The organism is Sphingobium sp. BS19, assembly GCF_027925545.1.
GTDB lineage: Bacteria > Pseudomonadota > Alphaproteobacteria > Sphingomonadales > Sphingomonadaceae > Sphingobium.
In genome coordinates this window covers 1-43,202 of the sequence record NZ_BSEF01000023.1, presented here as the reverse complement: position 1 = coordinate 43,202, position 43,202 = coordinate 1, and the positions used below count along the sequence as shown (strand labels likewise).

General features: G+C 63.6%; 48 protein-coding genes and 1 pseudogene. 33 read left to right on the top strand and 16 right to left on the bottom strand.

Annotated elements, in window-relative coordinates; translation table 11 throughout:
- Positions 1 to 107: 107 nt before the first annotated feature.
- The 28 genes from QMG56_RS20065 to QMG56_RS19930 all read left to right on the top strand — a co-directional run bounded on the left by QMG56_RS20065 (position 108) and on the right by QMG56_RS19930 (position 28,412).
- The gene (locus QMG56_RS20065; protein ID WP_281824392.1) at positions 108 to 590 is read left to right on the top strand and encodes an acyl-homoserine-lactone synthase; all 483 of its coding nucleotides are present in this window, start codon (positions 108 to 110) and stop codon (positions 588 to 590) included.
- 17 nt (positions 591 to 607) lie between these two features.
- A complete protein-coding gene (locus tag QMG56_RS20060) occupies positions 608 to 1,516 on the top strand; it encodes a phytanoyl-CoA dioxygenase family protein (protein ID WP_281824391.1) in 909 nt (302 codons plus the stop codon).
- A 130-nt stretch (positions 1,517 to 1,646) separates the two neighbouring features.
- Positions 1,647 to 2,009, top strand: coding sequence for a hypothetical protein (locus QMG56_RS20055; RefSeq protein ID WP_281824390.1), 363 nt, complete (start codon positions 1,647 to 1,649; stop codon positions 2,007 to 2,009).
- Positions 2,006 to 2,680 carry a lytic transglycosylase domain-containing protein gene (locus QMG56_RS20050; RefSeq protein ID WP_281824389.1) on the top strand — a complete coding sequence of 225 codons (675 nt, stop codon included), beginning with the start codon at positions 2,006 to 2,008 and terminating at the stop codon, positions 2,678 to 2,680. Before QMG56_RS20055 ends, QMG56_RS20050 begins: the two co-directional genes overlap by 4 nt.
- Positions 2,677 to 3,018 (top strand): TrbC/VirB2 family protein, encoded by a 342-nt coding sequence (locus QMG56_RS20045; RefSeq protein WP_281824388.1) that lies wholly within the window; start codon positions 2,677 to 2,679, stop codon positions 3,016 to 3,018. The genes QMG56_RS20050 and QMG56_RS20045 overlap by 4 nt, the downstream gene beginning before the upstream one ends.
- A gap of 10 nt (positions 3,019 to 3,028) precedes the next feature.
- On the top strand, positions 3,029 to 3,364 hold the full coding sequence (locus QMG56_RS20040; RefSeq protein ID WP_281824387.1) for a type IV secretion system protein VirB3: 336 nt from the start codon (positions 3,029 to 3,031) through the stop codon (positions 3,362 to 3,364).
- Positions 3,357 to 5,774 carry a VirB4 family type IV secretion/conjugal transfer ATPase gene (locus QMG56_RS20035; RefSeq protein ID WP_281824386.1) on the top strand — a complete coding sequence of 806 codons (2,418 nt, stop codon included), beginning with the start codon at positions 3,357 to 3,359 and terminating at the stop codon, positions 5,772 to 5,774. The genes QMG56_RS20040 and QMG56_RS20035 overlap by 8 nt, the downstream gene beginning before the upstream one ends.
- 4 nt (positions 5,775 to 5,778) lie before the next feature.
- On the top strand, positions 5,779 to 6,495 hold the full coding sequence (locus tag QMG56_RS20030) for a type IV secretion system protein (protein ID WP_281824385.1): 717 nt from the start codon (positions 5,779 to 5,781) through the stop codon (positions 6,493 to 6,495).
- Positions 6,492 to 6,710 (top strand): EexN family lipoprotein, encoded by a 219-nt coding sequence (locus QMG56_RS20025; protein ID WP_056366793.1) that lies wholly within the window; start codon positions 6,492 to 6,494, stop codon positions 6,708 to 6,710. The genes QMG56_RS20030 and QMG56_RS20025 overlap by 4 nt, the downstream gene beginning before the upstream one ends.
- A gap of 14 nt (positions 6,711 to 6,724) precedes the next feature.
- Positions 6,725 to 7,669 (top strand): type IV secretion system protein, encoded by a 945-nt coding sequence (locus QMG56_RS20020; RefSeq protein WP_281824384.1) that lies wholly within the window; start codon positions 6,725 to 6,727, stop codon positions 7,667 to 7,669.
- A 14-nt stretch (positions 7,670 to 7,683) separates the two neighbouring features.
- Positions 7,684 to 8,001 (top strand): hypothetical protein, encoded by a 318-nt coding sequence (locus tag QMG56_RS20015; protein ID WP_281824383.1) that lies wholly within the window; start codon positions 7,684 to 7,686, stop codon positions 7,999 to 8,001.
- Positions 8,002 to 8,003: 2 nt separating this feature from the next.
- Positions 8,004 to 8,693 (top strand): virB8 family protein, encoded by a 690-nt coding sequence (locus QMG56_RS20010; protein WP_056366893.1) that lies wholly within the window; start codon positions 8,004 to 8,006, stop codon positions 8,691 to 8,693.
- A complete protein-coding gene (virB9, locus tag QMG56_RS20005; protein WP_281824382.1) occupies positions 8,690 to 9,547 on the top strand; it encodes a P-type conjugative transfer protein VirB9 in 858 nt (285 codons plus the stop codon). The genes QMG56_RS20010 and virB9 overlap by 4 nt, the downstream gene beginning before the upstream one ends.
- 5 nt (positions 9,548 to 9,552) lie before the next feature.
- Positions 9,553 to 10,767: a type IV secretion system protein VirB10 gene (gene virB10 / locus QMG56_RS20000; RefSeq protein WP_281824381.1), complete on the top strand. Its 1,215-nt coding sequence runs from the start codon at positions 9,553 to 9,555 to the stop codon at positions 10,765 to 10,767.
- A 2-nt stretch (positions 10,768 to 10,769) separates the two neighbouring features.
- The gene (gene virB11, locus QMG56_RS19995) at positions 10,770 to 11,774 is read left to right on the top strand and encodes a P-type DNA transfer ATPase VirB11 (RefSeq protein ID WP_024020093.1); all 1,005 of its coding nucleotides are present in this window, start codon (positions 10,770 to 10,772) and stop codon (positions 11,772 to 11,774) included.
- A 19-nt stretch (positions 11,775 to 11,793) separates the two neighbouring features.
- Positions 11,794 to 13,752 carry a type IV secretory system conjugative DNA transfer family protein gene (locus QMG56_RS19990; protein ID WP_281824395.1) on the top strand — a complete coding sequence of 653 codons (1,959 nt, stop codon included), beginning with the start codon at positions 11,794 to 11,796 and terminating at the stop codon, positions 13,750 to 13,752.
- Complete coding sequence (locus QMG56_RS19985) at positions 13,733 to 14,698, top strand: LPD7 domain-containing protein (RefSeq protein ID WP_375713733.1); 966 nt, start codon at positions 13,733 to 13,735, stop codon at positions 14,696 to 14,698. The genes QMG56_RS19990 and QMG56_RS19985 overlap by 20 nt, the downstream gene beginning before the upstream one ends.
- A 252-nt stretch (positions 14,699 to 14,950) precedes the next feature.
- Positions 14,951 to 15,781, top strand: coding sequence for a type IV toxin-antitoxin system AbiEi family antitoxin domain-containing protein (locus QMG56_RS19980; protein WP_281824379.1), 831 nt, complete (start codon positions 14,951 to 14,953; stop codon positions 15,779 to 15,781).
- Positions 15,724 to 16,614, top strand: coding sequence for a nucleotidyl transferase AbiEii/AbiGii toxin family protein (locus QMG56_RS19975; protein ID WP_281824378.1), 891 nt, complete (start codon positions 15,724 to 15,726; stop codon positions 16,612 to 16,614). The genes QMG56_RS19980 and QMG56_RS19975 overlap by 58 nt, the downstream gene beginning before the upstream one ends.
- Before the next feature lie 266 nt (positions 16,615 to 16,880).
- Positions 16,881 to 17,786, top strand: a complete 906-nt coding sequence (locus QMG56_RS19970; protein ID WP_281824377.1) for a site-specific integrase — start codon at positions 16,881 to 16,883, stop codon at positions 17,784 to 17,786.
- A 4-nt stretch (positions 17,787 to 17,790) separates the two neighbouring features.
- Positions 17,791 to 18,984, top strand: a complete 1,194-nt coding sequence (locus QMG56_RS19965; RefSeq protein ID WP_281824376.1) for an IS91 family transposase — start codon at positions 17,791 to 17,793, stop codon at positions 18,982 to 18,984.
- A gap of 549 nt (positions 18,985 to 19,533) precedes the next feature.
- Complete coding sequence (locus tag QMG56_RS19960; RefSeq protein WP_183956175.1) at positions 19,534 to 20,490, top strand: efflux RND transporter periplasmic adaptor subunit; 957 nt, start codon at positions 19,534 to 19,536, stop codon at positions 20,488 to 20,490.
- Positions 20,490 to 23,591: an efflux RND transporter permease subunit gene (locus tag QMG56_RS19955; protein WP_281824375.1), complete on the top strand. Its 3,102-nt coding sequence runs from the start codon at positions 20,490 to 20,492 to the stop codon at positions 23,589 to 23,591. The genes QMG56_RS19960 and QMG56_RS19955 overlap by 1 nt, the downstream gene beginning before the upstream one ends.
- On the top strand, positions 23,588 to 24,964 hold the full coding sequence (locus tag QMG56_RS19950) for an efflux transporter outer membrane subunit (protein WP_281824374.1): 1,377 nt from the start codon (positions 23,588 to 23,590) through the stop codon (positions 24,962 to 24,964). Before QMG56_RS19955 ends, QMG56_RS19950 begins: the two co-directional genes overlap by 4 nt.
- Positions 24,965 to 24,974: 10 nt before the next feature.
- Positions 24,975 to 25,649 carry a response regulator transcription factor gene (locus QMG56_RS19945; RefSeq protein WP_281824373.1) on the top strand — a complete coding sequence of 225 codons (675 nt, stop codon included), beginning with the start codon at positions 24,975 to 24,977 and terminating at the stop codon, positions 25,647 to 25,649.
- On the top strand, positions 25,649 to 26,992 hold the full coding sequence (locus QMG56_RS19940; protein ID WP_281824394.1) for a HAMP domain-containing sensor histidine kinase: 1,344 nt from the start codon (positions 25,649 to 25,651) through the stop codon (positions 26,990 to 26,992). Before QMG56_RS19945 ends, QMG56_RS19940 begins: the two co-directional genes overlap by 1 nt.
- Entirely contained in the window at positions 26,989 to 27,768 is a 780-nt protein-coding gene (locus QMG56_RS19935; RefSeq protein ID WP_281824372.1) for a hypothetical protein, read from the top strand. Before QMG56_RS19940 ends, QMG56_RS19935 begins: the two co-directional genes overlap by 4 nt.
- A 47-nt stretch (positions 27,769 to 27,815) precedes the next feature.
- A complete protein-coding gene (locus tag QMG56_RS19930; protein WP_281824371.1) occupies positions 27,816 to 28,412 on the top strand; it encodes a DedA family protein in 597 nt (198 codons plus the stop codon).
- A 295-nt stretch (positions 28,413 to 28,707) separates the two neighbouring features.
- On the opposite strand, the gene QMG56_RS19925 is transcribed toward QMG56_RS19930, so the two are convergent.
- The 6 genes from QMG56_RS19925 to QMG56_RS19900 all read right to left on the bottom strand — a co-directional run bounded on the left by QMG56_RS19925 (position 28,708) and on the right by QMG56_RS19900 (position 33,279).
- The gene (locus QMG56_RS19925) at positions 28,708 to 29,841 is read right to left on the bottom strand and encodes a relaxase/mobilization nuclease domain-containing protein (protein WP_281824370.1); all 1,134 of its coding nucleotides are present in this window, start codon (positions 29,839 to 29,841) and stop codon (positions 28,708 to 28,710) included.
- Entirely contained in the window at positions 29,834 to 30,385 is a 552-nt protein-coding gene (locus QMG56_RS19920) for a hypothetical protein (RefSeq protein WP_281824369.1), read from the bottom strand. Before QMG56_RS19920 ends, QMG56_RS19925 begins: the two co-directional genes overlap by 8 nt.
- Before the next feature lie 279 nt (positions 30,386 to 30,664).
- Positions 30,665 to 31,600 (bottom strand): ParB/RepB/Spo0J family partition protein, encoded by a 936-nt coding sequence (locus tag QMG56_RS19915; protein WP_183956167.1) that lies wholly within the window; start codon positions 31,598 to 31,600, stop codon positions 30,665 to 30,667.
- Positions 31,600 to 32,364: a ParA family protein gene (locus QMG56_RS19910; RefSeq protein WP_183956226.1), complete on the bottom strand. Its 765-nt coding sequence runs from the start codon at positions 32,362 to 32,364 to the stop codon at positions 31,600 to 31,602. Before QMG56_RS19910 ends, QMG56_RS19915 begins: the two co-directional genes overlap by 1 nt.
- A gap of 13 nt (positions 32,365 to 32,377) precedes the next feature.
- Positions 32,378 to 32,557 (bottom strand): hypothetical protein, encoded by a 180-nt coding sequence (locus QMG56_RS19905; protein ID WP_281824368.1) that lies wholly within the window; start codon positions 32,555 to 32,557, stop codon positions 32,378 to 32,380.
- A 326-nt stretch (positions 32,558 to 32,883) separates the two neighbouring features.
- Positions 32,884 to 33,279, bottom strand: coding sequence for a DUF3768 domain-containing protein (locus tag QMG56_RS19900; protein WP_281824393.1), 396 nt, complete (start codon positions 33,277 to 33,279; stop codon positions 32,884 to 32,886).
- A gap of 275 nt (positions 33,280 to 33,554) precedes the next feature.
- Between QMG56_RS19900 and QMG56_RS19895 the strand changes: the two genes are divergently transcribed.
- Positions 33,555 to 33,932 carry a hypothetical protein gene (locus tag QMG56_RS19895; protein WP_281824367.1) on the top strand — a complete coding sequence of 126 codons (378 nt, stop codon included), beginning with the start codon at positions 33,555 to 33,557 and terminating at the stop codon, positions 33,930 to 33,932.
- Between the two features lie 141 nt (positions 33,933 to 34,073).
- On the opposite strand, the gene QMG56_RS19890 is transcribed toward QMG56_RS19895, so the two are convergent.
- The gene (locus tag QMG56_RS19890; protein ID WP_281824366.1) at positions 34,074 to 34,595 is read right to left on the bottom strand and encodes a hypothetical protein; all 522 of its coding nucleotides are present in this window, start codon (positions 34,593 to 34,595) and stop codon (positions 34,074 to 34,076) included.
- A 111-nt stretch (positions 34,596 to 34,706) separates the two neighbouring features.
- Positions 34,707 to 34,871 carry a hypothetical protein gene (locus tag QMG56_RS19885; protein ID WP_183956164.1) on the bottom strand — a complete coding sequence of 55 codons (165 nt, stop codon included), beginning with the start codon at positions 34,869 to 34,871 and terminating at the stop codon, positions 34,707 to 34,709.
- 291 nt (positions 34,872 to 35,162) lie between these two features.
- Here QMG56_RS19885 and QMG56_RS19880 point away from each other — a divergent pair, with 291 nt between their 5' ends.
- The 4 genes from QMG56_RS19880 to QMG56_RS19865 all read left to right on the top strand — a co-directional run bounded on the left by QMG56_RS19880 (position 35,163) and on the right by QMG56_RS19865 (position 36,896).
- The gene (locus QMG56_RS19880; protein ID WP_066609069.1) at positions 35,163 to 35,597 is read left to right on the top strand and encodes an antitoxin Xre-like helix-turn-helix domain-containing protein; all 435 of its coding nucleotides are present in this window, start codon (positions 35,163 to 35,165) and stop codon (positions 35,595 to 35,597) included.
- A complete protein-coding gene (locus QMG56_RS19875) occupies positions 35,594 to 36,073 on the top strand; it encodes an RES family NAD+ phosphorylase (RefSeq protein WP_281824365.1) in 480 nt (159 codons plus the stop codon). Before QMG56_RS19880 ends, QMG56_RS19875 begins: the two co-directional genes overlap by 4 nt.
- Positions 36,074 to 36,214: 141 nt before the next feature.
- The gene (locus QMG56_RS19870) at positions 36,215 to 36,439 is read left to right on the top strand and encodes a hypothetical protein (protein ID WP_092959851.1); all 225 of its coding nucleotides are present in this window, start codon (positions 36,215 to 36,217) and stop codon (positions 36,437 to 36,439) included.
- A 28-nt stretch (positions 36,440 to 36,467) separates the two neighbouring features.
- The gene (locus QMG56_RS19865; RefSeq protein WP_281824364.1) at positions 36,468 to 36,896 is read left to right on the top strand and encodes a thermonuclease family protein; all 429 of its coding nucleotides are present in this window, start codon (positions 36,468 to 36,470) and stop codon (positions 36,894 to 36,896) included.
- A gap of 131 nt (positions 36,897 to 37,027) precedes the next feature.
- On the opposite strand, the gene QMG56_RS19860 is transcribed toward QMG56_RS19865, so the two are convergent.
- From QMG56_RS19860 to QMG56_RS19825, 8 genes and pseudogenes are all read right to left on the bottom strand, one after another.
- Entirely contained in the window at positions 37,028 to 37,441 is a 414-nt protein-coding gene (locus tag QMG56_RS19860) for a single-stranded DNA-binding protein (protein ID WP_092959855.1), read from the bottom strand.
- Positions 37,442 to 37,925: 484 nt separating this feature from the next.
- Positions 37,926 to 38,555: a hypothetical protein gene (locus QMG56_RS19855; protein ID WP_281824363.1), complete on the bottom strand. Its 630-nt coding sequence runs from the start codon at positions 38,553 to 38,555 to the stop codon at positions 37,926 to 37,928.
- A 223-nt stretch (positions 38,556 to 38,778) separates the two neighbouring features.
- Positions 38,779 to 39,726: a DUF2493 domain-containing protein gene (locus QMG56_RS19850; RefSeq protein WP_281824362.1), complete on the bottom strand. Its 948-nt coding sequence runs from the start codon at positions 39,724 to 39,726 to the stop codon at positions 38,779 to 38,781.
- Between the two features lie 244 nt (positions 39,727 to 39,970).
- A complete protein-coding gene (locus QMG56_RS19845; protein ID WP_281824361.1) occupies positions 39,971 to 40,417 on the bottom strand; it encodes a hypothetical protein in 447 nt (148 codons plus the stop codon).
- A gap of 114 nt (positions 40,418 to 40,531) precedes the next feature.
- Complete coding sequence (locus QMG56_RS19840) at positions 40,532 to 41,356, bottom strand: hypothetical protein (RefSeq protein ID WP_309298591.1); 825 nt, start codon at positions 41,354 to 41,356, stop codon at positions 40,532 to 40,534.
- Positions 41,349 to 41,960 (bottom strand): DUF6927 domain-containing protein, encoded by a 612-nt coding sequence (locus QMG56_RS19835; RefSeq protein ID WP_281824360.1) that lies wholly within the window; start codon positions 41,958 to 41,960, stop codon positions 41,349 to 41,351. Before QMG56_RS19835 ends, QMG56_RS19840 begins: the two co-directional genes overlap by 8 nt.
- Before the next feature lie 25 nt (positions 41,961 to 41,985).
- Positions 41,986 to 42,621, bottom strand: coding sequence for a hypothetical protein (locus tag QMG56_RS19830; RefSeq protein WP_281824359.1), 636 nt, complete (start codon positions 42,619 to 42,621; stop codon positions 41,986 to 41,988).
- A gap of 132 nt (positions 42,622 to 42,753) precedes the next feature.
- A pseudogene (locus QMG56_RS19825) lies at positions 42,754 to 43,074 on the bottom strand (zincin-like metallopeptidase domain-containing protein); the annotation flags it as partial.
- Positions 43,075 to 43,202: the final 128 nt, after the last annotated feature.

Below are 43,202 nucleotides of genomic sequence, written 5' to 3'. Positions count from 1 at the left end.
GGCGTAGCTCTCCACGGCAAACATCCCCGGCCACCCCCCTTAAAAGGAGCAACCTATCCAATGGCTGGTTTTTAAACCGCCACGCTCAGCAAATCGCTGGCGTTCCATTGGCCTGGTTTGTCACCGCCCTCTACAATATCGTTATCACCGATGAAACCGGCGAGCATGCCGGCTCTGCCCGTCTGCTCCAGACCGACCGGCCGCACATCCTCGATACCATCTTCCCCAACCTGTGCGATGGCGTACCGCCCACCGGCCCGACAGTTCGCGAAATAACCCGCTTCTGCCTGGCGCGCCGCCTGAAGGCTCGCGAGCGGCTCGCCACGCGCAATCGCCTCGTCTCTGCCTTGGTCGAATACGCCCTCAGCAATGGCATCCTGACCTATACCGGCGTTGCCGAATGGGCATGGTTCCAACAGATCCTCGCGTTCGGATGGGAATGCCTTCCGCTGGGATTGCCGGACAACAACGATCCCCGCGGCCTATCGGCCATGCAGATCAATATTGGCCCGGATACCCCCAACCTCCTGCGTCAATCCGGCATCTTCGCGCAGATCCATCTGATGGATCTTGATTGCGCCGCAGCATGAAATTCGGGAGACATCGCATGGCTACCAAGCCGCTACCTGTAGACGAGATCGAGGCCCACGGGTCAATTTACGAAACACTGATGCGCGAAGGCTTCTGCGTGCTTCAAGACATCATGCCCCCCGCTATTGTCCAGTTGCTGGCGAGAGATATGGCTCCGCACTTCGAGGCAACGCCATTTTGCGAAGGCGGTTTCTACGGCAGCCGCACCAAGAGGTTCGGCAGTCTGCTCAAACGTTCGAACCATGCGTCGGCGTTCATCCAGCATCCCCAGATCATGGCGATCGCGCAAACTGTGCTCGGTCCGTGGTGCGACACGATCCAGCTCAATCTCGCTCAAGCTCTCGAGCTGCATCCCGGCGCACTGCCGCAATTTCCCCACCGCGATCAGGATATGTGGCGGGGCCAAACTGGCGAGGTTGAATATCTCCTCAACGTCATGTGGCCGTTCACCGAATATCGGCATGACAATGGCACGACCCTGATCTGGCCGCGCAGCCACGCCGCAAATGCGCTTACACCTGAACCTCCCGAGGATCCGGTGGCCGTGGAATGCAGTCCAGGATCTGCGATCATCTTCCTAGGCTCGACCCTTCATGGTGCTGGCGGCAACCAATCATCGGGTGTGCGTCAAGGCATGATCGTGAGCTATTGCCTCGGATGGCTGAAACCATATGAAAATCAGTGGTTGGTCTATCCACCCGAGGTAGCACGGACGTTCTCGCCAGATTTGGCAGCTTTGGTCGGATACCAGCAACACCGGCCCAATTTGGGGAACTACGAAGGGCGATGCCCATCTCTTCTGCTCGGCGAGAAACGCTCCGAGCATCTCGGCGCGATCGATGCCTTACGTCCAGATCAAACGGCAGCACTTGAGGAATTCCTTGAAGGGCAACGCCAGGTCCGCGCCGCATCGAGCCAAAACTGATTCCAGCGTGCTCCCCCCTTGTGGGGGGATTGCCCGAAAACGCCGGGCCGGGTTCAAAAGAGAGGTGATTTTCAACGGAAAGTGGTCGGCGCATTTTTAATGCAGCGGCGCTGAAAAGCGGAGAAATCAGATGCAGCGCCTGCGCCTTGCCCTTGCCGTTCCGATCGTGGCGGTGTCCGCCCAGGCGGCTCCTGCGTCCGCCAACGATCTGGGCTGCCAGGTTTTGCTTTGCCTCTCGAACCCGGGCGGTGCGACCCAGTACCCCGCCTGCGTACCGCCTATGGTGAAGCTCTGGGAGCGTCTGGCATTTGGCGGTTCATTCCCCGGCTGCTCCGGTGGCGGCGTTGCGAAGACCAAGGTCTATGATCGCGATTCCGCTTCGCGGCGCCGGGTGGTGATGACGTTCACCGACGGGCGGCAGCAATCCTATTCTCTCGCGAATATTGAAAGCTTGCCAGCGTCTCCCGACGAACCCGGGACCACACCACAGTGATCCTCGAGCTCGGAACCGTGGTCGGACTGGCGCAGCAATGCGCACCATCGGTTGCGGTCGAAACGCTTGTGTCGGTCGTCCACACCGAGAGTCATTTCAACCCCTACGCCATCGGCGTGAATGCGAAGGGTGTTGCCGCACCCAATCCCAGCGATCGGGTGTCGGCCGCCGCAGTTGCTCGATCGCTGATCGCCCGCGGCTACAACATCGATCTGGGTCTGGGGCAAATCAACAGTGCAAATCTCAGGTGGCTTGGCCTGTCGGTCGAGGACGCCTTCGAGCCCTGCCGCAATCTCGCCGCAGCCGCGCGCGTGCTGGCTTCCAACTATCTTCGCGTCGCGCGCTCCAGCCCTTCTACAGAGGTCGCCATCGCGACCGCCATGTCGATGTACAACACGGGTAGTCGTTCGCGCGGGTTCGGAAACGGCTATGTCGGCCGTGTCTACGCGTCGTCGAGTGTCGTCGTGCCGGCGATCAGGCGTGGAGCGGCCCCAGAACCCGCCGCTTCGCCAGCTTCCGTGACGCCTGAACCCAAATTTACACAGCCGCCAGCGGGCGTCCGCTCGCCGCGCGTCCAAAGCGGATGGGACACCACTGCGGGCGCGCAGACGGCATCATTGATGGTCTTTGGGGGAGCATCCAACAGTTCACCGAAAGGACAAGCCGAATGACTGCCTTAGCGACCAATTCCAAGATATGGTTGACGCCGCGGCGGCGCACTTTCGCGCAATATCTGGCGCTGTTTATCGCGGTCATTGCGGTGTCGCTCCTGCTCACCGATCCGGCCCATGCCCAAGCGGCCGACGGCGTCACGTCGATGGCCGAGAATATCAAGACCTGGCTGACCGGTACGTTTGCGAAAACGATCGCGGTGATCGCGGTCGTCATCGTGGGTTTCATGTTCTTCACCGGGCGGGCAAGCTTGGGGCTCCTGGTCACCGTCATCGTCGGCATCTTCATCGTGTTCAGCGCGCAGTGGATCGTCGATACCATCACTGGCGGCGCGTGAGTGCGCTGTGATGGACGATGAAAAACTCAGGGAAGAAACGCTCTTCCTGGCCGTGACCCGGCCGACGATGTGGTTGGGCGTTCCGATCGAAGCATCGCTGCCGATCGCGCTGGCGGCGTGCCTGACGCTCATCGTCACCGGCAACCCGCTTTACGCTTTTGCGCTAGCCGGGGCCTCTCTGGCCATAGCCCGGCTGATCGTGCGGCACGACGCAAACGCCTTCCGCCTCTTGTGGCTCTGGACAACGACAAAGGCACGATGCCGTAACCGGGGATGGTGGGGCGGTAGCTCTTACTCGCCCCTGCCGATCGATGGGGCGAAACGTCGGGGCTTTGCGCATGGCTAGCCGGGCCAACTCGTTGGGCAGCGCTGCCGCCCGGACGCCGTGGCGGATCCTCAGACAAGAGGCCGACCCCGCGCGCTATCTCCCCTATGCGCGTCATATCGACGACAACATCATTGCGCTCGACGGGCGCGACCTCATGATGATGTTCAAGCTCGATGGCCTCGCATTCGAGACGGCCGACCCAATCCATCTCAACGACTGGCACGAAAAGCTCAACGGCACGTTGCGCAATATCGCCGACGACCGTCTGGCGATCTGGACCCATATCGTCCGCCGGCCGATCACGGACTATCCCGAAGGCGAGTTTCGCTCGGCCTTCGCGGCCGATCTCGATGCAAAATACCGTGCGCGGGTGACCGCCAAGCGCATGTTCGTGAACGAGCTCTACCTGACCCTCATCATGCGGCCGTCGGTCGGATCGGCTGATCGTACCGGCATGCTGCTTCGACGCCTGGCATCGGCACGCAAGGAGGGGACCGAAGTCGACGAGGACGAGCTTGCGCGCTTTGAGGATAAAGCGCGTGACATCGAGAAGCTCCTCGCACGCTGCCGGCCCCAACGCCTCCACTTGTACGAGCATAATGGTCTGATGTTCTCTCAGCCGCTCGAGGTGCTCGAACTGGTGATGATGGGCCGCGCCGGCAGGGTGCCGCTGGTCCGCGGCCACCTCGGTTCCGCCATTTATGGCGAACGGGTGATCTTCGGCCGCGAGACGGTCGAGGTACGGGCGCATGATGTGAGCCGGTTCGTCGGCCTTTTCGGCATCCGCGAATATCCGGCCATGACCAGGTCAGGTCAGATGAACGCGCTCCTCAGCCAAGATTTTGCGTTCGTCGTGACGCAGTCCTTCGCGTTCATGGGCAAGGCTCGGGCCTCGGAGCGGTTGCGCCGGCGCCAGAACCAGATGGCCTCGACGGAGGACGCCGCCGCAAGCCAGGCGCTCGAACTGCCCGACGCGGCCGACGATCTGCAGAGCAATCGCTTTGTCCTGGGCGAACATCATTTCTCGCTTGCGGTTTTCGGTGAAAACCAGAAACGACTGGCCGAAAATCTCTCGACCGCAAGGGCCGCGCTCGCTGACGCGGGTCTGATGGCCGCTCGGGAGGGTCCGGCGCTGGAGGCCGCCTTCTGGTCGCAGCTTCCGGGCAATTTCGCGTGGCGTGCGCGGCCAGCGGCGATCACGTCGCGCAATTTTGCCGCGCTCTCGCCGTTCCACACCTTCCCCGCAGGCAAGCCCGATGGCAATCATTGGGGCGCCGCGATCGCGCTGATGAAGACTGCGGCCCAGTCGCCCTTCTATTTCAACTTTCATGTGAACGATCTTGGCCACACGCTGATCATCGGCCCGTCGGGCGGCGGCAAGACCGTCGTCCAGAATTTCCTGATGGCGCAGCTCGAGAAAACCGGCGCGCAGCAGATCTTCATCGACAAGGACCGAGGGGCCGAGATCTATGTGCGGTCATCCGGCGGCACCTATCTGGCGCTGCGCAATGGGGTGCCGACCGGGTTTGCGCCCCTGCGTGCGCTTGAGCAGACCCCGGGCAACATCGTCTTCCTCGGCAGGCTGATCCGTCATTTGGTGACCCCCTCTGGCACCCAGCTCGGCGTTACGCAGGAACGGATGATCGACGAGGGCATCCTCTCGATCGGACGCCTTCCCCCGGAGGAGCGATCCATCCTCGCGCTTCGTCAATTGCTCGGACAGCGCGATCCGGAAGGGATAGGCGCGCGGCTTGAGAAATGGTCGCGCGGCGGTGCTCTCGGCTGGGTTTTCGACAATGACCGGGATGAGTTGACCCTCGAGGCCCGGTTCATCGGTTTCGACATGACGGATTTCCTCGACAATCCCGAGATCCGCACGCCGCTGATGATGTACATGTTCCACCGGATCGATGCCCTGCTCGATGGCCGTCGCCTCGTGATCGACATCGACGAGTTCTGGAAGGCGCTGGGCGATGATGCCTTCCGCGCCTTCGCGCAGGACGGCCTGAAGACCTACCGGAAGCAGAATGCCTTTCTGGTGTTCGGGACGCAAAGCCCGGCTGACGCTCTGCGATCGGACATCTCGCATAGCATCATGGAGCAGGTCGCCACCAAGATCCTCTTGCCCAACCCTCACGGCCGCGAGGTCGATTATATCGATGGACTTGGCCTCACGCGTGCCGAGTTCAAGCTCATCAGAAACGATCTGATCCCCGAAAGTCGGCGATTTCTCGTCAAGCAGGGTCACGATTCCATCGTGGTGGAACTTGATCTCGGCGGCCTGTCCGACGAGCTGGCCGTCCTCTCGGGCACCACCGAAACCGTCGGAATCCTCGATCAGGTTCGCCGCGAACATGGCGACGATCCCAGCCACTGGCTGCCCGTCTTTCACGAGCGCCGCCGTGCCACCACCAGAAGGAAAGGATAAGGTCATGAAAGCATTCCGAGCGCTCGCGATTGTTAGCGGATTGGCGATTTCCGTGCCGGCGTTCGCGCAGGGCATCCCGGTCTATGATTCCAGCACGTTTCTGCAGACCCTCTCGACGGTGAAGAACACCCTATCGATGATCGAACAGGGGAAGCAGCAAATTTCCCAAGCCACCGACATGTTCAACAGCGTCAACAAGCTGACGAACGTCAATCAGATTGCCTCTTCCCTGAACACCGACGCCGTTCGCCACCTCTTGCCGAGCGAGGCACGGGACATTCAGCGCCTCATGTCCTCTAACACGACGGGGCTCGGCAGCCTTGGCACGGCCGCAGACCGGATCCGCAGCAGCAACCGTGTCGAGCTTCCCGCGCTTCGCCCGGACGCTACCGCTTTCGAGCGCTCGAATCGCGATGCCATTTCTCGCAATGGCGACATGGCGGCGCGCGACGCGGCCATTGCCGAGGCAGCATATGGCGTCACCGCCCAGAGAACGACGGGTCTCGAGGAACTGCGTTCGTCGCTGGACACCGCGTCGGACGCGAAGGACGTGATGGATATCCAAGCCCGCGTTGGCGTGGAAAATGCACATATCCAGAACGATGCGGTTCAGCTTCAGGCGCTTCAGATGCGGCAGACCGCCGAGGCGAGACTGCGTTCGCAGCGAGATGACGAGACCGGCCTCGCCAAGCTTCAGCAGAGCCTGAGTAGCCGGCCGTGAAGGGGATCGCCGCGGCCCTCCCAGTTCTCGCGGCCACGTTCCTGAGTGGTTGCGGGCAGCCGATCGGCAAGGCGGACCTGAAGTCCGATCCCAAGTTACGCGCTGAGATCCTCGCCGCGTGCGCCAACGGCACCCACACCGATGCCCAGGAATGCAGCAACGCAAAGGACGTCGAGAACGCCGACAAGCTCGAGCGTTCGCTGGATCACAAATAGGCGGGGAATTGGCCATGGCGTCCACACTCTTCGCGGATATCTACACCAACATCGACGGGAAGCTCGATCTCTTCCTGAACGAGCGTCTCAACAACGTCATTGATGTCGTGCGGGGACCGCTGGCGCTTGGCTTGGTCATCTACATCGCGCTGTTCGGCTATATGGTGATGCGCGGTATCGTCAGCGAGCCTTGGGGCGAGCTGGTGTACCGGATGGTGAAGCTCTGCCTCCTCTATGTTGCAGCCACAACCGTCGCCTACTCCGAGTGGATCACGAATCCGCTCTTTCATGGGATGCCGGACGCCATCTCACAGGCGCTGGCAGGCAAGACCATCACTAGCGTCGGTTCGGTGTTCGACGATTATTTTGGTCAGGTCAATTCCCTCGTTTTGATCATCCGAACCGAAGCCGCGACCTATCTCGACATTAATCCGTGGAAGCTCGTTCTGCTCACGCTGGCGGTGGCGATTTACGGATTGGCGGGCCTCTCCGCAGCAATCGGATTTGCGATAACCGTGTTCGCGAAGGTGGCGCTCGCCGTCGTGATCGCGCTTGGTCCGATCTTCATAGCGTTATCGCTCTTCGAAACCACGCGTCGCTTCTTCTACGGATGGCTCGGGCAGGTATTCAACTACATCGTCCTAATGGCGGTGATCATCGCCATCACGGCTCTGATCACCGATCTTGGTGCCACCGCGCTGACTGCGGCCGAAGGCACGCCGGACGTGACGATCGGCGCTGTCTTGTTTGCGGTCTACATCTTCCTTGGGACGATATTCTTCTTTCAGGCCCCGTCGATCGCGACCGGCATTGCGGGGGGCGCTGCGGCCGGCGTCGGCGCTTTTGCCGGCTCGGCCTGGGGGACCATGGCGGCACCGTTCCAGCAACGCCGCAGCGCTCGCAACAGTCGCAATCTCGAACGTGCCGCCCAGCGCGGTGGTTCGGTGAGCCGCGCATGAGGAAGGAAGACCCTTTGACGAGACCAACCACGATAGTCCGCGCGCTCCGGCGATCAGCCGTCGTCATCGCACTGATCCCGTCACTCGCCCAAGGGGCATCGGGGCCAAAGAAACTACTCGTCTGCAACGGCAAACATCTGCGCGAGGTGAACATCTACGGGAGCGTGCTGCCGGGTTCGCCGCTCCCGGCAATCGTGGCACCCCCTGCCCCGCCGCCCGTGCCGCAGATCAAACAGCCAGTTGATGCCGGCACTCCGCCCCCGCCTGTTCCCGCCCCGCTTCCCGAGAAGACGTCCGCGCGCGCGACCCCCGGCACCTTTGGGAGTTGCTGATCATGCGGAACCAGACCGAAGGCGTGCCGGCAAAAGACGCTGAACTCTATTTCGGGCATGCCCGATCCTGGGATCAGGACCGTCAGCGCAAATCGTTACGATCCGAACGCATCGCCTGGGTCGTGGCCGGCCTGGGGCTGCTTGCCGCGACCGCGGAGGGCTTCGCACTCGCGGGCCTGGCCCCGCTGAAGACGGTCATGCCGTACATTATTCGCGTCAATCAGACGACAGGCGCGGTCGATGTGCAGACCACCCTCACCCAGAAACCGATGCGCTATGACGAGGCGGTCACGAAATTCTTCCTCGCGCAATATGTTCGGACGCGGGAAAGCTGGTTGCCCGCGGCGGCTGAGGAGAATTTCCGGGCGGTCACCATCTTGTCCGAACCAGGCGAGCAGCAGCGCTGGGGCCGATTTTTCAGCTCGAACAACGCCGCGAGCCCACAGGTCGTCTGGGGCAAGGGCGCGGTCGTCCAGGCCCGCGTCCGCAACATCGCCTTCATCAACGATCGTGTTGCCAACGTCCGCTTCACGCGGACGGTGCAGACCGACACCGATACGCAGAGCAGCGACTGGATCGCGACCGTCACCTTCCGGTACACGAATGCGCCGATGGCGGAGGGCGACCGCTATCGCAATCCATTGGGCTTCCAGGTCGAGAATTACCGCGCGGACCCAGAGGTGGTACGATGAAGCGCCTTCTCTCCATCGCGAGCCTTCTCGCCATAATAGCGACACCCGCCGTCGCGGAGGACACCCCGCGCGGTGGGCTGGCGGATCCACGCGTGAAGTTCGTCGAATATCAGGAGACCCAGGTCTACCGGATCGTCGGCACATTTCGAACGGCGACCCAGGTGGTGCTCGGCGCCGATGAGACGATCGAACACGTCGCGCTCGGCGACACCGTCTCATGGGAGGTGGCGGTTGCCGGTCATATCCTGTTTCTGAAACCCCGCGAGCGGGCGGGACCGACCAACCTCATCGTCACGACCAATCGCGGAGGCGAGCTGCGCAACTACGCCTTCGAGCTGACCGCGCGCCGGGGACCAATCGGCAGCGGGAGCCGTGACACATTCTTCCAGGTTCGGTTTCGCTATCCGCGCGATGAAGCCGATCGTGCCGCTCGCATGCGCGCCACCCAAGAGGCGCAACGCGTCGCCGCGCTGCAGGCGAGCGCCGTTCGGGGAGCCCTTGACCACGGCGTCATCGATGGACCGCGCAATCTGAACTACAAAGTCCAGGGTGCGAGCGATCTTCAGCCGTCGGAGATCTCCGACAACGGCCAGTTCACGGTCCTACGTTTCCCCGGCAACCATGAAATCCCGGCGATCTATCTCGTGCGACCAGACGGCTCGGAGTCCTTGGTCCCCTTCGACGTCCGCGACGAGTTTGTGGTCGTCCACGCCGTGGCGGCTCAACTGCGCCTGCGCCGGAACCGGGAGGTGCTGTGCATCTATAATCTCGCGCCGACACCTTATGGCGTCGATCACGGCACCAATACCGCATCGCCGCATGTCGAGCGCACCATACAGGACCCGAAGGAGTGAGTGCGATGGACGAGATTGCGGCCGAGGCCCCTCGTCGCCCGCAGGGCGATCCAACACCTGAACGCGACGAAATCATCCGCGAACGCGGTATCGATCCGATCGGGGGGATGACGCCGGCAAAGCGGAATACCGCCCTGATCTTCGCCGGGACGGCGATGGTGCTTGGCATTTTGTGGGTGAATTCGGGACCGAGCAAAACGGGCTCGAGTTTGATGGGAAAGCCCGAGGCAATGGCCAAACGACCGGATCTCGCGGCGCGCGAAACGGTCGCATATGATGCTGTCGCAGCGAAACCCAAGCCGCTCGGCGCCGTGGGTGCCGATCCCAACGCGCCTGTCCTCAATCCTCCACCGACCGTTGGCCCCGATGGACAGATCGTGCCGGCACTACAACCCGGAGCGCAGCCAACGGCACCGCAGAACACGCGTCAGAACCTGGCCGATCAGTCACGTCGTTCGACCTTGATCGCCTATGGTGGCCACGACGCGCTCCAAGCTCCAGCGGGTTCTAACGGGGCTGGCTCCGACACCGGCAATGCGGGCATAGCTGGCGACGGCTCGACCGATCCGGCCGCCCGCAGCGCGCCCAATGCGCTCGATGCGCTTCGTCAGAGTTCGGCCGTTGGCGAGGCACGCGCCTCGATGCTGCCCAATCGCAACTATCTCGTCACAGCCGGCACGCTGATCCCCTGCATTCTGCAGACCGCCATGAATTCGGCGCAGCCTGGTTACACGTCGTGCCTGATCCCGCGCGACGTCTATTCGGAGAATGGCCGCGTCGTGCTGATGGAGAAAGGCACCAAAGTCCTTGGCGAATATCATGGCGGCATCCAGCAAGGGCAGAACCGCCTGTTCGTGTTGTGGACGCGCGCCGTCACGCCGCAGGGTGTGCGCATCGATCTGGCTTCGCCGGGGTCGGACGCCCTCGGCCGCGCAGGCATCGCCGGGTCCGTGGACACCTTCTTCTGGGCGCGCTTCGGTAGCGCACTGCTGCTCTCGCTGGTCGACGACGCCGCCTATATCGCCGGACAATCCGTTTCCGGCGGGAGCAATAATTTCAACAACACCACGCGCACGCCGAGCGAGGGGGCAAGCATCGCGCTCCAGAACAGCATCAACATCCGTCCGGTCCTGAAGAAGAACCAGGGCGAGGAGGTCGGCATCTTCGTCGCCAAGGACTTCAACTTCGCCGACGTCTACAACCTAGAATTGCGGCGCTGAGGATGAGCGATACCGCTGTCCTGCGCCATTATCTCGCGCCGATCTTGCCGCTGCTGGAGCCGGTCGAGGTGACGGAGCTTGTCATCAACAAGCCCGGCGAGGTCGGCATTGAGGACCATCTGGGCTGGCATTGGCACAATGTCGCCGAGCTCGATAGCGAATGGCTCGCGACGCTTGCGGTCGCAGCGGCAAGCTTCACCCGGCAGGACGTGAATGCGGAGACGCCGATCTGCTCGACCATCTTGCCAGGAGGCGAGCGCTGCCAGATCGTAATTCCCTCGGTGACGCCAACGGGCGCGCCGTCCTTCACCGTCCGCAAGCCTTCGCGCGTAACCCTCGCGATCGACCAGCTCGCAGATTCGGGGCTGTTCACGAGCACGCGCGCCGCTGCGCAAGGCCTTGGCGAAGTCGATGCGCAGCTGATCGCGCAGCGCGATGTCGGCGATTGGCCAGCTTTCTTTCGAACGGCCGTTGCCGCCCGCAAGAACATCCTGGTGAGCGGCGCGACCGGATCGGGCAAAACCACGTTCGCCAAGGCGCTGATCCAGTTGATCCCGCCCGACGAGCGGCTGCTCACGATCGAGGATACGCGCGAGCTCGTGGTCGAGCATCGCAATGTCGTGCATATGGTCTATTCGAGCGAGCGACAGGGGCTGGCGAAAGTCGGCCCCAAGCAACTGCTCGAAAGTGCGCTGCGCATGCGGCCCGATCGCATCCTCCTGCAGGAGCTGCGCGACGGCACTGCCTTCTTTTATCTGCGCAACGTCAACTCGGGTCATCCAGGTTCGATCACGACCGTCCATGCCGGCTCGGCGATGGGCGCATTCGAGCAGCTTACCTTACTGGTGAAGGAATCCGAGGGCGGACGCGATCTGGCCCGCGACGATATCCGTGGGCTCTTGCACATGCTCGTGGATGTCGTCGTCCAGACCCGCAAGCGCGCCGGAAAATTCGAAGTCGAGGAGGTGTATTTTGATCCGGCTGTCGGACGCACGACCGCTCACTAGGGTCGCCATCGTCGCGGGGATGCTCGCGGCAACCTTTTTGGCATGCGCCATGTGCGCGGTGCTGGTCGCGCTGGTCGGCCTGAACCAGATCGGCCCGCGCATGCAGGTCTCGGCGATACCCGAATGGCTTTGGTACTATCGCGGCGATCCGCTCCTGCATTTGTGGCTGGAGCGAGGCGCTCTGGTCAGCGGCGCCATCGCTTTCGTCACCCTGCTCATCATCCTGAAACGGGGGCGCACGCTCCATGGCGAGGCACGGTTCGCGCGTGAAAGCGAAATCCGGCGCGAACATCTGCGCAGCAACCGTGGCATCATCGTCGGGCAGAAAGGCGGCCGTTATCTCGTTTTCGGCGGCACCGAGCATGTCCTGCTCGAGGCGCCTACGCGCGCTGGCAAGGGCGTCGGCGTGGTGATCCCCAATCTCCTGAGTTGGTCAGACTCGGTGGTGGTACTCGACGTTAAGCGCGAGAATTGGGACATCACCGCAGGTTTTCGCGCAGGGCATGGCCAGGCAGTCTATCTGTTCGACCCGCTCGATCCCGAAGGGCGAAGCGCCCGCTACAATCCCTTGAGCTTCATCGACCGGCTCGACGACACCGATGTGATCAATGAACTCCAGAAGATCGGCGGCATGCTGTTTCCGGCCCCAGAAAAGGCTGATCCGTTCTGGGCGGAAGCCGCGCGGGCCGCTTTTGTCGGCGTCGGCGCGCTCGTCGCAGCCAATCCCGCCCTCCCCTTCACGATTGGCGAAATCTATCGGCGACTGACGACGGGCGACCCCAAGGTCGAACTGCCGAAAGTCGTCGAAGAGGCCCAGCGCCGCGGCCAGCGGCTGAGCCAGGCCTGCGTGTCGGCGCTGAGCGACTTCACCTCCGCGTCGGACAACACCTTCTCCGGTATCAAACAGACGATCACATCGAAGCTCAATCTGTGGCTCAATCCCTATGTCGACGCCGCGACGTCGGAGACCGATTTCGATCTGCGTCAGGTCCGGCGCGAGCGGATATCGATCTATCTTGGGGTGTCGCCCGACAATATCGACCGCATTGCTCCGGTTTATAATCTGTTTCTACAGCAGCTGATCGATTTGAATACGCGGGAACTGCCTGAGAATGGCGGCCGCGTCCCGGTGCTCATTCTGCTCGACGAGTTCGCCCGCCTCGGCAAGGCGCCGGTTATCGCGTCAGCGTTTTCCTACGTGGCAGGCTACGGGCTTCGCCTGTTGCCAGTCATCCAGAGCCGATCCCAGCCCCGCGGTATCTATGGCGCTGACGTTACCGACGAGATCATCGCCAATTGCGGACTGGAGATCGTGTTCACGCCCAAGGAGTTGAAGGTCGCCAACGAACTCTCCGAGCGGCTTGGCTATTTCACGATGAACGTCAAATCGAAGAGCCGGACGATTCATGGCCTGCTCGCCAATCGCAGCATATCAGAATCAGACCAGCGCCGTGCGCTGATGATGCCGCAGGAACTGATGCAGATGCCCAAGGGCGACCTTCTGCTGATGCGCGGCGGTATTCCGCCCGTCAGGGGTCGCAAGATCGAGTATTTCCGATCGAAGCGCTTCACGAGCCGGATCAGTGACCCGCCCAAGGTTGCTCCCCGTCCGATCGCGATCACCACAGTATCGTCTGCCGCCAAATTGGCAGGCGAGGCGAGCAGCAGTGATCCTTTGGCGCAGGCTCTTAGCGCGAAGAGAGCTGCTCTGTTGAACGACGGCCAAGCAACCGCGCCGGCAGAGCGGACGGAACCTGTCATGCGCGCGCTCACCGGTGACGAACTCTCGGGCTTTGCCGAAATCACCGATGACATGTTGGTTCTAGGCGACATGGTGGATCTACCACCGCCCGGCGACGAACAGGCCGCTATCGCCTTTGTCACGGCGATGACGGCCCGGGCGGTTCTCGAGCCCGTGGGTGCCGGTGCCCAATCTCCAGAATTTGCGACCGAGAGGCATGACCATGTCAGAGAATGACCGCAAGCAACCCGGTACGGCCCGGACCGTTGCCAACAGTGTTGGGATGGACGCCGCTGCACGGCGCAAGACGCCCGCGCCTAGGGCGGCCGCGCCGGAAAAGTCTGCGCACGGAGGATCAAATGACGGTCCCACTGAAGCACCTGGTCATGCCGGCGCTCTCGGTGCGTCACGAAGGGCGCCCAAGGTGCATTCCCTCGAGGCGGGCGATGTGCCGGATAGCGTGCGGAAGCGCTATTATGCCGACAAGGCGAAATGGTCGGGCGAACCCGCCTTTTTCACGACGGCGCAAGCGAAGGATCCCGCGTTTCGCGATCAGGGCCGGCGTCTGGTCACGGCGACGGAGAGCCAGGAGGTTGTCAAGGATCTGGTGACGATCGCACAACACCGCAATTGGGATCGGATTCACGTCACGGGATCGGAAGAATTTCGGCGATCGGTCTGGATCGAGGCCAGCCAAAAGGGGCTGGAGGTACGTGGCTACAAGCCCAACGATCGCGATCTCCAGGAACTCGACCGGCTGCGCGGGGAGACGAGCCGCAATACGATTGCGCCCATGGCAGCCCGTGACCTCGATGCTGTCCGTGGGTCATCCGGGATGAGCCGACAGAGCGGCGGCAATGGTTTGGAACGGTCGGATCCCCGGCGCGGCGATCGTGGCAACACGCCGAACGATCGCGCGGCGGATAGCCAGATGCGCGTGATGGAAGCGGTGATCCGACGGACGTTGTTCGACAATCCCGAGGCGGTTGCGCGGGTGATGACAGTCGCCCGCGCGCAGCTCGATGCGCATATCGCGGCGGGACGCAATATCCGACCGGCGATGGTCAAGGACGCCTCCCCCAGCGTCAGGCAGGATGTGGTCCGCAGCCGTGACCCAGCTACGCCCCCCATCCCTCGTCCCGGTCGCGAGCCCAAGCCTCAGGAACGCAGCCGCTCTCGGTGATCGGGAATCGGGTCCTTTGGGCCGCAATCGCCACTGCGCAGATGGGTAAGCCGATCGCTCCCGGTTTAAGAACCGCCACCTTTGTTCGGCTTGCCGAACATTTATCGTGATTGATAAGCCATAAGCGGTGCAACTCGAGTATGCCTGATATATACTATGCGCGCGAACCGTCCCGCAAAGCGCAACAGTCTTGCCATATAATATAATTACCGTTATATCGAACCCGCCGGACATCGCTCACAGAGGCTCAAATTGCGCGAAGGATATAATCTCAAGACGCTTGGACCTCGAGCTGCCCAGTTGATCGTCGAACTCAACGAACGCCGTCAGCCGATCTTTTCGCTCGCGGACGTCACCGAGATCACCGGTCTGAGCCCGTCGTCGGCACGCAGCCTCGTTGCAAACACAGAAGCGCGCGGGATCGTCACGCGCCTCAAGCCTGGCCTATACAATCTGGTGCCTTTCGAGCGGGGCCGGGACACCGAGCATGTGAGCGATCCTTACCTCATCGCAAGAACGCTGGTTGGCGACGCGGACTACTTCATCTCCCACGGCAGCGCTCTCGAGCTGCATCGCATGGTCACCCAACCGCAATTGGCTATCGTCGTCTCCTGCGCCAAACGCCTGCGCCCGCAGCACATCCACGGGTATGAGTTCCGCTTCGTCGACGTCAAACCAAAGGATTTCTTCGGCCTGACCGAGATCTGGATCACACCCGAAGAGCAGGTCCGGATCAGCGATCCCGAGCGGACTATCATCGATGGTCTGGACCATCCGCAATATGTCGGTGGCGTCACGGAGGTCGCCAAGGGGCTCTGGATGAAGCGCGATACGCTGCGGGTCGAACTGATGATCGACTACGCGCTTCGCCTCGGCGTTGGCGCGGTGATCCGCCGCCTGGGCTATCTGCTGGAATTGTACGGGCTGGCCGACGCAGCGGCATTGGAGCCGCTGCGCGCGCGGCTGACCCCGACCTATCAGCGTCTCGATCCGTTGTTTCCCAATGAGGGCCGGATGCTGGCCCGATGGCGCATCCGGCTCAACGTCGAGCCCGACGAACTCGATATAATCCGGAGCAGTTGATGATTCCCCAGCGCGATCTCTCCCGTATCGCCAACGGCCTTCTCAAGCCGCGCGGCCGCCGCGTGCCCGAGGCGGTGATCGAACGCGACTATTGCCTGGCTTGGTTCCTGACCGGTCTGGCCCAGCATCCTTTGCGTGAATTTCTCGCCTTTAAGGGCGGGACGGCATTGCGCCGCTGCTGGTTCGAGAATTACCGCTTCTCCGAGGATCTCGATTTTTCGCTGATCAAGCCGATCGAACTGGACGCGATCCTCTCCGGCCTGAATGAGATCTTTGCTATCGTCGAGGCGGCTTCGGGAATCAACATGGCCTATGATCGGCCCGACCGCCATGGCCATCAGAACACCCACACCTTCTATCTGAGCTACAAAGGCCCGCTACCCGCGCGCAGCGACGTGAAAGTCGACATCACGATCAAGGAGGTGTTCTGCTTTCCGCTGGCCGAGCGTCCGATCCTGCGGACATTCGAGGAATTTTCCGACCTGCCGGAGGGCCCCACCATCCTGGCCTACAGCCTGGCGGAGATATTCATCGAGAAGCTGGCGGCGCTATCGGACAAGGCGCGCACCGAGCCGCGTGATCTTTACGACCTTTGGAATCTGCTCGAGGAGCGGGACATCCGACCAGCGGAATATTTCGCCGAATTCACCCAGAAGCTCGCTCTGCGGGAGCGCACACCCAATTGCGTGACCGCCGCGATCGCCGCCAAACAGAAGCGTCTGAGCACCCTCTGGACAGGAAGGTTGCAACAGCAAATGAGCGATCTGCCGCCCTTCGAAGGGGTGTTTCGCGATGTTATGCGCGCGCTGCGCGAAGCCGATCTCCCGGAATAGGATTGAAAGTCCTGCTACCTGCGCCCGTCCCTCGAGATTGTGCACTGGCGATTCTGAATATTGACGTGTGCCCAACGACAACGGACCGATGATGGGACAAACCGGCCGTTCGCGGCGGTTCAGTCTTTCGGCAGCTTCCGACCCAATGCACGAACCCGCTCCGCGGGAGAGTCGCTTGGGGTGACGTAGCGTAGTATTGTTCAGGCTTTGCGAGCGGCGATGTCGCCTTGCGACCGTGGAGTTCCTTCAACGGAAAGGAACTCACCATGGATGCCATCATTTCCCCGAACCCGAAGAATTCTCTGCGCGAGCGTATGTTGCAGGACATGACGATGCGTGGCTTTGGGGAGCACACGCAGAAGGACTATATCCGGCACGTCCGATCATTTGCCGCGTTTCTCGGTCGGCCTCCCGATACGGCTACGATCGAAGACCTCCGGTGCTTTCAGATCGATCAGCATGAGCGCGCTGTTGGTCCAGCAACCATCAATGGGGCCGTATCGGCACTGCGTTTCCTGTTCAGTATCACTCTCAAGCGACCGGAGATGGCGCTGGGGCTTGTCGTCATGCACTACGCGCCCAAGTTGCGGGTGGTTTTGAGCGTCGAGGAGACAGCGCGACTGCTCGAGGCTGCGCCAGGTATCAAATACAAAGCAGCGCTCAGCGTCGCCTATGGCGCGGGCCTGCGCGTCTCGGAAGTTGCCCACCTCAAGGTCGATGACATCGACAGCACCCGGATGGTGATCCGCGTCGAGCAGGGCAAGGGACGCAAGGATCGCAACGCCATGCTTTCACCGCACCTGCTGGATTTGCTTCGTCAATGGTGGCGCGAAGGCAAGCGGCGGGGAGTAATGTTGCCACATGGCTGGCTGTTCCCCGGCCGCAACGGCACGGATCCGGTCTCAGCGCGCCAGTTGCATCGCGTCGTGCAGGAAGCGGCCGAGCGCGCCGAGATCCACAAGCGGGTAAGCCCGCACACATTGCGGCATTCGTTCGCCACTCACCTACTCGAGCAGGGTGTCGATATCCGCGTCATCCAGGTCTTGCTGGGACACGTGAACATCAACACGACCGGCATCTATACTCAGGTTTCGAGTAAGACCATGCGGGCGGTGGCCAGTCCGCTCGACCAGATCGTTGCCGTGATGGAAGGCAGGGGCCCTCCCGGTTGAACCGGTGCGCACCTCACTTGAGGTCGCCGACATCTTCCGTAGCGCCGGGCCAGCGTATCGCGCAGCCCATGCCGGGCATCTCAGTCTCGGCCAGCTCAAGGTCATGACGGCGATCGAGAACTGCCGCACCGCCGCGCTGGGCGGTCACGTCGAGGCCTGCGACGACTGCGGGCACTGGCGGATCGCCTACAACTCCTGCCGCAACCGGCACTGCCCCAAGTGTCAGGGCGCCGCCGCGCGCACATGGCTGGCCGCGCGCGAGGCTGATCTGTTGCCGGTCGGCTACTTCCACGTCGTGTTCACCGTGCCCGCCGAGATCGCTGACATCGCCTGGCAGAACAAGGCGGTGGTCTATGACCTGCTGTTCCGCGCGGCTGCGGACACGATGCTGACCATCGCCGCCGATCCCAGACACCTCGGCGCGCGGGTCGGCATCACTGCCGTACTGCACACCTGGGGATCGGCGCTAACTCACCACCCGCATGTGCACATGATCGTGCCCGGCGGCGGTATCGCGCTGGACGGCACGCGCTGGATATCGTCGCGCCCTGCCTTCCTGTTACCAGTGCGCGTGCTGGGCGCGTTGTTCCGCCGGCTGTTCCTCACACGCCTGCTGGCGTTGTTCGACGCTGGGAAGCTGGCCTTCTTCAACACCTTGGCGAGCCTGGCGACACGCAAGGCCTTCCTGCGGCATCTATCCCCGATCCGGAAGAAGCGCTGGGTGGTCTATGCCAAGCCACCCTTTGCCGGACCGCAGGCAGTGCTGGCCTATCTCTCGCGCTACACCCACCGCGTTGCCATCTCGAACAGGCGCCTCATCGGCTTCGACGAGGCCGGAGTGACATTCCGGTACAAGGATTATCGCCGCGATAGTGCTGAACGCCAGCAGGTCATGACGTTGGCGACCAACGAGTTCATCCGCCGCTTCCTGATCCACGTCCTGCCGCGCGGCTTCCACCGTATCCGGCATTACGGCCTGCTCGCCAGTTCGACGCACAAGGAGGCTATCGCGCTCGCGCGCAGGCTGCTGGGCGTTGCTGCGCCGATCGATGAACCCGAACCCGACGAGCCGCCCGACCATCGCCCGCCATGCCGATGCTGCGGCGGACACATGACCATTATCGAGACCTTCGCCCGCTGGTGCCAACCGCGCGCACCACCAACGCCAGCCTCACACGCCCGGAGACACGCGCCATGATCCGGCATGGCTCGCTCTACATGACGGTCACGCTCATAGCGTCCTGGCCGACGACCGGGCGCATGCCCATCCCGGAATTAAAGCGGGCGCAGGACACGCTGATCCGTAAAACCACCGCTGCTAGCGGCCTACCGCCGCCCGAAATCACGCCGTTCCGCCCGATAGCCGCACCTCCGGCCCGGCAACGTTTACCCGCCAGAACCATCCCAAAGCCTATTTACCCATAGAGCAGCGCCTGGGGCCCGCGGGTTCCTGCACTGGAGGCTTTCGTACGCAAGCGCCCGAAACCCTTCACAAAGGTGGTCATAGGCGAGGCACGTTTCCGATATCGGGAGCGGATATTCTGAATCGGGGTTCTGACACACGCAAACCCTTGGACAACCGTGGGAGGTTCTGTGGTGTGACAACCGACCGATTGTGACACCAGCTTATCGCTTCCTGCCGAACATTGGGATTTTGTATAGTTGCCCCAAGCTGCCGCCAACATGAGGCTGCTAACGTCATGGCATGACGCATATCCGATGCCTTCCAATCGCCACTTTGCCTCTGTTGGCAGTCCTGACGGGCTGCAGCAGTGATCCCGCTCCGCCCCCGGCTCCCCCCGCCAAAGCGGAGGCGGTCGCTCACGAAAGCGATCTGCTGAAGATCACCCTCACGACGCAAGCGCAACAGCGTCTCGGCATCCGAACGGTAAGGATTGGCGATGGTTCGGTCGCGCAAATCCGCGAGACGAGCGGCGAGGTCGTTGTCCCGGCAACCGGCGGGGCGGGTGTGCCAACGGGATCGACGAGCAACCTTGCTCAAATCGGGGTCAGTCAGGTTGCGGCCGAAGGCGAGGTCGCGCGGGCGCAAGCGCAAGTGCGGCTCGCCGTCATCGCCTATAACCGCGCCGACGCCTTGGTGCGCGAAGAAGCGGGCAGCGTGCGAGGACGCGACGAAGCCGCAGCGGCACTTGCCACCGCGCGTGCGGCACTGGATGCGGCACGCGCGCAACGCGCGCTGCTCGGTCCCTCGATCGCGTCGATGAGCAATCTTTCGACGCTGTGGGTGCGGGTGCCGGTGTTCGGCACCGACGTGAGCGCCATCGAACGCGGTCGCACGGCTACGATTCGCCCCCTCGGCGACGATCGCGCCGCTCCGCGCGCTGCGCGCCCGGTCCAAGCCCCGCCCTCGGCCAATGCGGTGACGGGCACCGTCGATCTGTTCTTCGCGCTCGATAATCGCGACCGTGCCTACCGCGTCGGCCAGCGCGTCTCCGTAGCGTTGCCGCTTGGCGGGAAGACGGATGGGCTGTCGGTCCCGACCGCGGCGATCGTCCGCGACATTTATGGCGGCGAATGGGTGTACCGGAAGACTGGACCCGACACCTATGTTCGCCAGCGGATCGAGGTCGCGAGCGTCGCGGATAGCCGTGCGCTGTTGTCGCGCGGCCTGGAGCGCGGTGCCGAAGTCGTGACGGACGGGGCGGCCGAGCTGTTCGGGACCGAGTTCGGGACGCCGCACTGATGCTTGCCTGGCTGGTCCGTGCCGCGCTGACCCAGCGCGTCCTCGTTCTCGCGCTCGCCGCGCTGCTGGTCGTTCTCGGACTGCGCGCGACCGGCGATGTGCCGCTCGACGTATTTCCCGAGTTCGCGCCGCCGATGGTGGAGATTCAAACCGAAGCTCCGGGTCTCTCCACCGAGGAAGTGGAAAGCCTGATTACCGTGCCGATCGAGACGGCGGTCAACGGCGTCCCCGATCTGATGACGCTGCGCTCCAAGTCGGTGCTCGGTCTATCGTCGGTATCGATCCTGTTCGCGTCCGGCACCGACGTGATCCGCGCGCGCCAGCTCGTGCAGGAACGGGTGACGCAGGTGCAGGCACGGTTGCCCACCGCCGCGCGTCCCCCAATGATGCTCCCGCCGCTGTCGTCGACCAGTCGGGCGATGAAGATCGGCATATCGTCGGCAAAGCTCGATCAGATGCAACTCTCCGAGCTGGCGCGCTGGACGATCCGGCCGCGCCTGATGGCGGTGCCAGGCGTCGCCAACGTCGCGATCTGGGGTCTCCGCGACCGCCAATTGCAGGTTCTGGTCGATCCCGACCGACTGCGCGCTGCTGGCGTGACGCTCGCCGAACTGCGCGCTGCGGCCGGCGACGCGGTTTTGGTCGGCGGGGGCGGCTTCGTCGATACGGCAACGCAGCGCCTCGCCGTGCAACAGACGAGCGCGATCCAGTCCTCGGCCGATCTCGCCCAGGCGGTCATCAAGCAAAGCGGGGAAGCATCGGTCCGCATCGGCGACGTCGCCCGCGTGGTCGACGGCTTCGCCGCGCCGATCGGCAATGCGATCATCGACGACGGCCCCGGCCTGATGCTGATCGTCGAGAAGCAACCGACCGGCAACACTCTCCAGCTTACCCGTGACGTGGAGGCCGCGATCGGTGAGCTTAAGCCGGGCCTGCGCGACGTGAAGGTCGATACGACGATCTTCCGCCCCGCGACCTTCATCGAGCGCTCGATCGACAATTTGACGCGCGCGCTTGCGATCGGCTGCCTGCTGGTCGCCGTCGTGCTGTTCGTCTTCACCCGCGATTGGCGACAGGCAACGATCAGCCTGGTCGCGATTCCGCTGTCGCTGCTCGGCGCGGGCCTGGTGCTGTTGTGGAGTGGCGCGACGATCAACACGATGGTGATCGCCGGGCTGGTGATCGCGCTGGGCGAAGTGGTCGATGACGCGATCATCGACGTGGAAAACATCGCGCGCCGGCTGCGGCTCAACCGCGAGGCAGGCAATCCGCGCTCCAACTTCGATGTCGTGCTGTCCGCCTCGCTGGAAGTGCGATCGGCGGTGGTGTTCGCGTCGCTGATCGTGATGCTGGTGTTCCTGCCGATCTTCTTCCTGGGCGGGGTTGCGGGCACATTCTTTCAGCCACTGGCTATCGCCTATGTGCTGGCCATCGCAGCGTCGTTGCTGGTCGCGCTGGTGGTGACGCCGGCGATGTGCCTATTCCTGCTCCCTAACGCGCCCCTCAAGGCAGAGCGTGACACCCGGCTCGTCGGGGCGCTCAAGCGCCGCTACGCCGGGGTGCTGCCGCGCATGGTGGCGCGACCGGCGCTGGCGATGGGGATCGTCGCGGGCGGCCTGCTGCTGGCAGGCGTCGGCTATGCCGGGTTCAAGGACCAGTTCCTGCCCGACTTTCGCGAAACCGACTTCCTGATGCACTTCGTCGAGAAGCCCGGCACGTCGATCGAGGCGATGGACCGCATCACGATCCGCGCCTCCAAGGAACTGCGCGCGATCCCCGGCGTGCGCAACTTCGGCGCGCATATCGGCCGTGCGGAAGCCGCGGACGAGGTGGTCGGCCCGAACTTCACCGAGCTATGGATCAGCCTGGACGAGAATGTCGACTATGACGCCAGCGTCGCGCGTATCAAGGAAGTGATCGACGGCTATCCCGGCCTCTACCGCGACGTGCTCACCTATTTGCGCGAGCGCATCAAGGAAGTGCTGAGCGGCGCAGGCGCGACCGTCGTCGTCCGCATCTTCGGTTCCGATCAGGTCGAGCTTCGCGCCACGGCTGAGCGGGTGCGGGCCAAGGTGGCGGCGATCGACGGGGTTGCGGATCTCAAGGTCGAGCAACAGGTGCTGGTGCCGCAAATTCAGGTCCGTCCCCGGCCCGGCGATCTCGCCACGCTGGGCCTCACCGCGGGCGAAGTACGGCGACAGGCGCAAACCTTGGTCGCGGGGCAGAAGGTCGGCGAAATCTACCGCGACCAGAAAGCGTTCGACGTGGCGCTGTGGGGCGAACCTAAGGTGCGCGGCGATGTCCATGCGCTTGCCGACATGATGATCCAGACGCCTGCGGGCGCGCCGGTGCGGCTGCGCGACGTGGCCGATACTCGCATCATGCCTGCCCCGAACGAGATCAAGCGCGAGAACGGTCAGCGCCGGATCGACGTCACGCTCAATGTCGCCGGTGCGGACCTCGGCACAGTCGCGCGCGCTGTCGAAATGGCTGTGGGTCAGGTGCCGTTCGCGACCGGATACCATCCCCAGGTGCTGGGCGAATATGCCGCGCTGCGCGATTCACGCCAGCGGCTTTGGACGACGGGGCTGCTGTGCCTGCTCGGCGTCCTGCTGCTGGTCTGGCTGGAGTTCCGCTCGGCACGGATCACCGCGCTGGTCGCGACCAGCCTGCCGTTCGCGCTGGTAGGCGGCGTCGTCGGCGTAGCGCTGACAGGCGGCGTGTTGTCGCTCGGTTCGCTGGTCGGGTTCGTCACCGTGATCGGTATCTCGGCGCGCAACGGCATCATGCTGTTGTCGCATTATGACCATCTCCGCCGGTTCGAGGGCGAAGCGTTCGGTACCCGCCTGATCCTGCGCGGCGCGGAGGAACGGTTGGTGCCGATCCTGATGACCGCGGCGTGCGCCGGCCTTGCGCTGCTGCCGCTGATCGTCGCCGGCAACGCGCCGGGCCATGAAATCGAGCATCCGATGGCGATCGTCATCCTGGGCGGACTTGTCTCCTCGACCGTGCTCAACCTGTTCCTGATGCCCGCGCTCTACGCGCGCTTCGGACGGGAAAAGCCCGCGCCTGATGCCCCGCTCGCCGGAGTCCCCGCATGATCCGCCGGTTTGCTCCGATCGCCGCGCTCGCGGTCGCGGGGTGCATGACTGCGCCTCTGCCCCCGCCGACGGTAGCACCCGCGACCGCCACGGGTGCTTTCGCAAGCCTCCCGACCGCGGCGATCGGCCCGGTCCCGAATGACTGGTGGCGGCTGTACGACGATCCGGCGCTCGACCGACTGGTCCAGGCAAGCCTTGCCGCCAATGCCGATCTGCGCGTCGCCTATGCCAATCTCGACGGCGCACGCGCGGCACTGCGGCAGGCGCGCGCCGTGCGGCTGCCGCAAACTACGATCGAGAGCGCGGGAACGATCGACAACAGCGCGACGCAGCCAAGCGCGTCATCGAACGTGCCGACCACCGATTACGATCTCGCCCTGACGGCAAGCTGGGATATTGACCTGTTCGGCCGCTTGCGCTCGGACGCGCTGGCGGCGGGAGCCGACGCTGACGCTCAGGCAGCGGCGCTAGACTCCCTGCGCGTGGCGGTCGTGGCCGATACGGTGCTCGCCTATGTCGATCTGTGCGGTGCGACCCGTGCGGCGAATGTCTCGCGCGAGATAGTCGCGGTTCAGGAACGCTCGGTTGGCGTGGTGCGCGACCAGCTTGCCGCTGGCGAAGTCTCGCCGCTCGAAGTCTCTCAAGCCGCCAGCCTGCTGGAATCCACCCGCGCGACGCTGGCCCCGTTCGAGGCGGCTCGCGCGAATGCCCTGTACCGGATCGCAACCTTGCAGGGTCGCACCCCCGCTGAAGCGCGCGGGTTCAACATCGTCTGCAATGCGCCCCCGAAGCTCCGCGCGGCGGTGCCCGTGGGCGACGGACAAGCTTTACTGCTGCGTCGCCCTGATATTCGCGAAGCCGAACGCCGCCTCGCCGCGGCCGCAGCGCGGATCCGGGTCGCCCGTGCCGATCTCTACCCGCGCGTGAACCTGGGGGGTGCGGTCGGGCTGCTGACGGGTGGCTTCGTCGCGACGGCTTCGCCGCTCATAAGCTGGGCCTTCCCCAATCAGGCCCCGGCGCGCGCACGACTGGAACAGGCCCGCACGACCGAACGCGCGGCGCTGGCCGGGTGGGACGTGGTGGTGCTGCGAGCCTTGCGGGAGGTCGAAACCGCGCTTGCCGCTTATGATGCCGAAGTGCGTCGCAATCGTGCGCTCGATGCCGCTCGCGTCCAATCCGCGCTCTACGCACGCCGTGCAGCCGCCCGCGTTCGGCTTGGGGATACCGCCTCCCTGATCCAGTTCGATGCCGAGCGCGCGCAGGCGCAAGCCGCGCTCGCCCAGGCACAGTCCGATCTCACCGTGGCGCAATCCCAGGTCGCGCTGTTCCGGGCGCTCGGTGGTGGATGGCAAACGAACGGCCCGGCGGGTTAGAAGGGCAGCCATGCGAATCCTGATCGTGGAAGATGATGACGAGACCAACCGCTTCGTGGCCCGCGGGCTTGCGGAGCTGGGCCATCATGTCGTCACGAGCACCGATGGTCGGGACGGACTGTTTCAGGCGACTGGCGACCAATTTGACGCGCTGATCGTCGATCGGATGCTGCCTGGTCTGGATGGCCTGTCGCTTATCAAGGCGCTGCGCGCGGCGGGTAACATGACGCCGGCTCTCATGCTCACTGCCGTGGGCGGCATCGCTGATCGCGTCGAAGGACTGGAAGGCGGAGCCGACGATTATCTCGTCAAGCCGTTCGCCTTTTCCGAGCTGGCCGCGCGCGTTCATGCGCTCGGGCGGCGTCCGGCTGCCCAGACCGAGGCGAGCGTGCTTGTCATCGGTGGGATCGAACTGGATTTTCATCGGCGCGTCGTTACCCGTGACGGTCGCCGGATCGTGCTGCAACCGCGCGAGTTCGCGTTGCTCGCCGAGCTGATGCGCAATCCTCGCCGGGTCATGACGCGCACGATGCTGCTGGAGCGGGTCTGGGATTTCGATTTCGATCCCAAGACGAACATCGTCGAGACGCACTTGAGCCGCCTGCGCTCCAAGCTCAACGTCGGGTTCGAAGATGATGCGATCGAGACCGTGCGCGGCGCTGGCTACATGATCCGCGGCGCGTGATGACCCGCCCGTGGCGATCCACCTTCGGGCTTGTCGCCCTCGTCGCGTCCCTCTTCGCGCTGGGGACGCTTATCATCGGGGTCGTCGCCTATGAGGTGACGCATGAAGCGCTCGAGATCCAGCTCGATCACCGGGTCGCGATCGAAACCCGCGCGCTGATCGACGAAGGCGATGACGGTCCTACGGGCGTTGCGACGGCAATCCGCCGGCGCGAGGCGGCGCGAAGCACCGCCAGTCTGGAGTACCTGCTGGTCGACCCAGTGGGTCGCCGCGTGGCGGGGTCGCTCGACGCGACCGCCCCGACCGCGCCGGGTTATCTGGAATTGCTGCATTACCGGCGGGACGGCGAACACCGGATCGCACAAGCCCTGACCACCCGATTGCCTGACAACAGCCGGTTGGTCGTCGCGGCCGATCGCGAAGTGATCGACGAGATGGATGCGACGCTGCTCAAGCTGTTCGCGGGCGCATTCAGCGTCATGCTGCTGCTCGGCATCGGCGGGGCCTGGCTGGTGGGTGCGGTGACACGCGCGCGCCTAGCGCACATCGACCGCACCGCCCTCGCGATCATCGACGGCGATCTGGCGCGACGTATGCCGCTCACCGGCGCGGGTGACGAGTTTGATCGCGTGTCGGCGACGCTCAACCGGATGCTCGACCGGATCGGCGGACTGATGGACAACCTGCGCCAGGTGTCGAGCGACGTAGCCCACGACCTGCGCACGCCGCTGACCCGCCTGCATAACCGGCTCGATGAAGCGCTATCGGCACGGGACGTGGACGAGAAACGCCAGGCGATCGAGGCCGCTGCCGCACAATCACGCGAACTGCTCGATATTTTCGGAGCATTGCTGCGCATCGCGGAGGTGGAAGCATTGTCACCTCGCACCCATTTTCAGGACGTGGCGCTGGATCAACTGGTTGAGGAACTGGTAGACACCTACCGCCCCGATATGGAAGCAAGCGGCCATCTGCTCGTCACAGCGATTGCACCCGCGATCCGGACGACGGGCGATCGACGGTTGCTGCAACAGCTTGTCACCAATCTCCTCGACAACGCGCTTCGCCACACCCCCCCTGGGACGACGGTTCGCGTCGAGCTGGAGCGTGATGACGCCGTTGCTCGCTTGACGGTCGCCGATGATGGACACGGAGTAGCACCCGAAGATGCGTCCCGGCTGTTTCAGCGGTTCGCGCGCGCGGAACGTAGCCGATCGTCGGAAGGTCATGGTCTGGGGCTTGCACTCGTCGCTGCGGTCGCGACCGCGCACAGGGGCGCGGTTTCGCTGCTCGCGCCGCCCGGATTTGGGGTTGTCGTTGAACTACCAGTTGGGAAAACATGATGACAATCGGCGACAGGCGCGAACTTCTGAGCAAGGTGCCGGCGATCACGCTGGGCTTCTGGATCATCAAGATTCTGGCGACGACGCTCGGCGAAACAGCCGGCGATACCGTCAGCATGTCGATGAACCTGGGCTATCTTGTCGGCACCGCGATTTTCCTGACGGCGTTGATCGCGCTGGTCTGGTGGCAGGTGGCGGCGACGCGCTTCCACCCCTTTCTCTATTGGTCGACGATCATCGCATCGACCACCGCGGGAACGACGATGGCGGATTTCGCCACACGGTCGTTGGGCATCGGTTATCCCGGAGGTTCGACCCTGCTGTTCGTATGCGTGCTGGCGTCCCTGTTCGCCTGGTATCGCACCCTGGGCTCGATCTCGGTCGATACCGTGCGGGAACCCAAGGCGGAGCTGTTCTACTGGCTCACCATCACCTTTTCGCAGACGCTCGGCACGGCGCTCGGCGACTGGACAGCGGACACCGGGGGCCTCGGCTATCTTGGTGCAGCGGCGATCTTCAGCGCGATGCTGGCGGTACTCGCCGGCCTCTACTTCTGGACGAAGGCAAGCCGGATATTCCTGTTCTGGGCAGCGTTCATCCTGACCCGGCCGCTCGGCGCGGCCGTAGGCGATTTCCTCGACAAGCCGATCGCAAAGGGCGGGCTCGATTTCAGCCGTCCGCTTGCTTCGGCAGTGCTCGCGGCGGCCATCCTGGCCCTTATCCTGATCCTGCCACAACGCGCAGGCCAACATCCTGGTGAGAACGGGGCCGGGTAAATTGAACCGGTTTCTCGCCACGACACCCGACCATTGAAAGACTGCCTGTGTTCGATCGCCTAATCGAGTTCCTTAACGAAGCCGGCTACCTTGGAATTGCCGCGCTGATGTTTCTTGAAAATGTGTTTCCGCCAATCCCCTCCGAAATCATTATGCCCGCTGCCGGTTTTGGCGCGGGGCAAGGGCGATTGAATCTGTTGGGCGTGATCATGGCCGGCGCGGGCGGCTCGGTCGCGGGCGCGCTGTTCTGGTACTATGTTGGAAAGTGGATTGATGCCGATCGGCTGCGGCGCTGGGCCGAACGGCACGGGCGCTGGCTGACGCTTGCACCACGGGATATCGACCGCGTAGACCGCTGGTTCGATCGACATTCCGGTAAAGCCGTGTTGCTCGGTCGGCTCGTCCCCGCGCTGCGAACGCTGATCTCGGTACCAGCAGGCGTGTTCGGTATGAGTCTACCGCGTTTTCTGCTGTTCACGACGCTTGGGACCGCGCTCTGGACGACACTGTTAGCAGTGGCCGGCTACCTTCTTGAAGGGCAATACCGGATCGTTGCCGCCTACCTGAATCCGACTACCAACATCATCGTCGGGCTGGTGGTCGCCGCATATCTTTATCGTGTGGCGACGTGGCGTGCCACCTAAAGTCAAAACCGAACGGTTGTGACACCGAGAAACGGCGGCTTTCGACCGTTCCGATCTTGGAAGCTGTCTGGCGGGAAAGTCCCAAGGTCCGGCCATTCCACCGGCCATGAAGGACCGTGCGCCGATTGTCGCTCCTAACCGAATGACGGCTCCTGTCCGATCCGGACACTCGCTACAACCTTGGTGAACGACTTGGCTTGGTCGACAACTGCCCCGAATACGGTTGCCGGTCGTACATATTGTTATCCGGTCACACTTGCTGCCTCTGCCTCCCATCTGCTTGCCACGTCTCGTGCTAACGCTCGCGATCACGTGCCTTACGGGCACCTCGGTCAATGTCAGGTCGTTGCACTACCTCGTCCTTCTCTTCCCGATCGCGACGATCCGCTGCTTGGTTACGATCGGCGATCATGATCTCCCGCGCCCGCGCCAGTCGCCGTGACACCGCCGCCGGCATATCGGCCACGAACCCTGCGATATCCTCGGCCAGCGCGCGATCCTCGGCCTTGCCTGTCGCCGCCAGCGCGGCCGCGGCATCTGCATAGGCCCCCCGGATCTGCTTCTGTCGGCCTAGCGCCAGCACATCCTCCGCCCGCCGCTCCGGATTCTGTGACCGTGCGAACGCCTGCGCCCGCTCCTCAATCAGCCGGTTGAGATCCAAGTCCCTCCCCTGCCCCGCTGTCCGGGCCTCCAGATGGTGCGCGGACGAACGCACCCGCTTCTGGACATGGCCACGCGCGCGGCGCGGCGTCGCTTCGGCGGCGATGCCGCGCTGTCGCAATTCATGGGCGAAGCTCTCGCGCCAGTGATGAAGGTCGGCCTTGCGCGGATTGAACCGCGTCCCGTCCGCACCCTGGGTCGCGACGGTCAGATGAACATGGGGGTGAGCGGTGTCGGTATGGAGCGCCACCATATAGCTGAACTGACCTTCGAACTCGACCCGCGCGAACGCCTGGACGGCATCATGAATCGTGGCGGCATCGGTCGTACCACCCGGCATCGACAAGACCATCGACATCGACGTCGGACGGTCCTTCCCATGCGCGTTCATCGCTTGGTCGAGCATGTCCCAGTCGGCGGCAATCGCCTTCAACTGCTTTTCATCGGTGATGATCTCGCCCTCGCTGCTACGGATTTCGAGCTTCCCGTGCCGCGAGATATAGCCGAAATGCTCGGCAAGATGCCTGGCGCCACGCTGTCTGCCGGAGATCTTGACCATGACCTCGGGGGCCTTGCGCACGATCCGCTCGAGCTTGGCCCGCGCCTCGGCAGGCGACAGCACCGGCGCGGCAATGCTCCCGCCCCTTCCCTTCCCACCCGAACGGATCCGTAGTGTCCCCCCACGCAGGCTGCGCTTGCCCCCGGTCGGCGGTCGCCAGGCTTCCATCAGACTGGGGAGCGGCAGGACGCCGTCGTCATCCTCATTCATCGGCGGTATCCCAATAGGCCATGTCACCCTTGAGCGCGCGGCCAAGCACGCGCAGCTGATCGGCCACCTCGTCCCGGAAGGACGCGACCCGCGCGGCCTCGCGCGCGAGGTCGAGACGCGAATCCACCATGGTCGCGGCATGCAGCGCATGGACCGCCTGGTTGAGATTGATGCCGATCCGGTTGAGTTCGCGCCAGGACTGCGCGATCACGACCCGGTCCGCGCGCGACGGCGGCGACGTCGCGTGCAACCGTCGGCGCAACAGCATCACCAGCCATTCGGTCCGTTTGAGGCCACGCGCATCCGCCGCCGCATCGAGCTGAACAATATCCTCGCGCAGGAGCCGAAGGTGCAGCCGGTCAGTCGTGCGCGTCCGAGGCGGTGCCGTCGCGGCCCCGGCGTCCTCAAGAGCAGCGTCGATCAGCTTGCGCAGGAGCGCTGAGCGACCGCCGGCCGCAGTCGCCTTAGCATCGAAGCGCCCCGCGAGATCATCGGGCAGACGGACGTTGAAGACGGCCATGTCCGCAAGACTATTGTCATACATTGACGGCGCCAAGCCTATCCGGCCCTCACCTAAAACCACTCATCTTAGAGTCTGCTTGAACAGACTCCCCCCTCTTCAAGCAACGTATCCAACTCGACCTGGCCTCGATGGGAAAAGAGAGTATCTCCGAGCGAACCAATTCCCTCCGCCTGCAAAAATGAAGACAGCCGCACCCCTGAAGAAAGGGGCACGACTGTCAAAATTGTCTGAAAAGCTCGATCGTTTCGACGCGGAGTGAGGGGTGAATGGGTGAGCGCCCCGCCCTGCCCCGCCAATGGTTTACTCCATGGCGATCTCGGCAACAGGCGCTTCGACCTCCTCGCCGTCGTCGAACGCCACCCGAACGCGCTCGGGCAGGATCAAACGTCCTGAGCGCCCACCCACCGTCACCCGAACCGCATCGAGCAGCCGAGGCTGCGACGGCACCTCCGTTTCGAACATCGACCGCAAACCGGCACCGGCACGAACCGGCCGGCTCGGTGCGGCGCGCGCGGCGCCCTGCCCGTCCGAGAGCGCGGACACATCGCGCAGACGGGCATCCGGCAGAGCCTCGGATGCCTTAAGACCCGCGATGAACCGGCCACCCTCGGCCAGGGTCACGCTTTCATCACCAAGCCGCTCAACATAGGCGCGCACCGCGTCGCCATGAGTACGGGCAGCCCGGTGGAGGTCGTAGAGCAACCGGATCGGCATCTGGTCGATCGCGGCCCGCAGCCAGGGCGCCATGTCGCCACAGGCGGCATAGAGCGATACGAACTGCTTCGATCGGCCAAGCGCGCGGGCGATCTCCGCCTGAGTGACGCCGGCACCCAGCATGCGTTCGATCCCGGTCGCCAGATCATGGGGGGTGAGGCCTGCGCGCTGGTCATTCTCGACGATCTGATCGGCGAGCGTGTCGGCGCGGTTCACCACCGCCATCACGATCGCCGGGATGGTCTCGCGCCCGGCAAGGCGCGATGCCCGAAAGCGCCGCTCGCCGACGCGGATGACGTGAAGACCGTCGCCATTTTTCGGGGCGACGATGATCGGCTGCAGGACGCCGCGCGCAGCAATCGAAGCCGCCAGGTCATCGAGCTCTTTCTCGTCAAACACGCGGCGCGGATTTTCGGGATCGGCCATGATCCAGTCGAGCGGCAGATCCTCGACGCGCCGCGCGCTGTCGTGGAGACCGACAAGCAGCCCGAACTCTTCGGCGCGCTGATCGAACTTGCCCATCACGCCGCACTCAAATGGCGGACGTCCATCCGGCGCACGATCTCCGCCAGGATCGGCCGAATTTCGTCAGCCGCCGCTTTTGCGCCGCTGCCGGTTTCACGCCAGACCGGATGATGCTGTTCGGCCGAATGCTTGTAGGTCGGCCGCGCCTTGATGAAGGCGGGAAACATCAGCTTCTCGCCAACGGCGCGGGCAAGCTTGACCGCATTGTCCATTTCGCGGCGGTCGAACGGATTGACCATCGAGGGCAACAGCCCGAGAAAATCGACCTTGCGCCCGCCTCTCGCCCCTTCAGCCTTTTTGAGCGCGGTGAGCAGCATCTTGGCGCATTCGATCGAATCCTCGGCGACTTGGACCGGCCCAATCACCGCGTCGGCCACCGCCATCGCGCTCAAGGTCAGCTCGTCCCATTTGGGACCGGTGTCGATGACGCAATGGTCGAAATGAGCACCAAGCGCAGGGAACCGGCCGAGGAAATCGCGGACATCCGCGGCCGCCTTGACCATCTGCAGGCGCTGATCGGCGGCGAAGACGGTGATGCCGGGCGCATCGGTAAGCTCGAGCCGCGCCTCGGGATCGAACAGGTCCGCCGAGAACCATCCAGTTCGCTCGCTGGCAAGCCGGCGTGTGGAACTGCCCTGCGGATCAAGGTCGAGAAAGGCGACGCGATTGCCGCCTTGCTCGGCCAGATACCAGGCGAGGTGCGTGGCGAGGAAGGTCTTGCCGACCCCGCCCTTCAGCAGGCTGACGACGATCGTCTTCATGGTCGCCGGACCCTCACGATTCATAGTCTTGGGGACCATCACGCAGATTGCACTCGTAATGGTCGCGCGACGACCAGTCGCCACCACCGCCGATGCCGGGTCCGACATAGCGGAACAGGTAAACGGTGATCGCGAAGCAGCAGAATGCGAACACGAACGCATGGTCTGGATGACGGGCAAAATAATCGGCCATAACGAGTCTCCTTGGCATGTTCCAGGGACACCGATCGGTCCCCTCACCGCGCAGCAAAACGCGGCCGCTCTCGCCGCGCAGCCTCCCCTCTCGTGCCGGGGAACAAGGTCCAATGGACGTCAGGCGGCACCGCCGACAGTCTGCTCAAGCAGACTTTTCGGCTATCCCCCCGGTCGGGGGGATGGCCGGGGTCACTCGCCAGAGATGGGAAATCTGGACAGGCCGGCACCGAGCGCAACCGGGTGGCGCAAGGCGATCCGCGCTCGCGGCACCGGCGAATCCTTTCCATAAAAAGGTGGCCCCGACAGAGTCGGGGCCATGATGGCTCAATATTCGTGGGTGAGAAGCAGCGTCAGGACGCGGATGGTGACATCGGGGTCTGCCGGATCAGGCGAACCGTACGTCAGCGCGCGATCATAATAGTCGATCTTCCAGTACAGGGCCTCGCCCGCGAACTCGAAGCGACCGAAATCACGCTCTCCATGCGGATCGACGTCGGGACCAAAGGCGTCATAGTCGCGCACCGTGCGCAGCAGTTCCGCGCGGCGCTGAAACCCGCGAAACAGGCTGGTGTCGCCGATCAGGTCGGCGACACCGGCGGTCATGACCACCTGGTTGACGCCCGGGCTATGGATGAATTGGCGCAGGGCATCATTGAGCCGCGCGATGGTCGCGATGCGCTGGTCTGCGGATAGAGCTTTGTCATTCTGGGGGTCGGCCATGACGTTCGACTTTCCAAGCTGTGTCAGACCCCGCCGATCGGGGCCTTCCGACAGGCGACCGGACCGCCGGGGCATAGCGCGCCCGCGCACCCGACAGGGTCGCAACGGATGTGGAGAAGCCCGGCACCGGGCTTGCGCTGGCAAGTGCCGCGGCGAGGACGCCAAGCCAGGAAGGGAACGTCGATGCGGCGGTCAGAGGGAATAAGGAACGGCATGGCCGACTTTTCAGACGTGCTGCTGGACGCGCGAGCGAGGGCTTCGCTATCCTTCCGATCATGACAGACACCGCCCGGATCATTGCCCTTTGGCCGCACTGGACATCGAGCGTCGGCGCGATGCATCGGCTGCAGATTCAGGTTCGTACCCAGTGCCGCCGCTGCGGCGCCCTGATGCGCGCCGACCTGGACGAACTGGTCGCCCGCTATGGCGGGAGTGCGTCGTTGATCGATCGCCAGGAGCGATGCCGCATGGTCGCGTGCGATGGCGCGACCTTCTACCTGGCCGCCCGGCGCTACGGTGGACCATGGCGCATTCTGGTCGATGATGCGGCGCTGCGCGACGGGCTGAGCCTATGCCCGCCAGCTCATCTTGCGCTTGGTCGACCAGCCCCTTTCAGCGACAACGCAGCGCCGCTCGTAACCGAGCGCTGTTGACAGTGCGACCACGGCAGGGATCGTTACCCGCATGGGCCGAGACCCGGCACGGGGCTCGGGGCGCAAGCCTAGAGCCCGGTCCGGTGCAACCGGAGCCGCCGACGTCCTTGCTTCATTTCCAATATGCGATGCGTGCTGCATCTATTTCACCAACTGGTGTCGCAGGTTTGCCAGAATTGAGCAGAGCTGTTGGCTTTTCCGCCGTATATCAGCGAGCATCTCAAGGCCTTCCGCTTCCTCGACCAGAAGCATGGTGCGTTCGGGCTGCCGCGCACGGATAGAGACCTGACGGTAAACCACGATCCACTTGTCCGTGCGCTCAACCGCAATCTTTGCCACTCCATGCGCCAGAAATGTTCGAAGGCGCTCATGGGCACGAAAAGCCTCAATCGCTTTGAACGCCGCTTTTCCCTCAGCGGCAAAGGCCCCTTCCGTACCAAGGACCGCCGCGATATCGTCGAACCGCTGCCCGGTCAGATGGCGCAGACGGACGGCCGCACCTTTCTCCGGCACCGTACTCAAGGATAGCAAGGTTTCGGTCACGCCAGCCTCGGCCGCGGAGAAACACTGCAGACAGGCCCCGCGCCATGCGTTCACATCATGGACCACCCGGCTCCACAATGCGTCATCACCTTGGGGTAGAATCTTTGTTTCGGCATTCATCCCAACTTTGTATCGCGCGCGTGTTGATAATCGGTTGCCCGAGAGCGCAAGCAGCGCGCGATGCCCGTTGATGTTGGACAGAGCCGGGAGCCCTGGGGCTCCCGGCAAGTGTCACGCGAAGGGATCATATTCGTTGATGACGACCACGTCGCCGTCAAAGTCGTCGGCGGTGATGACGGCGAACTGGTTGCCGATCCCGATGACCATCGTTACGATCATGAGGGTCTTGGAGAGGCCGAGCGCGTGTCTGCGGGCGATCTTGATGTCGGTGAACATGTCGAGGCTCCTTGAAAGCCGGCGGGTTCATCCCCGCTCGACTGGCGCCCGAAGTGTTCGGAGGGTGGCCGCGATCACTTTTTGCCGCAGGCCAAAAGCCGTAGCGAAGCGACCGGACCCTTTACGGGTTGATCGCATTAGGCCGCGCGCCGGACCAAGGATTGCGCCTCAAAGAGCGGGGTGGAACTGCTGGCCAGAAGAGGTCATGGCCCCACCGGACGGATATCACCGGTTGCTTGTGTTTGCCTCACGTGAGACATATATCTGTATCAGATGAGACAGGAGCAGCAGATGGCGAGCCAGCCCGTGACGATCGAGACCCTGCTTGGGGTTGCGCCCCGCAAGGGCGACACGCGCCTGGGGCTGAGCTATTCGATTCTCGAAGGCCTGCCGGTCGGCGCACTCGACCATCTCGCGGACACCGTCGCGCCCAATGACAGCCGCTTCAAGTTCCGCCTGATTTCCAAGGCGACGCTTGATCGCCGCAAGAAATCGGCGTCCAAGCGCCTGACCAGCGAGGAAGGCGACAAGCTGGCGCGGATCGCCAAGGTGTTCAGCTTCGCACTCGATATCTATAAGGATCCCGCCAAGGTCCGCGACTTTCTCGGCCGCGCGCACCCCATGCTCGACAACAAGCCGCCGCTCGACGTGGCGCTGGCGACGGGTCCGGGAGCCGATGTCGTCATCAACCTGCTGGGACGGGCGGCGTATGGCGGCGGGGCGTGAGCGCCCAGATCACCGATCGCGTGCTGACCTGTTTTCGGATCGGCGATCCCGATGGCGCTCATCCGATCTATGACAGCGAGGGCGCTCGGCTCTATCCGGGACGGTGGAACACCGCGGCCAGCCCGATCATCTACACGTCAGAACATTATTCGACGGCGATGCTCGAAAAGCTCGTCCATGCCAACACGGTGATTCCGCCCAACCAGCATTATATCCGCATCACGATTCCCAACGGCGTCAGCTACGAAGTCTTCCCCACCGCGAAATTCTCCGGGTGGGACGGCAAGCGCGAAGATATCTGCAAGGCCTTTGGCGAGGCGTGGTTCGCGGCGCAACGCTCGGCGCTGTTGCTGGTGCCTTCGATCCCGGCGCGGGTGGAACGCAACATCCTGATCAATCCAGCACATCCCGACGCGCAAACAATCAGCTTCGAGCTGCCCGAACCAATCTGGTGGGACGACCGGCTCTACGGCTGATCGCGAAGGGCTTGGCGATCAGCACGCTGTTGGGGTCGCTGGGCGATGTCCAGACATGGCTGGCGCCACCCAAGCAATAATGGATGGCTCGCTGGATCTCGACACTTGATAGATGTTCGTTCTTTGTTCTATTCTGCGGCCATGCTCCGAGTCGATGAAGACAGTCTGGCCCTCCACCTCGAGGTGTCGCTCGCCACGGCCGAACCGGCCCTCGTCACCGATATTGGGTGTGGCGATACCGTTGCACGACGCCGGGCAACGGCGGAGTTGGCGCGACACCTGGCAATGCGGTTGCGCTGCTACGACATCCTCGCCGACGAGCCCGCCACGAGGTCAGATACATTGCCGCTCTTCCCTGAAGCATGACGCACGCCACCTTCCGGATTGAGCGCTGATGCTGGCTGTATTTCTGCTGGCCGTCGCGGTCGTGCAGGACGGCCAGTCGTTCACCTGCACACCGATCAGGGTTTGGGACGGCGATGGCCCGATCTGGTGTCGCGAGGGACCACGGATCCGGCTCGCTGGGATAGCGGCGCGGGAGATCGATGGCTCGTGCCGCACGGGACACCCCTGCCCGCGCGCCAGCGGGATTGTCGCGCGCGACACGCTGGTGCGGTTGCTGGGCGGCGCGAAGGGGCGCAGCGCCACAGGCCATATCCTTGTCACAGGTCCGAGACTCCAATGCCGATCAACTGGCAATGCGAAAGGGGATCGGACGGGTGCCTGGTGCGCCGCGCCAGCGATCGGCGATGTCAGCTGCGCCATGATTGCGACCGGCACGGTGCTGCGATGGAGCCGCTATGCGGCGGGCCACTGCCGCTGAGAGGACGCTGAAGGGCAATTTCCTAGCCGCGCCCTTCCAGATCCATTTTCCGAACTTTCCTCGATCTCGAACCGGCTACAGGAAAAACACCAAAAGGCCCGGCGGCGTGAGCCGCCGGACCTTTGCCGGTCTCAGAAGGGAATTTCGTCGTCATCCACCGAGCTGTCATTGCCGCCCTGGTCGCCACTCGCGGGCTTGGCGCGGGTGAGGAAGGTCACCTCGTCGGCGATGATCTCGACGCCGTACCGCTCGATATTATCGTTGTCGGTCCAGCGGGTGTAGTGGATGCGACCGCGCACCATCACCTTCATCCCTTTGTCGACATATTGCTCGACGGTCTTGCCGACCCCGTTGAAGCAGGTGATCCGGTGCCATTCGGTATCTTCGATCCGGCGGCCATTGTCGTCCTTGACGACCTTGCCGTTGCTGTCCCGCTTGGGCCGCGAAGTCGCGAGGCTGAAGTGGGTGATCTTGGTGCCGCCCTGGGTGGTGCGGGCTTCCGGCGTGGCGCCGACATTGCCGGCGAGGATGACGAGGTTCTGCATGTCGAGGTTCCTTTTTTGGGTGCCAAAGGGACCGTCCCTTCGACTGACCCCCGAAAAAGGCGGGCATGGGCGGTGCTTCCACCGGAGCGCGCAAGCGGCGTAGGGGAACCCCGACACAAGGGGTGGTGCGGGCAGCCGTGGCACACGGCAACTCGGCCCGAAGGGGAGCGGGTTGGAAGCACCGAACGACCGACTTAGGGATCAGGTCAAAAAGAAGGGATGGTGGCTTTGGTTCTATAAACACAGGAACCGCTGCAGAAGCATTGCCCTATCACCGCAGCAATCTACGCCCGATAGCCCCACCACCGTTGGTCAGCCCCTTTTCCCAGTTCGACTTGTCGTTCGCAGCGCAGCAACGGCGGCCCCTACGACAAGAAGACATGATGGCCGTCCGGCGGGTTTAGTCGGAAAACCGTCTCTGGCTTCAATCGGGTTGGCAAATCCCTTTCGAGTGGTGCGCGCACGGATGATGTTGCGGGGCCGGTTACGCGATCTGCACCCGGATCACGGCAAGGAGACGGTCGACGCAGAGACAGGCGTCGGCCACATCGAAGGGTGACGCCCCGACCCGGAACAACGCGTCGATCTCGTGGTGACTATAGGCCGGCGAAAGGATCGCTGTGAGATCCGGCAATTCCAGAGGCAGGCCGGACAGGCCTGCTTCCGTCGCAAGCGCCAGGGCCTTTTCGAGATCATGCCGAATATGGACGCGGTTCCAGTCGTCGGCATAGCCCGCCTTCATCAGATAGGCTTTGAGGCTGAGTTCGATCGCGATGGCCAGCGAATGCGCAGCGCTTGCCGGAGCGATCCCGACGCTTGCCGACGCGCCGCGGGCAAAGCCCGTGGCATTCTCCATGAAAATGTCGATCAGCACCGGATCGACATTTCCGGCGAAACGCCGCGCAGCGTCATCGAGCGTGGCGGCCGATAGCCCGATCAGCCAGCGCGGTCCTCCGATATTGCGCAGATGGCGCAAATGCGCCGAACCGGGTTCATCGGCGTCGGTGCCGGCCGACCAGCGCAACAGCAACGCGGCCTTCCAGCAGCGCCCATGGCGCTGTCGGAACGCAAGCAGAGCGCGCAGTTCCTCATCATGCAAATCGCGCATCATCATCTCTCTCATTTGTGGCAAGGCGACGGCCGGCGCGGCGTGAGCAACGCGGATGGCTGGTGGACACTGAAATGGATCCACGCTGCGGACACGGCCGACGGATTCCGGCGCTATTCAGCCAAACCAACACGCCTCGGCACCCTCCCCTCTCGCTGGTGGGAATTCCGATGGGACAACCGTAAGCAGAGCCAAAAAAGGGCCGCCGGCAAACCGGCGGCCCGCGGCTTCAGCCCGCACCGCGACGAGCAGCTGAAGGAGGGCTTCCCAATGGGCCGCGACGATCAACGACCCGGAGTCCCCGAGCCTTGGCTTCGATGACAAGCCGCTCCGTCACGCCATTGCCCTGGAAGGCGATCACGAATCTCGGCTTGAGCGAGAGCATCTGCTCGTTGCGACGGAAGCCGGCGCGATCTCCGAGCTTGCGATCGAGACCGAACCGCACCTGCTGGATGCCATTCTGCTCGGCCCAGGACGCTGCAAGCCGTTCGATACCCTTCATATCGCCGCCGTGTACGAGATACATGTCGCCGACATGGGCGCGAACCTTGTTGAGGGTGGCCAGCAGGTTGTCGGCGAACGTCTTCATATCCAAGTCGTTGGCGAAGGTGAGGCGGCCACCGGCGAACACAACGGGCGTACCCTGCGCGGTGTTGGCGTTCAAAGCCCGCTCGCGGCGCGCCCGCAGGAAGGCGTGGCCGTCGACGATCCCGGCGGTGACACCGAGCGAAATGCGGTTGCCGGACGATGGCACCCACGATCTCCCGGTTTCCCGGATATAGTGCGCGGCGGCGACATCGCGCATGATTTCGAAGGCACCCGCGGATTCCTCGACCTTCTTCGCGAGATCGATCTTTTCCTCCAGATTGGCCGTGCTGATTTCGGAGCCGTCCTGTTCGGCGAGGAGCAAGCGAATGTCGTCGGTCAACCGGTCGACCAGCCCGTGTTTCTTGGCGGCGGCGCGGTGGAAGAGGTTCACCAGCCCCCAGCCCAGATCTTCGATGTCACGCTCGATCGACGTGTTGCTCATCGTTGTGAAGAGATCGCTCCAGATTGCGGTAACGGTCTGCTCCAGAGCCTCGGGTGGTGGCGGCGCCATGCCACTGAGGTCTTCAGCGCGGGGTTCGAGGTGCCCTAGCTCCAGTGCCGCGAGTGCGGCTGCAAGCGATGTGGACATGATAGCGAGCCTTTCTGTCTGTGCCGGCGGCCTCTCCGCCGGACGCGCATCCTCAGGGCGCTCGCAAAAGAGGGGCTGGCACCGAGGCACAGCCGAGGGAAACTCGCGAACAAGGGGTGGTGCAGGCAGCCGTGGCACACGGCAACTCGGCCCGCCGTTCGCGGGTTGCCAGCGCCTCGCGGGCGCCCATATGCAGCATCCTCTGGCGGGGAGGTGTCGTCACAGACCGGTTTTCGCTTTGTCCTCAGCCTGCGCCGTCGATCCGGAACGGGGGTATCTCCAATTCCGCCGCCGCTAGATGCGACAGCACCGCCGCGTAGCTGCCGAGACCGCGCACCGTTTCCGCCGAGATCAGGATCTCGTCATCGTCCGACGCGCTGAAACTCCGAACGGTCGTGCCGTCAAAGACCACCCGCTCCGGGCCGAACGCCCCAGGAGCACCGCCAGCCCAGCGGGCGAAAACAAGCGCATGATCGACACAGAAAGTCTCGATCGCCTCGAACCGGCCCCAGGCGACCTCATGGTCGGCCAGGTACAGGGGAACGCTCGTATCGAGATCGTCCGGGTCGAACGCGGTGCCCTCCCAATCCGTGAAGGCGCCGTCGCTCTCGACGGCAGCGCAAAAGCCGGGAAGGAGGTCAGGGGACAGCGATCCGCCAATGCGGATCGCGACAGAAGCGCGATCGGCCATGAGAGTCTCCGTAGCTAGTGAGGGGGGTCAGCCTGCGGACTGACCACGGTGGAATGCGTCGAGCCAGCGCGCCATCGACATGCGCTGCTCGACGGGCTTGCAGGCTTGCTCCGTCTAGAACGCGACCAGCGCGAGCGGTGCATCCGCCACGATCCGATCAACTTCGCTCGGCGAGAGAAGGCCGTGCTGACGGATATAGGCGGTGATATTGCCCGGTCTCGGTGTCGCCCCGCCTCGCCCGACAACGGGCTTGCGCCAGAGGCCATCGATCGTGCGCAAGCGAGGTTTTGCGCGAGCCTCCATCAGAACGATGGTGCGCAGTTCATCCTTAGAGAGCGCATCCGCTTCGTGCGGCCGCATCGCGGGACAGAAGAAACAGGAGGATTTGGGCGGTACAGGCAGGCCCGCACGCTCAATGCGTGCAATGCAATCCGCCCGGGTCCAGCCCAGTTCGCGAAGGGGATAACGATAGTCATAGCGTGGGTCGGCATATCCCTCGGCATGCGCGTAGCGACGCTGATCGGCACTGGAACAGTCATAGCCGATCAGTTTGACGACACGTCCGCCTTCTCCCCAGCACCGTATCGCGGGTGCCCATTGCGCCGTCCATTTGTCCTGCGGCGCTACCTTCCATTTGAGCGAGCAAGACCCCCGCCCAAATGCCTTGGACGGCAGGGTGGCGTTGGTCAGCATGTTGGTGCCCAAGCTATCATAGGGCGGCCAATGCTTGAAATTTCGTGGTTCGTAGCGGACGACATCGTGACGATCCATCCAACGACGAAAGACCGGGATGAAGGCGTAGGTATCGGTCTTCTCGGAACCGGTATCGGCGAACAACACCATATCGATCGGCTCGCCTCGTTCGACGAGCTCGATGATCATGGCGGTAGAATCGACGCCCGCGCCCCAGGCCGCGATCACCGGCGCGCGCTCAACCATCGGTCGTGTCCTTCGGGACAATGGCCGGGTTGATAAGCCGGTATGCGCGCGTCCTGAACTTTGCAATCTGGCACACGGCGCCGGTTATGGGATCGCGAAATAGCGGGGCCTTGCCCTTCGGATTGGCAATGACCGTGAAGCGGGCGCGATCCTCGCCGTCATTGAAACGGATGGACTCGTCGAAGACGATGGTCTGTCCCGGCTTCGGGACTGGCTTCGCGCGTTCTAGCTTGCGGCGAACCAGGTTGGCACGGCAGCGCGCGCGCCATTCGGAGGCGTAGGCGCTGTCGGTCTCGGTCAATTCATCGAGAATTGCAGCAGGGCAGTCGCTTTCGCACTGCCCCATCGTTTCCGTCATGTCTTTGTAGCCGAACGTGCAGCCATCGCGCGCGCCAGTGCTTTGTCTGGTCAGGCACACGACAGCGAAGACGGCCCGAGCGCCGGATGCCTCGATCCGTTCGCACGCCGCGTAATAGGTCGAACCGACCATCGAAGACGCGAGAACCGTGAGACGATGGTCTGCGTGCGCATAGGTGAACTGGTTGTCGAGATAGGAGCGCGGAGTGGCGTAGCCACCCATATCGCGCATGAAGAGCCAACCCATGAGAGATCTCCTGCTATTGCGGGGTTCAGGCGGCAGCCGCGAAACGCACCGCGCCGATATCGCCGAGCATGCTGGCAAGCCGGCGCTGGAACGCGGCCACGTCGAGTAACTCGGTGATCGGCGCGCGGTGGGCCTTGCCGATCTCCTGCCCGTCGCGACAGCGACTGATCGATACCTCGCAGTCCGGAAGAAAGCCGCGCGGGACCACGCGAACGGCGAGATCCGCGTGGCGCAGCTCCGTCGTGCCGTCTTCGTGGTCGGCACCCATGATGGTGTTGATACGGGCGTCGTTCGCGTCGAGGCCGATTGCCGTCACGAGACGTGTAAGCGCGCGGCGCGCCTGATAGTGGAAGGTCCGTTTGGCGTGGTAGTTTCCGCCGACGCTCTGTCCAGCAATGTCGAGTAGCGCTGGTGCGGCGTCGACCGCCAGGCGATCTGCTTCGCAACGAAGGCGAAGGGCGGCCGCGCTGGGCGCATCGCGTCCGGCAACGTCTGCCAGATGGCGGATGAGGAGAAGGGTTGCCGCGTCGCTGGCGACTAGCTTGCCAGCACGCTGACAGTCGTCGACGGCGGCGTTGAGGGCGTGGAGTGCCGCCGGCAGATGGTCCAGACCGGCGGGGGAAAGGGCCTGATTGTGTCGGTAGAGCGTATCGTAAAACATGGGAGCCTCCTTCTGAGCGCTCTGACGCGCTCAAACGGCCGAAGGCGTCCTCTCCTCCCCCCTCCTTGCGGCGGCGGAACGCTAGGGCGAACCGGCGGGAGGCGCCGGGGTCGGGGCAGGCGATCGCCGCGATCATGCTGCTTCACGAATCTGTTCCTGGGCTTCGTCCGAGGTGGCGAGGCCAGTTGCGCGGAGCAGAAAGGCGGCCGCCGCTTCGGCTTTTGCCGCAGCCGTCATGATGGCGCGGGAATCCTTGCGCAGCACCGCGAGCCACGAACCGATATACGCTGCATGGTCGTCGATATGGGCGGTCGGGAGGCCAAGATCCGCGCCGAGCAGGGCGGATGTCATCTCGGCGCAAAGCTCTTCGAACGCATAGGCGTTGTCGCCAAATTTCCTGCCGAACTCTCGATTGAGCCGGTCAGGATGGCCGGTCCAATGCCCTGCCTCATGGTAGGTCCCATCCATAACGTGTCCTTTCTGTCCTCTTCTGCCAATCAAGCAGGACACATGATCCGAGCCCCCTCTTCTCTGCCGGACAGGGAGGGCCCGAGGGCCCTCCCTGTCCGGTCGCAATCGTG

What these genes read in the sequence shown, in the direction of transcription:
- QMG56_RS19975 (WP_281824378.1), top strand. Translation starts at nt 15,724, where the DNA reads ATGGCGCATCCGGCTCAACGTCGAGCCCGACGAACTCGATATAATCCG.
- QMG56_RS19950 (WP_281824374.1), top strand. Translation starts at nt 23,588, where the DNA reads ATGATCCGCCGGTTTGCTCCGATCGCCGCGCTCGCGGTCGCGGGGTGC.
- QMG56_RS19845 (WP_281824361.1), bottom strand. Translation starts at nt 40,417, where the DNA reads ATGGCCGATCGCGCTTCTGTCGCGATCCGCATTGGCGGATCGCTGTCC.
- QMG56_RS20020 (WP_281824384.1), top strand. Translation starts at nt 6,725, where the DNA reads ATGGCGTCCACACTCTTCGCGGATATCTACACCAACATCGACGGGAAG.
- QMG56_RS19925 (WP_281824370.1), bottom strand. Translation starts at nt 29,841, where the DNA reads ATGAATGAGGATGACGACGGCGTCCTGCCGCTCCCCAGTCTGATGGAA.
- QMG56_RS19885 (WP_183956164.1), bottom strand. Translation starts at nt 34,871, where the DNA reads ATGTTCACCGACATCAAGATCGCCCGCAGACACGCGCTCGGCCTCTCC.
- QMG56_RS19940 (WP_281824394.1), top strand. Translation starts at nt 25,649, where the DNA reads ATGACCCGCCCGTGGCGATCCACCTTCGGGCTTGTCGCCCTCGTCGCG.
- QMG56_RS19870 (WP_092959851.1), top strand. Translation starts at nt 36,215, where the DNA reads ATGCTCCGAGTCGATGAAGACAGTCTGGCCCTCCACCTCGAGGTGTCG.
- virB9 (WP_281824382.1), top strand. Translation starts at nt 8,690, where the DNA reads ATGAAGCGCCTTCTCTCCATCGCGAGCCTTCTCGCCATAATAGCGACA.
- QMG56_RS20035 (WP_281824386.1), top strand. Translation starts at nt 3,357, where the DNA reads ATGGCTAGCCGGGCCAACTCGTTGGGCAGCGCTGCCGCCCGGACGCCG.
- QMG56_RS19860 (WP_092959855.1), bottom strand. Translation starts at nt 37,441, where the DNA reads ATGCAGAACCTCGTCATCCTCGCCGGCAATGTCGGCGCCACGCCGGAA.
- virB11 (WP_024020093.1), top strand. Translation starts at nt 10,770, where the DNA reads ATGAGCGATACCGCTGTCCTGCGCCATTATCTCGCGCCGATCTTGCCG.
- QMG56_RS19990 (WP_281824395.1), top strand. Translation starts at nt 11,794, where the DNA reads ATGCTCGCGGCAACCTTTTTGGCATGCGCCATGTGCGCGGTGCTGGTC.
- QMG56_RS20060 (WP_281824391.1), top strand. Translation starts at nt 608, where the DNA reads ATGGCTACCAAGCCGCTACCTGTAGACGAGATCGAGGCCCACGGGTCA.
- QMG56_RS19905 (WP_281824368.1), bottom strand. Translation starts at nt 32,557, where the DNA reads ATGGCCGATTATTTTGCCCGTCATCCAGACCATGCGTTCGTGTTCGCA.
- QMG56_RS19855 (WP_281824363.1), bottom strand. Translation starts at nt 38,555, where the DNA reads ATGATGATGCGCGATTTGCATGATGAGGAACTGCGCGCTCTGCTTGCG.
- QMG56_RS19850 (WP_281824362.1), bottom strand. Translation starts at nt 39,726, where the DNA reads ATGTCCACATCGCTTGCAGCCGCACTCGCGGCACTGGAGCTAGGGCAC.
- QMG56_RS19900 (WP_281824393.1), bottom strand. Translation starts at nt 33,279, where the DNA reads ATGGCCGACCCCCAGAATGACAAAGCTCTATCCGCAGACCAGCGCATC.
- QMG56_RS20010 (WP_056366893.1), top strand. Translation starts at nt 8,004, where the DNA reads ATGCGGAACCAGACCGAAGGCGTGCCGGCAAAAGACGCTGAACTCTAT.
- QMG56_RS19880 (WP_066609069.1), top strand. Translation starts at nt 35,163, where the DNA reads ATGGCGAGCCAGCCCGTGACGATCGAGACCCTGCTTGGGGTTGCGCCC.
- QMG56_RS20030 (WP_281824385.1), top strand. Translation starts at nt 5,779, where the DNA reads ATGAAAGCATTCCGAGCGCTCGCGATTGTTAGCGGATTGGCGATTTCC.
- virB10 (WP_281824381.1), top strand. Translation starts at nt 9,553, where the DNA reads ATGGACGAGATTGCGGCCGAGGCCCCTCGTCGCCCGCAGGGCGATCCA.
- QMG56_RS19830 (WP_281824359.1), bottom strand. Translation starts at nt 42,621, where the DNA reads ATGTTTTACGATACGCTCTACCGACACAATCAGGCCCTTTCCCCCGCC.
- QMG56_RS19895 (WP_281824367.1), top strand. Translation starts at nt 33,555, where the DNA reads ATGACAGACACCGCCCGGATCATTGCCCTTTGGCCGCACTGGACATCG.
- QMG56_RS19970 (WP_281824377.1), top strand. Translation starts at nt 16,881, where the DNA reads ATGGATGCCATCATTTCCCCGAACCCGAAGAATTCTCTGCGCGAGCGT.
- QMG56_RS19910 (WP_183956226.1), bottom strand. Translation starts at nt 32,364, where the DNA reads ATGAAGACGATCGTCGTCAGCCTGCTGAAGGGCGGGGTCGGCAAGACC.
- QMG56_RS19865 (WP_281824364.1), top strand. Translation starts at nt 36,468, where the DNA reads ATGCTGGCTGTATTTCTGCTGGCCGTCGCGGTCGTGCAGGACGGCCAG.
- QMG56_RS20045 (WP_281824388.1), top strand. Translation starts at nt 2,677, where the DNA reads ATGACTGCCTTAGCGACCAATTCCAAGATATGGTTGACGCCGCGGCGG.
- QMG56_RS20040 (WP_281824387.1), top strand. Translation starts at nt 3,029, where the DNA reads ATGGACGATGAAAAACTCAGGGAAGAAACGCTCTTCCTGGCCGTGACC.
- QMG56_RS19835 (WP_281824360.1), bottom strand. Translation starts at nt 41,960, where the DNA reads ATGGGTTGGCTCTTCATGCGCGATATGGGTGGCTACGCCACTCCGCGC.
- QMG56_RS19985 (WP_375713733.1), top strand. Translation starts at nt 13,733, where the DNA reads ATGACCATGTCAGAGAATGACCGCAAGCAACCCGGTACGGCCCGGACC.
- QMG56_RS19955 (WP_281824375.1), top strand. Translation starts at nt 20,490, where the DNA reads ATGCTTGCCTGGCTGGTCCGTGCCGCGCTGACCCAGCGCGTCCTCGTT.
- QMG56_RS19945 (WP_281824373.1), top strand. Translation starts at nt 24,975, where the DNA reads ATGCGAATCCTGATCGTGGAAGATGATGACGAGACCAACCGCTTCGTG.
- QMG56_RS19915 (WP_183956167.1), bottom strand. Translation starts at nt 31,600, where the DNA reads ATGGGCAAGTTCGATCAGCGCGCCGAAGAGTTCGGGCTGCTTGTCGGT.
- QMG56_RS19920 (WP_281824369.1), bottom strand. Translation starts at nt 30,385, where the DNA reads ATGTATGACAATAGTCTTGCGGACATGGCCGTCTTCAACGTCCGTCTG.
- QMG56_RS19935 (WP_281824372.1), top strand. Translation starts at nt 26,989, where the DNA reads ATGATGACAATCGGCGACAGGCGCGAACTTCTGAGCAAGGTGCCGGCG.
- QMG56_RS19840 (WP_309298591.1), bottom strand. Translation starts at nt 41,356, where the DNA reads ATGGTTGAGCGCGCGCCGGTGATCGCGGCCTGGGGCGCGGGCGTCGAT.
- QMG56_RS19890 (WP_281824366.1), bottom strand. Translation starts at nt 34,595, where the DNA reads ATGAATGCCGAAACAAAGATTCTACCCCAAGGTGATGACGCATTGTGG.
- QMG56_RS20055 (WP_281824390.1), top strand. Translation starts at nt 1,647, where the DNA reads ATGCAGCGCCTGCGCCTTGCCCTTGCCGTTCCGATCGTGGCGGTGTCC.